Genomic DNA, 57671 nt, shown 5'->3' on the forward strand with positions numbered 1-57671 from the left:
ACGCTTCTGCCGCCGCGACGAGCAGGGCAGCGTCGAGGCCGCCTTCGGTTTCGACCTGGCGCCGCTCGCGCTGCTGGCCGGCGATATCTATGAGAAGGCCGAGCAGGCTCGCGCCCGCACCAAGGCGGTCCAGGCGCTGCGCATGGAAATCACCCTGCATCTGCGCGACATCGCCAAGATCGTCGACGCCGCCCTGGCGGAAGAGCGGGGAGGGGACTGGATCGGCCTCTCGGCGCAACTCGCCGCGCTTTCGGGCCGGATTTCCCGCGCCGCTGATGTCGAATCGCTCTGCCGACGCCGTGACGGGCTCGCAGCCCTACGTGCGGAGGTGGAGAGGACATACCTGAAAAGTCTCTCTGTACAGGAAATGAGCGCCAATGACGCTGAATTTGAGCGGCATATATCAAATTCAAATACAGATTCCCATATTGATAATTACGGCAGTGATCCAGAAAAGCAGCAGCCGCGCCGCGCCTCCTCTCCCCGCATCCGGGCGGATCTGGATGTCAAAATCCCGTTGGAGCGCCTGCTTGCCCTCTGCCCCGACCTTTCCGCCTATGCCCTTGCGCCGCTGCGCTCCTGGCAAGACGCGAAAAAGACGGCGGAATTGGTACGGTCCATCCTCGGCGTCTCGCCGGATGCCTGGCGAAAGGCGGTGGCCGCGATGGGTGACACCGGCGCTTCGATCGTCGTTGCGGCGATCCTGCAGCGCGGCGAAGAGATCCGCTCGCCGGGCGGCTATCTGCGTGAATTGACGGCCAAGGCGGAAAAAGGACGCTTCTCGATTCAGCCCTTGTTGAAAGCATTGGAGGGATAGCCGGGCGTCAAGGAATTTTGCAGTAATTCTGCAAGAAATTTTCTGGGAAACGGCGTCCGGGCGTTGCCAAGCTTCGGGATTGGGTTCATACCTCAACCCCGGAAATGCTTGGATGCCGTCCATTCGCGGAGGCTCCGGAGGACAACCGAGGGTAACGAGATGAAGAACGCTGATATTTCTGTTCGCAAGAACGAGGCCATTTCGCGCGGCGTTGGCATGACCACGCAGGTCTATGCCGAACGCGCCGAGAATTCGGAAATCTGGGATGTCGAGGGACGTCGTTATATCGACTTCGCCGCCGGCATCGCCGTTGTCAACACCGGCCACCGCCACCCGAAGGTGATCGAGGCCGTCAAGAACCAGATCGACCGCTTCACCCATACCTGCCATCAGGTCGTGCCTTATGAGAACTATGTTGCCCTCGCCGAGCGCCTGAACAAGATCGTTCCCGGCAATTTCGACAAGAAGACGATCTTTGCGACCACCGGCGCCGAAGCCGTTGAAAACGCCATCAAGATCGCCCGCGCCGCCACCGGCCGCTCGGCCGTCGTCGCCTTCACCGGCGCCTTCCACGGCCGTACCTTCATGGGCATGACGCTGACCGGTAAGGTCGTTCCCTACAAGGTCGGCTTCGGCGCGATGATGAACGACGTCTTCCACGTTCCTTTCCCGGTCGACGTTCACGGCATCACCGTCGAGATGACGCTCGACGTTCTCGACAAGCTGTTCAAGGCCGATGTCGATCCCAAGCGCGTCGCCGCGATCATCATCGAACCGGTCCAGGGCGAAGGCGGCTTCTATGAAGTGCCGCGCGCGCTGATGAAGGCGTTGCGCCAGATCTGCGATACGCATGGCATCATGCTGATCGCCGACGAAGTGCAGACCGGCTTTGCCCGTACCGGCAAGCTGTTCGCCATGGAGCATCACGATGTCGTCGCCGACCTGACGACCATGGCCAAGGGCCTTGCCGGCGGCTTCCCGCTTTCGGCCGTCACCGGCCGCGCCGAAATCATGGATGCGCCCGGCCCCGGCGGCCTCGGCGGCACCTATGCCGGTAGCCCGATCGGCGTTGCCGCGGCCCATGCGGTTCTCGACGTCATCGAGGAAGAGCAGCTTTGCGACCGCGCCAGCCAACTCGGCGGCCGCCTGAAGCAGCGTTTGGAATCGTTGCGCGAAGCCGTCCCGCAGATCGCCGATATTCGCGGCCCCGGCTTCATGATCGCCGTCGAGTTCAACGTTCCGGGCACCGACAAGCCCAACGCCGATTTCGCCAACGCTGTGCGTCTTAAGGCCTTGGAAAAGGGTCTCATCTTGCTAACCTGCGGCGTCTACGCCAACGTCATTCGTTTCCTTGCACCGATCACCGTCCAGGACGAAGTCTTCCAGGAAGGCCTTGAGATCATGGAAGCGGCAATGCGCGAATGCGCGGCGGAGGCAAAGTAACGATGAGCATTTCCGAAACTCTCTCCTCGAAGCTGAAGGATCCGTCGCTGGCCGTCGACAAGGCGCTGCTGGCCGGTGAATGGCTGTCAGCCTCGGCCAGCGGCAAGACCTTCAACGTCACCAATCCTGCAAACGGCGATGTCATCGCCGTCTTGCCCAATCTCGGCCAGGCCGAGCTGAAGAAGGCGATCGACGCCGCCCATACCGCGCAGAAGGCCTGGGCGAAGAAGACCGCCAAGGAACGCGCCGTCATCCTGCGCAAGCTCTATGACCTCATGGTCGCCAATGCCGACGATCTCGCGACGATCCTGACCGTCGAAATGGGCAAGCCCTGGGCTGAAGCCCGCGGCGAGATCCTCTATGGCGCGTCCTATGTCGAGTGGTTCGGCGAGGAAGCCAAGCGCGTCTATGGCGATACCATCCCCGGCCACCAGGCGGACAAGCGCATTCTCGTCATCCGCCAGCCGGTGGGTGTCGTCGGCGCGATCACGCCGTGGAACTTCCCGAACGCCATGTTGGCCCGCAAGATGGCTCCGGCGCTTGCAGCCGGCTGCACCATGGTCTCCAAGCCCGCAGCCCAGACGCCGCTCTCGGCGCTGGCGCTGGCGCTTCTGGCCGAACGCGCCGGCGTTCCCGCAGGCGTCTTCTCCGTCTTCACCTCGACGGAATCGGCGATGGTCGGCCAGGAAATGTGCACCAACGACAAGATCCGCAAGCTGACCTTCACCGGCTCCACCAATGTCGGCAAGATCCTGATGCGCCAGGGCGCGGAACAGATCCTGAAGCTCGGCCTCGAACTCGGCGGCAATGCGCCCTTCATCGTCTTCGACGATGCCGATCTCGATGCGGCGGTCGAAGGCGCGATGGTGTCGAAGTATCGCAACAATGGCCAGACCTGCGTCTGCGCCAACCGCATCTATGTTCAGGCCGGCGTCTATGACGCGTTTGCCGAAAAGCTCGCGGCCCGCGTCGGCAAGATGAAGGTCGGCGACGGCATGGGCGAGGGCGTTACCGCCGGTCCGCTGATCGACGAAAACGCCCTGAAGAAGGTCGAGGAACACGTTGCCGACGCGCAGTCCAAGGGCGCCAAGGTGGCGGCCGGCGGCAAGCGCCATCAGCTTGGCGGCCTGTTCTACGAGCCGACGATTTTGACGGGCGTCACCTCCGATATGATGGTCGCCCGCGAGGAAACGTTTGGCCCCGTCGCCCCCCTCTTCCGTTTCGAAACCGAAGAGCAGGTCGTGGAAATGGCCAACGACACGGAATTCGGTCTCGCCTCCTATTTCTATTCGAAGGACGTGGCCAAGATCTTCCGAGTTGCCGAACAGCTCGAATACGGCATGGTCGGCATCAATACCGGCCTGATCTCCACCGAAGTCGCCCCCTTCGGCGGCATCAAGCAATCCGGCCAGGGCCGCGAAGGCTCGAAATATGGTCTGGAAGATTACACCGAGCTGAAATATCTCTGCCTCGGCGGCATCGAGTAATCGACTGCCAAGTATCGATGAAAAACCCGCGGCGGAAACGTCGCGGGTTTTTTGTTGCCTGATCTGCAAAAATAAAAATGCCTGCGACGCGTAACCTCGCAGGCATTTGAAGGTCGGGTCGAAGGAAGGATCAATCCTTGGCGCGTTCGACGTAGGAATTGTCCTCGGTCATGATGACGACGCGGGTGCCGGCGCTGACATGCGGCGGAACCGCGGTGCGCACGCCGTTGGAGAGGATGGCCGGCTTGTAGGAAGACGAGGCGGTCTGGCCCTTGACGACCGGTTCGGTCTCGGCGATCTCGAGGATCACATGGCGCGGCAGCTCGATGGCGAGCGCGACGCCTTCATGGATCGACAGCGTGACAGTCATGCCTTCCTGCAGGTAGGGCTTGGCATCGCCGACCGTGTCGGCATCGACGGCGACCTGATCGTAGTTTTCCGGGTTCATGAAGTGGAAGCCTTCGCCGTCCTCATAGAGGAACTGGTAGGGGCGGTCTTCCACGAAGGCGCGCTCCACCTGTTCCGTCGTCCGCCAGCGCTCGGAAACCTTCACGCCGTCGACGATGCGGCGCATGTCGACCTGGGTGACCGGCGTGCCCTTGCCCGGATGGAAGTTCTGGGCGGTGAGAACGACGTAAAGCTTGCCGTCGACGTCGAGGACATTGCCCTTGCGGACGGAAGAGGCGATGATTTTGACCATAAGACTTCCTTGTATCTGTGCTCCGGGCGTCGTACAGGACTGGCAAAACCGTGCCGCGGGACGCCGCTTTTGGAATTCTGCCGCGCAACTACCGCAAATTGGCGGAAATAGCCAGCCTTTCCGTCTGTTGGGCCAGAAGAAACCTTTGATATGACAGCCTCGACCCCGAAGCCTTCGCCTTGGTGGACACCCGAAGTCCACAGGGACAGACGCGGCTTTCTGCTCGGCCGCAACCGCATCCGTGCCGCTTTCGGCGCCCATTTCGCGGCGCGCGATTTCGTCGAAGTGGATACGCCGGCGCTGCAGGTCTCGCCCGGCAACGAGGCGCATCTCCATGCCTTCGCCACCAGCGGCATCGCCACGGATGGCAGCGCGACGCCGCTCTACCTGCATACCTCGCCGGAATTCGCCTGCAAGAAACTGCTGGCCGCCGGCGAAGAACGCATCGCCTGCTTCTCCCATGTCTATCGTAACCGCGAGCGCGGCCCGCTGCACCATCCCGAATTCACCATGCTGGAATGGTATCGGGTGGGCGAGGGGTACGAGACGCTGATGCGCGACTGTGCCGGGCTGGTGGCGCTGGCGGCGGAAACGGCCGGCGCGAAAAAATTCGCCTTTCGCGGCCAGACGATGGATCCGTTCGCCGAGCCCTGGCGGCTCGGCGTCGCCGAGGCGTTCGAACGCTTCGCCGGCATCGATCTGCTGAGAACCGTCACGGCGGATGGCGAGAGCGACCGGGACGGTTTGGCGGCGGGCTTGAAACAGGCGGGCATGCGGGTCGCAGAAGACGATGGCTGGGCCGACCTGTTCTCGCGCGTCATCGTCGAGAAGGTCGAGCCGCATCTGGGCATCGAACGACTGACGATCCTCGACGAATATCCCGTCAGCGAAGCGGCGCTGGCGCGGCCTTCGGCGCACGACGGCCGCGTGGCGGAGCGTTTCGAGGCCTATGCGTGCGGCGTCGAACTCGCCAATGCCTTCGGCGAACTCACCAATCCCGTCGAACAGCGCCGCCGTTTCGAGATCGAGATGGCGGAGAAGGCGCGCATCTACGGTGAAACCTATCCGCTGGACGAGGAATTGCTGGCCGCGCTGGCGATCATGCCGGAGGCGAGCGGCGCAGCCCTCGGCTTCGACCGACTGGTCATGCTGGCGGTGGGGGCGGCGCGTATCGACCAGGTGCTATGGGCGCCCGTCGCGGACTACGGCGCATGACGGCGGTACGCGCGATCACAACGGCGGCCGAATTGACCGAATACGGTCTTGTCGCGCCGGAGAATGCCGATGGCATAGAGGCGGTGACGGCGCGGTATGCCATGGCGATCACCCCGCCGATGCTGACGCTGATGGAGGGCGGAGCGGACGATCCGATTGCCCGGCAGTTCATTCCCGATCCCGCCGAATTGCGCACCAGCCCGGAAGAACTGGCCGACCCGATCGGCGATCATGCGCATAGTCCGGTCGAGGGCATCGTGCATCGTTATCCGGATCGGGTGCTATTGAAGGCGGTGCATGTCTGTCCGGTCTATTGCCGTTTCTGCTTCCGCCGCGAAATGGTCGGGCCGAACGGCGAGGGTACGCTTTCGGCCGAAAAGCTGGAGGTGGCGCTGGCCTATATCGCCGCAAACCCGCAGATCTGGGAGGTGATCCTCACCGGCGGCGATCCGCTGATCCTGTCTCCGCGCCGGCTGGCGGCGATCATGCGCGGACTGGCGGCAATCCCGCATGTGAAGATCGTCCGTTTCCATACGCGCGTGCCGGTGGTGCAGCCTGACAGGATCGACGCCGATCTCATCGCCGCCATCCGCGAAAGCGGCAAGGTGACCTATGTGGCGCTGCATGCCAACCATCCGCGCGAGATGACCGAGGACGCGCGTGCCGCCTGCGCCCGGCTGGTCGATACCGGCATCGCCATGGTCAGCCAGACGGTTCTGCTGAAGGGTGTCAACGACGATCCCGCAGTGCTTGGGCAACTGATGCGCGCCTTCGTCGAGACACGGGTCAAGCCCTATTATCTGCATCACCCGGATCTTGCGCCCGGGACCGGGCATTTCCGCCTGTCGATCGAAGAGGGTCAGGCGATCGTTGCCAGCCTGCGCGGCACGATTTCCGGCCTCTGCCAGCCGACCTATATTCTCGATATTCCCGGCGGCCACGGGAAGGCGCCGCTCAATCTCTCTTCGGCGCAACAGACCGAGGGCGGCTGTTATGCCGTTTCCGACTATCGTGGCGGCAAACACGTCTATCCGCCTGCGGCGGACTGACGCTGCAAGTCAATTTGGTACAATCCCAATCATCCGATTTGGAGCAGGAAACGCGGGCCGGCCACATTCCGGCGCATGTTTAATGCCTGAAAAATCTCTTTATTTCAAATGGCTGTGCAGTTTTTTTCATGCAAAACCAAGCCTTCCGGTCGCGGCAGACAACCGCCGCTAGAATTTTAGGCATTTTCCAAATCGTTGCTTAACTACGCTCCTTAGACGAATCTTACGCTTTTTCCTCTAAATCCGTTCCCATCATCAACTACACGGTGCGAAGGGCCGCACCCCGGACGGGTTTAGGAGGATATGTCGAGATGAACGAGACGATTCGCGGTTTGCTGGTGAAGTTCGGTAACCTGCCGGTATCCGTCGACCAGTTGCAGGACGATTCCGATCTGTATACGGCGGGACTTTCCTCCTTCGCATCGGTTCAGGTCATGCTGGGCATCGAAGAGGCCTTCGATGTCGAGTTCCCCGATACCATGCTCAATCGCCGCTCCTTCGCCAGTATCGCGGCGATCGAGGGCTGTGTCCGGCTGTTGACAGACCGCGAGGCTGCGTGATGAACGTCGCCGTAGTCATCCCCGACACAAGTCTGGAGACCCGCGCCAGGCGGGTCGCGGCCGTCGCCGCCAGACAGGCCGACGCGGTCGATGCGAAGGCCTGCTTCCCGCGCGAAGCGGTGGACGCCATGATCGCCGAGCGCCTGCTCGGCATCCAGATCCCCGTTTCTCTCGGGGGCGAAGGGGCGGGTTTTGCAGAGATCGCCGAAGTCTGCTCGATCCTCGGCCAGGCCTGCGCCGCCAGCGCCATGGTTTTCGCCATGCACCATATCAAGCTGTCGAGCCTGGTGGAACATGGGTTGGAGAGCCCCTGGCACACGCAATTCATGCGCCGTATCGCCGCCGAACAGCTTCTGCTCGGGTCCGCGACCACCGAAGGCGGTATTGGTGGAAACCTGCGAAACTCCATCTGCGCCGTCGAGGTGGCCGATGGCATTTGCCGGCTGGAAAAGGATGCGACCGTCATTTCCTATGGCGATCATGCCGATGCCATCCTGATCACCTCGCGCGCCCATGCGGATGCGGTCTCGACCGACCAGGTAATGACCGTTTTCCTCAAGGACCAGTATACGCTCGAAAAAACCCATGTCTGGGATACGCTCGGCATGCGCGGCACCTGCTCGGACGGTTTCCTGTTTCGCGGCGTAGCGCCGGCGGAGCAGATTTTCCCGAAACCGTTCGCGGAAATTGCGGCCCAATCGATGCTCGCCGCCTCGCATCTTCTGTGGAGCGGCGTCTGGTACGGTATCGCGGCGGATGCCGTGGCGCGGGCGCAAGCCTTTGTCCGCGCGGCGGCTCGCAAGACGCCCGGTACGACACCGCCGGGAGCGCTGAGGCTGGCGGAGGTATCGACCATGCTGCAGACCGTGCGCTCCAATATCGTCGCCGGCCTGAAGGCCTATGAGGAGGCGAAGGCCGATCCCGAGCGCCTGTCGTCGATGGGCTTCTCGGTGGTGATGAACAACGTCAAGCTCTGCTCGTCGGAGACCATTCTTGCCATCGTCAACCATGCCATGCTGATCTGCGGCATCATGGGCTACAAGAACGGCACGCCCTTCAGCCTCGGCCGGCACCTGCGTGACGTCCATTCGGCGCAGCTGATGATTTCCAACGACCGTATCCTGAGCAACGTCGCCTCGATGCTGCTCGTCCATAAACTCGACAACAGTCTCCTGGGGTGAACATCATGGATATGCAGGTATCGCTTCTCGACCGGCTTTTCGATGCCGGTCTGCTCATCGAAACCGGCGTTGACGGCCTCTACGGTCGCAGCGGGCAGTTCGAGGATGTCATCGCCGGCTTCGAGCGGCTGATCGACCGCTTCGGCGGCGCGGACGGCGCGGAGGCGATCCGCTTTCCGCCCGGCATGAACCGCGCCTTCTTCGAGAAGAGCGGCTACATGAAGAGTTTCCCGCAACTGGCCGGTACTGTTCATTCTTTCTGCGGCTGCGAGCTGGATCACATCAGCCTGCTGAAATGCATGGACGAGGACGGCGACTGGACTGAGGGGCAGAAGGCGACCGATATCGTGCTGACGCCGGCGGCCTGCTATCCGCTCTATCCGACGATTGCCCGGCGCGGCAAGGTGGCGCAAACCGGCGCGCTTTACGACCTGCAATCCTATTGCTTCCGCCATGAACCCTCCAAGGATCCGGCCCGCCAGCAACTGTTCCGCATGCGCGAATATGTCTGCGTCGGCACGCAGGAGCATGTCACCGACTTCCGTCAGAGCTGGATGGATCGCGGCCTGAAGATGATGGAACTCGTCGGGCTCGATGTCGAGATCGATGTCGCCAACGACCCGTTCTTCGGGCGCGCCGGCCGGATGCTCGCCAACAACCAGCGTGACCAGAACCTGAAGTTCGAGCTGCTCATCCCGGTGACCTCCTCGGCCAAACCGACCGCCTGCATGAGCTTCAACTACCATCAGGACGCTTTTGGCGCGAAATGGGAACTGGCGCTGGAAGACGGCTCCGTCGCCCACACCGCCTGCGTCGGCTTCGGGCTGGAACGCATCGCGCTGGCGCTGTTTGCCCATCACGGCCTCGACGTCAAGCAGTGGCCTGAGCATGTCCGCACGGCATTGTGGGGCTGATGCCGGCCATGCCTGACGCGATCTTTCCAGGGCTCGACCCGCAGGCCTATACGCCGCATGCGCTGCATGCGGCGGAGCGGATGTGGCCGGAGACGAATTGTTACGTCGATCTGTGGATCGAGGTGCTCTCCGCTTTCGGCGCGGCACCCGAGGCGATGCTGGGCTTTACCCTGACCCAGGATTTCGAGGGCGACCAGTTCACTTTCTTCAAGGTGCCGCTGGAGGATCTCGAACGTCTCTACGGCATTCGCGTCACCGAGCTGGCGATCTTCGACGATGTGCGCGGCCATGTCGCCGAGCAGATCGGGCGCGGCCGGTTATGCCTCCTGGAGATGGACAGCTTCTTCATGCCGGATACGCGCGGCGTCGCCTATGGCCAGGAGCATGGCAAGACGACGGTGGCGATCAACCGCCTGGACAGCGCTGCTGGCCGCCTCGATTATTTTCACAATGGCGGTTTCTTCCGGCTGGAGGGCGCGGATTTCGACGGGTTGTTCCAGGTGGATGCGCCTCAAGGTGCGCCGCCCTTCCTGCCTTATACCGAATTCGCCAAATTCCCGGCCTCTCCACCGGAAGAAGCCCATCAGCGCAAGGTCGCGGGAGAATTACTGGCCTTCCACTACGGCCGCCGGCCGGAGGATAATCCGCTGCGTGCCTTTGCCGCTGTCTTCCCGGCGCAGGTGGCGATGGTGGCCGAGCGTCCTTTCGGCTTCTTTCACAAATATGCCTTCAACACGCTGCGCCAGTTCGGCGCCAATTTCGAACTGCTCGGCAGCCATCTCGACTGGATGGACGGCGGTTTTGCCGATGAGGCGGAAGCAGCGCGAAAAATTTCCGAGGTCGCCAAGTCGGTGCAGTTCCAGCTTGCCCGCGCCGTGACGCGCCGCAAGTTCGATACGCTGGCCGCCGCACTCGACCCGGCCATCGAAGCCTGGGACCGGCTGCTGGATGGGCTCGGCCGTAAGATCGGCTGACATCCTTGCACTGATCCTGCCCGTCACATTAAAACCGGAGTGACGAATCCGGGGGCGACGATGACGGCACAGGACAATGACAGGCTTGACGATGGCTGGCGGATGGTCCTCACACCGGCCGGCCAATGCGCGACCCCCGCAGACGCCGCCCGTCTGGACGGCTTTCTGCCCGCCACTGTCCCCGGCACGGTCGCCGGCGCGCTGGAAACCGCCGGTCGTTTCGACCGCGCAGCGCCAATCCCGTTGCAGGATCGCGACGCCTGGTATTTTCTGGATTTTCCCGTGACCGAACAGGGCGCTTTTACCCTGCGTTTCGAGGGGTTGGCGACGGTTGCCGATGTCTATCTTGATGACGCCGCGATCCTGTCCTGCGAAAGCATGTTCGAGGCCCATGATGTCGAGGTGCAACTCTTCGGCGGCGAGCGATTGGCGATTCATTTCCGGGCCTTGACGCCGTTTCTTGAAGCAGCCGGCCCGAGGGCGCGCTGGCGTCCGCAGATGATGGATATGCAAGGTCTCCGCCTGCAACGTACCACGCTGCTCGGCCATATGCCCGGCTGGTGTCCTTCCGTGCAGGCTGTCGGCCCATGGCGGCCGATCCGGCTGCTTCCGAAGGTCGAGGGGCGGATCGACGACCTGCAGATCCGCTCGACTCTGTCGCAGGATGGCGTCGGATTTCTCTCCGTTTCCCTGCGCATCGACGGCGAGCCGGCGGCTCCTATGCTCGGATGCGCCGGGCAACACGCCGCCATGCAGCGCGACGGGGAAGGGCGCTGGCATGCGCAGCTCGATCTTCCCGGCATCGCCCCGTGGTGGCCGCACAGCCATGGCGCGCCGATTCTGCACGATATTTCGCTCACCGTTGATGGCGTTGCGAAAACGCTCGGGCGCACCGGTTTCCGTCGCATCGCCATCGATCATGGTGCGGATGGCAGCGATTTTTCGCTGTCGGTGAACGGCGTTCCCGTGTTCTGCCGTGGAGCGGTGTGGACCAGCGCCGATGTTGTTCGCCTTTCCGGCGAGCGGGAAAGCTATCGGCCTTTGCTGGCACTGGCCGTGGAGGCGGGCATGAACATGATCCGCATCGGCGGCACAATGGTCTATGAGACGCGCGCCTTTTTCGATCTCTGCGACGAAATGGGCCTGCTGGTCTGGCAGGATTTCATGTTCGCCAATTTCGATTATCCGGTGAAGGATGCGGCGTTCCGTGCCCATGTGGAGACGGAGGCGTCGCAATTGCTGGGCCGGTTGCAGGGCGCACCATCGCTGGCCGTGCTGTGTGGCGGCAGCGAAATCCACCAGCAGGCGGCGATGATGGGTTTGCCCGAACGTTTCTGGACCGGGCCGCTGACCGACGAGATCCTGCCCGGCATTGCCGCCGCTCTTCGGCCCGATGTGCCATATGTCGCCAATTCGCCCGATGGCGGCGCCCTGCCGTTTCAGCCGAACGCCGGCATCGCCCATTATTACGGCGTCGGTGCCTATTGCCGCTCATTGGAGGACGCCCGCCGCGCCGATATCCGCTTCGCCGCCGAATGCCTCGCTTTCGCCAACGTGCCGCGACAGGAAGCGCTCGACCGCCATCTCCCCGTGCCGCCGGTGCATCATCCGCTGTGGAAGGCGCGGGTGCCGCGCGACAATGCCGCGTCCTGGGATTTCGAGGATATCCGCGAGCATTACCTGCATCTGCTCTATGGCGTCGACCCAGTGCGGCTGCGCCGTGAAGACCCCGCCCGCTATCTCGATTTTTCCCGCGCCGTCACCGGTGAGGTGATGGAGGCGACCTTCGCCGAATGGAGACGGACGGGTTCCTCCTGCCATGGGGCGCTGGTCTGGACATTGCAGGATCTGCTGCCCGGCCCCGGCTGGGGCGTGATCGACGCCACCGGCGCGCCCAAGCCCGCATGGTTTGCGCTGAAGCGCGCCTTCCGCCCGTTGCAATTGCTGCTGACCGACGAAGGCACGAACGGCCTCGATATCCATCTCGTCAACGAACGGGCCGACCAGGTGGAGCTCCGCCTCGACATCGCCTGCCTGCGCAGCGGCACGCAGCCGGTGGTGCGCGGAAGTAGAGATCTGCGGCTGGAGGGGCGCAGCGCCCAGAAGATCGCGGCGACGGATCTGTTCGGCGCTTTCTTCGACACGACCTATGCCTATCGTTTCGGCCCGCCCGCGCATGACGTCACCGTCGCCAGCCTGACGGATGCGCAAGGGGTGCTTATCGCCGAGGCATTTCACTTCCCGCAGGGACGAATGGCAGCCCTGCACGATGCAACAATCGAGGCTTCGCTGACCCGAGACGAGGCCGGCTGGCGGCTCGATCTGTCTGCCGACCGCTTTGCCCAGTCGGTGCATGTCGCCATCGACGGCTATCTGCCCGGTGACGACTGGTTCCATTTGGCGCCCGGGCGCGTCCGCTCGCTCCGGCTGATGCCGCTTGGCGATACCGATCCGGCAGCACTCCCCTCCGGCGAGATCGGCCAGCTCGGCGGCAAAAGGATCGTCCGGCTGTAAGCGCTATTTATGTTCCAGCGCCATGGCGGTGATTTCGCGCAGGAAAAGATCGCGGGCGGCGTCCGTCGACAGGTTGTGGTCGGCGCCGGCAACGATCTGATGGCGGACATTGGCGTAGCGTTTCAGCTTCTCGCCGTTCGGGCCGAAATGCAGCTTGAAATAATCCAGCCCGATATCGCCCTCGCTGTAGATCAGCGAGAAGGGCACGCCGCGCTCCTCCAGCGCCCGGAAGGCGCCATGCACCGCGCGATGTTCGCGCGCCAGGGCAGGGATCGCCTTCAGGATCGGGGCTGCGGCGGCGAGCATGCGGCGCTGGATCGCTCGGGAAATGTTGATGACGGCATATTTGACATTGATCTCGCCGTTGAGGATGCGTTTCCAGGTGCCGAAGCGGAACGCCTTGACGCCGTATTGGCTGAGTTGCTGCGGCATGAAATGCATCAGCTCTTCCAGCGACTGGCTGCCGTCCCAATAGAAGACGTAGGGGTTCGTGGCGAGGATGGCGCGGATGCGCTTGTCGCGCGCCGCTGTATGGAAGGCGAGGTAACCTCCGCTGCAGCGACCGGCAATCACGATCGGCCCCGGCCGCCTCCGGGCCAGGAAATTGATGGCCGCTTCCGCATCCTGGCCTTGCGCTTCGGAATAGACGATCTGCTCCGGCGCGCCGGGCAGGGGTGGGCTGTCGCCGGCACTGGCGGCATCGAAGCGGAAGGAAGGAATGCCGGCCGACGCGAGATCGCGGGCGGTGCTGGTGGCGATGCGGCCCCAGCCGGACAGGCGCTCATAGGCGGTCGTCGGCATCAGCACCATCGCGCCCTTGACGTCGCTGTCGGCCGGTTCGCAGAGGATACCATAGAGCCGGTCATTGTCGCCGAAACGCAGCGGCGTCTCGATGAAGCCGGGTCCGGCCAGCGGTGTCGCCGCCGCGGGCGGGGAAACCGGAAACGGTTGCAGATGCGGCCGGCCGGCCTCGATCCCTTTCACCCAGGTGACGATGGTTTCGATCAGCGTCAGCGGCGGCCTGGAAAAGATGAGGTTGCCGACGAGCCGGTCGTATCCCTCGTAGGTGACGGTCACGACGTCACCGCCAAGTTCGGTCAGCCGGTTTGCCAGATCGGCATCGCCGGGACGATCGGCGCGGGCGGCGACGAGGCAGTCGCGCGCCGGCAGCGCCATCGTCCTGGATAGGTTGATGGCACGGATATCCTCCGACAGGCTCCTGGCCAACATCGAGCCGCCGGAGACGGGATCGCCGCCCGGTTCGAGATCGGTGCGATCCTCTGTCATTTTCGACCACAGGGCGAGCTCGCGCAGATGCGCCCGGCCGGACACGACCGGCGCCAGCGCCGCATAGCCGCATACCCCGTCGATATGGCCGGCGACTTCAGCGGCGAGCGCTGCGCCAAGGCCCTGCCCGATGAGGATGACGCCATCGGCGCCGGAAAGCCGCTTCAGCTCGGCGGCGGCGTCGATCATGGTGTCGCGCCATAGCGCCAGCGTCGGCGTCTCATGATCGAGGGCGTCGCCGGTATTGGCATGGTCGAAACGCAGGCTGGCGATGCCGGCGTCGGAAAGCTTTTCGGCGAGGATGCGCCAGGTCTTGCGCAGGCACAGCTCCTCGAAACCCCAGGGGCTGACGAACAACGCGGCCAGCCGTGTGGCGGCGAGCGCAGGGTGGGCCGGCATGAACAGTCCCACGGTTCCCGAGAAGGTTACAGGCTGTGCCGCCGCGCGCGGCCGTTCCGTCTCTTCGTCTTTCGGCAGGTGTCGGGGAAACTGGGCCATGATCGTCATCGTGTCTCTATCCGTCGTTCGGTCGTCGCGCACCCGTGGGCCAAGGTTGTAAATCGAAACCGCGCATCCGCAGATCGCGGCCACGGTTCCAGAAAACCGCCCAGCCCTTAAGATGGCGTGTATTGCGCGCGCGGAAGCTATCCCCAAGTTGCGGTGTGGTTACCGAACGACAAATGGAAGATCGCGAATCGTGCGGGCGCGGCGCAGGGTCATGCTTGTCGCGCGACCATCCAGGGCATAAGGCTTGCGTAGAATCGCTTAGCGGAGGACGCAACCGGAACAGCTTTCGCGACAGTCTTGATTATTCTTGGCGGAAGTCGGTGGCGGGCGCCCCGTTGCGAAGGGTGGATCGAATGACGACGAGGAGAGATCGCAAGGGGCCGGATGCCAAGGGCCAGCGCAATTCCAGCGACGACACGAAGCGGCTTCGCGTGGACCCGAAAGGTTCGGGCAGGACGACCTCTTCGAAAACTGCAACTGGACAGCCGGAGCGAGAGGCTGTCGCGAAAGGACGAATGATGACCAATTACGTATTGACCGTCTCCTGCAAATCGACACGCGGCATCGTCGCGGCGATCACCGGCTACCTGGCCGAGCAGGGCTGCTATATCTCCGACTCGTCGCAGTTCGACGATCTGGAAACCGGCCTGTTCTTCATGCGCCTGACTTTCGAAAGCCAGGAAGGCGTGTCGCTGGCGGCGCTGAAGGATGGCTTCGAAGCGGTGAAGAAACGCTTCGACATGAATGCCGAGATCCATGACGGCGCCCATCGCATGAAGGTGCTGCTGATGGTGTCGCGCTTCGGCCATTGCCTCAACGACCTGCTCTACCGCTGGAAGATCGGGGCGCTGCCGATCGACATCGTCGGCGTCGTCTCCAACCATTTCGATTACCAGAAGGTGATCGTCAACCACGACATCCCCTTCCACCACATCAAGGTGACCAAGGAAAACAAGCCGCAGGCCGAGGCGCGGCTGATGGAAGTGGTCGAGCAATCGGGCGCCGAACTCATCGTGCTCGCCCGCTACATGCAGGTGCTGTCGGATGCCGTCTGCCAGAAGATGTCGGGCCGGGTCATCAACATCCATCACTCCTTCCTGCCGAGCTTCAAGGGCGCCAATCCCTACAAGCAGGCCTTCGAGCGTGGTGTAAAACTGATCGGCGCGACGGCGCATTACGTCACCGCCGATCTCGACGAAGGCCCGATCATCGAGCAGGATGTGGCGCGCATCACCCATGCGCAATCGCCGGAGGATTACGTGTCGATTGGCCGCGATGTCGAAAGCCAGGTTCTGGCGCGCGCCGTGCATGCGCATATCCACTACCGCACCTTCATCAATGGCAACCGCACCGTCGTCTTCCCGGCCAGCCCCGGCTCCTATGCCTCGGAGCGCATGGGCTGACATCGTCGAGCCGAAATTTTTGCCATCCGGACAAATTTTTCGGAACCATTGCGACGGGCAGACGTTCTATGGCGTCACGCTCCGACATCCAATGGATCGGAGAGGTTTGATACGATGCGTGAAGTTTCGGAGCGGACTACCCGTTCGCCGTCGCTTCGAGCGTTCAGCGGGCGGGCAGGAAACTGCCGGCGGACCTCGCCCGGCTGAGCTTTCAGGAGCCTTGCGGCTACGTGTCATTTCGGTCCGCGCCGGCAAACAAGCCGGCGCGGACCTTTCATTTTCAGGGGTTCTTGGCAGAGGGCTTGTCTTTGCTGGCGGTTGCGATCTGCATGCGGGCGAGCAGAAGCAATACGATCAGGCAGGCGAAGGTGGCAAACAGGGCAATGAACCAGTGGCCGAAACCGAGTGCCAGGCCGATGCCGCCAGCCATCCACATGCCGGCGCCGGTCGTCAACCCGTTGACCCGCCCGCGGGAATGGATGATCGTGCCCGCTGCCAGGAAGGCGACGCCGGCGGTGACCGCCTCGATGACCCGCAGGGGGTCGATGCGGACCTGCGGATCGGAAAAACCGGCCATATGCACGCTTTCGATGGAGATGATCGCAAACAGCGTCGCCGCCATGCAGACGAGGATATGGGTGCGCAGGCCCGCTGGCCGGTCATGCACCTCGCGTTCCCAGCCGATCAGCCCGCCGAGCAGGATGGCGGCCGAAAGCCGGGCGAAGATGACGGGGTAGGGGGTCTGGGTCTCGTGGTAGAGGTCAGCGATGATCTGGTCCATGGTCGCGGCGTTCTCCCTGCGTGGCGGCGAGGCCGGGCCTTGCCTTTCCGCGGAAAACGCCGAAGTGGGCCATTCGGTTCAGCGCGCCAGCAGGCGCGAGGGCGGAACCTGCCGCCAGCCGGCGGCGATACCCTGGAGGACGACGGCGATCTGGCGGCGCAGCACCTCGGTCTCGACCCGCCCCAGCCGGTCCTCGATGCTGACCGAGACGATACCGTGGACGGCCGAATAGAGCGTGCGGGCGAGCTGGCCGGCCTGTTCTTCGGTGAGTTCGGGATCAAATTCAAGCAGCGGAGCCTCGATATAGGCAAACAGCCGCAGGTGATCCCGCCGATGCCAGTCGGGCAGGGTATCGCCATCGGCAAGCCGGTGCTCGAACAGCGCGCTCCAGCTATTGCGTTCGCTCAGCGCAAAATCCAGATAAGCGAAGGCCATGGCAATCAGGCGGTCCTCGATGGAAAGATTGCCCGCCTCCGCCGCCAGCCTATCCAGCACCGCGCCGAAACGCGCGAGCGCCCGCGAATTGACCGCCAGCACCAGATCGTCAAAATCGGAAAAGCGCGTATAGATCGAGCCGCCGGAGCACCCGGCCTCGCGGGCGATCGAGCGCGTCGAAACCGCCGCCAGCCCGTTTTCGGCGATCTGCCGCTCGGTGACTTCGAGGATCCGTTGCGTCAGCTCCTCTTTCTGTTCGGGGGAAATAGGCATTCATGCTCCGAAAATTTAATTTTGAGCAGTGCTCAAAAAAGAGATTGAACAGTGATCAAAATTACTCTAGCTTAAACTGAACAGCGTTCAAGCTCATTTTTGAGCCGCCGGCGGGGAACGCGCTGCCGGAGGAGGAAACCATGGCCGATACTTTCGCGGAAAAGCCGCTCATGCTGTGCCGGCGCTTCGCGCCGCTGTTCTGGACGCAATTCTTCGCCGCTTTCAACGATAATTTCCTGAAGAACACGCTTGTCTTTCTTATCCTCGCCAAGCTGAGCGCGGACGAGGCGGCGTCGCTGGTAACGCTGGCCGGCGCTATTTTCATGGCGCCCTTCCTTCTGCTCTCCGCGCTTGGCGGCGAGCTTGCCGACCGTTTCGACAAGGCCGTCGTCGCCCGCTGGCTGAAGCTCGGTGAGATCGCCGCGGCCATGCTGGCGGTCGCCGCCATCGCCTTCCATTCCATCGAGGGCATGATGGCGGCGCTGTTCCTCTTCGGCGTCGGCTCGGCGCTCTTCGGGCCGATCAAATATGCCATCCTGCCGGAACAGCTTTCCAGCGCCGAACTTCCGGCCGCCAATGCCTGGATCGAGGGTGCGACCTTCATCGCCATCCTCACCGGCACGATCTTCGCCGGCATTTCCTTTGCCGGCGGCGGCGATCACCCGGCTGTCTTCGGCCCGCTGGTCGTCGGCTTTGCCGCCATCGCCTGGGGTGCGAGCTGCCTCATTCCGCGCACCGGGCCGGCCGCACCGGGTCTGACCATCGACGCCAATATCCTGCGCTCCACCATGCGCCTGACCCGCGAGATCTGCGGCGAGCGGCGGATGCTGGTGACATCGCTGATGGTTTCCTGGTTCTGGCTGATGGGCGCGATCATGCTGTCGATCCTGCCGCCGCTGGTCAAGAGCCTCGGTGGAGGCGAGATCATCATCACCGCCTATCTGACCGTGTTCGCGATCGCGATCGCCCTCGGTTCCTCGATCGCCGCCTGGTTGTCGGCCGGCCGTATCGTGCTGCTGCATGCCGTGGTCGGCACCGTTCTCGCGGGCCTTGTCGCCATCGATCTCGGCCTGCTGATTGCCCGCACCCCGGTCGCCACCGTCGAGGTTGACGGCCTGCGCGCCTTTTTCGCCCAGCCGGGCGCCATCCATGTCGCCGTCGACCTGGCGCTCGCCGCCATCAGCGCCGCCTTCCTGATCGTGCCGAGCTTCGCCGCCCTGCAGGCCTGGGCGCAGCCGGAAAAGCGTGCCCGCGCGGTTGCCGCCAACAATGTGCTGAACGCCGTGTTCATGACCGTCGGCGGCCTGGCCGTCGCGCTGTTGCAGGCGGCCGGCGCTTCGCTCGCCGTCATCGCCATCGGCCTCGGCGTCGCCTCGATCCTGGCCGCCATTATGATGTTCAGGGTGTTGCCGACAAGCCCCTTGCGCGATTTCATCTCGATCCTGATGCGCGCCTTCTTCCGCCTCGAAGTGCATGGCATGGAAAACCTTGCCAAGGCGGGTGCCACGCCGATCCTGGCGCTGAATCACGTCTCCTTCCTCGATGCGCCGCTCGCCATGGCGCTGACCGACAGCCGCGGCATGCGCCAGCCGGTCTTCGCCATCAACACCGATATCGCGCGGCGCTGGTGGGTGAAGCCCCTCCTCAAGATTGTCAACGCCTTCCCGCTCGATCCCACCAAGCCGATGGCGACGCGCTCGCTGATCCGCTGCGTCGAGGGCGGCGAACCGCTGGTCATCTTCCCCGAGGGACGCCTGACGGTCACCGGCAGCCTGATGAAGGTCTATGACGGCGCCGCCATGGTCGCCGACCGCACCGGCTCGATGGTCGTGCCCATCAAGATCGATGGTCTCGAACGCTCGATCATGTCGCGCCTGTCCTCGTCGCAGATCCGCAAGCAGCTTTTCCCCAAGGTGGTGGTCACCATCGCCGAGCCGGTACGCCTGTCTGTCGATCAAGAACTGAAGGGCCGCAAGCGGCGGCAGGCCGCCGCAGCCGGGCTCTATCGCATCATGTCCGATCTCGTCTTCAAGACCAGCGGCCGCACCGGTACGGTTCTGCAGGAAATCGTCGCCACCGCCCGCGATATCGGCATGGGCCGCGCGGCAATCGAGGATCCGTTGAGCGGAGGGCTCAGCTATGGCCGCATGCTGACCGGCGCGCGCGTGCTGGCCGGCAAGTTCAAGGCGATGTTCCCGGCAGAGGATGCGCTCGGCTTGCTGCTGCCGAACGCCAATGGCACGGTCGTCTCCCTGCTCGGCCTCATGTCGGCCGGCAAGGTGCCGGCGATGATGAACTTTACCGCCGGTCTTTCCAACCTCAAGGCCGCCTGCGCCGCGGCGCAGGTGCGCACCATCCTGACCTCGCGCGCCTTCATCACGCAAGCCCGCCTTGAACCGGTCGTCGACGGTCTGGCGGCCTCTGGCTTGCGCATTGTCTATCTCGACGACCTGCGCGAAACCGTCTCCGCCTGGAACAAGATCGCCGGTCTCCTCCTGCGCAGGCGCCCGCTGGTCGCCCGCAAGGCCGGCGACCGGGCGGTGATCCTGTTCACCTCCGGCTCGGAAGGCACGCCGAAAGGCGTGGTGCTGACCCATGCCAACATCCTCGCCAATGTCTCGCAGGCGGAGGCGCGCGTCGATTTCCACAGTGGCGACAAGCTGTTCAACGTACTGCCGCTGTTCCATTCCTTCGGCCTGACGGCCGGCACCATCCTGCCTCTGGCAAGCGGCGTGCCGGTCTATCTCTATCCGTCGCCATTGCATTATCGTCTCATTCCGGAGGCGATCTATTCCAGCAATGCGACGATCATCTTCGGCACCGATACGTTCCTCGCAGGCTATGCGCGCGTCGCGCATCCTTACGACTTCCGCTCGATCCGTTATTGCTTCGCCGGTGCGGAGCCCGTGAAGCGCTCGACCCGCGAAACCTACATGGAAAAATTCGGCATCCGCATCCTCGAAGGCTATGGCGTCACCGAGGCGGCCCCGGTCATCGCGCTGAATACGCCGATGTACAACCGGCCCGGCACGGTCGGCAAGATGATGCCCGGCATGGAAGCGCGGCTGGAGCCGGTGCCCGGCGTCGAGGAGGGTGGTCGCCTGTTCATTCGCGGGCCGAATGTGATGGCCGGTTACCTGCTGGCGGAAAATCCGGGCGTGCTGGTCGTTCCTGCCGATGGCTGGCACGACACCGGCGACATCGTCACCATCGATGCGGACGGCTTCATCGCCATTCGCGGCCGCGCCAAGCGCTTCGCCAAGATCGGCGGCGAAATGGTGTCGCTGGCTGCCGTCGAGGCCATGGCGGCCGAGTTGTGGCCGGGCAGCGCCGTCGGTGTCGTCGCCGTCAGCGATCCGCGCAAGGGCGAACGCCTGGTGCTGGTCACAGACAATGACGGGGCGAACCGCAGCGAACTGCTGGCCCATGCGCGCAGCAAGGGCATTCCGGAACTTGCCGTGCCCTCCGAGATCCTGCACGGCAAGGTGCCGGTGCTGGGGTCCGGCAAGACGGATTTCGCCGGCCTGAAAACCTATGTGACGGACCGGCTTGCCGAAAAGGCGGCGTGACCGCCGGGAAAGGCTGGCCCGTCGAACTCGCGACCTTGCCGGCGCGTCGTCAGGACGCGCCGGAGGCCAATGCCGTTGCGGAGCGGTTGCGCCTCGGTCGGCATTGGGCATGTCGAGGAAATGCTCAAATCGGAACATTTGCGGCCATCGACCGTTGGTCCATCGAGGCTGCCGCCGGCAGCACGATGGAAAAGCCATCAGGAGGTGACGCCATGGCCCAATATGTCGATGAACGCGGCGACGTCGTTTCAACCGCCCGCAAGGAAACCACCGAGCCGCTGACGCCGCGCGAAGCCCGTCAGGGACGGCTCGGGCGCCCGGTGCTCTATGTGCTCATCTGCGGCATCCTGCTCGCCTTCCTGGCCTGGGGCGGCGCGGAAATCTGGGGCGAAGGCGCCAAACGCGATGCTCCAGACGCTGCTCAGACCACGACGACCACCGGCACCGCGCCGGCAACGAACACGGTGCCGAACCAGCCGACCGGCAACGGCACCTTCGACGACAACGTTCCCGCCGGCACGCAGCAGACCGCCCCGGTCGACCGCGACCCTACGCCGGAATCCGGCACGGGCGGACCGACGCAGCGGGTCACGCCGGACGGAACGGCGCAGTAAATGTAACGCAACAGGCTTGAACAGAGAAGGCGCTCAGTCGAAATCGACGAGCGCCTTGCCGCGTGAAATATCCGTGACCAGGGTTTCGAGCGCGCCGACCGTCTGCGCCGGCACACGCACGGTCAGCCGCGCTCCCGTATCGAAGAAATCCTCGGCGACGATATCCGTGCCCGGCAGCGCTGCGAGCCGCGCCTTCATCAGCGCCAGATCGGAAAAAGCGCAGGTGACCGTTCCGGTCGCCAAGGCGATGACCTCGACCCTTTCGCCCTCGCGCAGGCAGGCGGCCGCCGTGCCGCCATAGGCGCGCATCAGCCCGCCACTGCCGAGCAGGATGCCGCCGAACCAGCGGGTAACGACGACGGCGACGTTATCCAGCCCCTGTCCATCGATAGCCTGCAGCATCGGCTTGCCGGCCGTGCCCTTCGGCTCGCCGTCATCGCTGAAGCGATAGGCCTGCCCGATGCGCCAGGCCCAGCAATTGTGATTGGCGGCGAGATCGGAATGGCCGGCCAGGAAGGCGCGCGCCTCCTCTTCTGAGGCGACGGGGGCGGCATGGCCGAGAAACTTGCTCTTCTTGATCTCCTGCGAGACGGAAACCGGGGCGCGAAGCGTGAACATGGGGATGAGAGGTGCCGCGTCTTGGCGGCGGATGCAAGTTGCGTCGGCGATAAATGACAAGGGCCGCTCCTCGGCGGCCCTTGAAACATCACGGAATGGCGAGATGGCTCAGAAGAAGGCCTGCAGGCCAGTCTGGGCGCGGCCGAGGATCAGCGCATGGACGTCATGCGTGCCTTCATAGGTGTTGACCGTTTCCAGGTTCTGCGAATGGCGCATGACATGGTATTCGATCTGGATGCCGTTGCCGCCATGCATGTCGCGGGCCTGGCGGGCGATATCCAGCGCCTTGCCGCAATTGTTGCGCTTGACGATCGAGATCATTTCCGGGGCGAACTTGTGCTCGTCCATCAGGCGGCCGACGCGCAAGGATGCCTGAAGACCGAGCGCGATTTCCGTCTGCATGTCGGCAAGCTTCTTCTGGTAGAGTTGCATGCCGGCCAGCGGCTTGCCGAACTGCTTGCGGTCGAGGCCATACTGGCGGGCGCGGTGCCAGCAATCCTCGGCCGCCCCCATGACGCCCCAGGAAATGCCGAAACGGGCGCGGTTGAGGCAGCCGAACGGACCCTTGAGGCCGGAGACGTTGGGCAGCAGCGCATCCTCACCGACTTCGACGCCATCCATGACGATTTCACCGGTGATCGAGGCGCGCAGCGACAGCTTGCCGCCGATCTTCGGAGCAGAGAGGCCCTTCATGCCCTTTTCGAGGATGAAGCCGCGGATCTGGTTGTCATGGGCGGCCGATTTCGCCCAGACGACGAAGACGTCGGCGATCGGCGCGTTGGAAATCCACATCTTCGAGCCGCGCAGGCGATAGCCGCCCTCGATCTTTTCGGCGCGGGTGTTCATGCCGCCCGGATCGGAGCCGGCATCCGGCTCGGTCAGGCCGAAACAGCCGATCAGCTCGCCGGAGATCAGGCCCGGCAGGTATTTCTGGCGCTGCTCTTCCGAGCCATAGGCCTGGATCGGATAGATGACCAGCGACGACTGCACGCTCATCATCGAGCGATAGCCGGAATCGACGCGCTCGACTTCGCGGGCGACGAGGCCGTAGGACACGTAGCCGGCGCCGGCGGCGCCGTATTCGGCCGGGGCGGTGATGCCGAGCAGGCCGGTCTGGCCCATTAGGCGGAAGAGGCCGGCATCGGTCTTTTCATCGAGATAGGCGGCTTCGACGCGCGGCGCCAGTTCTTCCTTGGCGAAGGCCGCCGCGCTATCACGGATCATCCGTTCTTCGTCGGTGAGCTGGTCCTCCAGCAGAAAGGGATCGCTCCAGGAAAATTGTGCCGCCATTGTCGCCTCCTATGACTTTTCATCGTGGATAACGGTTTCGCCCGGGCGCGGCAACCTCTGTTTACTCATGCCGCTATTCCATTTAGGAATAGGGGCCATGGTCTTGCAACGCCGTTTCCTGCCCTCCACCAGCGCACTCGCCGCCTTCGAAAGCGTGGCGCGGCTTGGCAGCTTTTCCGCCGCCGCCAGTGAGCTTTCCTTGACCCAGAGCGCCGTCAGCCGCCAGGTGGCGCAGCTCGAGGACCAGCTCGGCGTGCGCCTGTTCGAGCGTAACGGCCGCGGCGTCTTTCTGACGCCGGAGGGACGCAGCTATTCCGAAACCGTCGGCACGGCGCTGAAGATGCTGCGCATGGCTTCCCTGAATATCATGACACGCCGGCACGGCAACAGCCTCAACCTCGCCATCCTGCCGACCTTCGGCACCCGCTGGCTGATGCCGCGCATTCCCGGTTTCGTCGCCCGTCACCCGGAAATCATCCTCAATTTCGCCACTCGCATCGGCCGGTTCGATTTCGGCAAGGAAGGCATCGACGCCGCCATCCATATTGGCCAGGCGGACTGGCCGGATGCGATCTCGACCTTCCTGATGGCCGAGACGGTGGTGCCGGTCTGCGCGGCGGCCTTCAAGCAGGCGCATGCGCTGGAAAGCCCGCGCGATCTCGCCAGCCTGCCGCTCTTCCACATGAGCTCGCGCCCCGGCGCCTGGGAACACTGGTTCGCCAGCGCCGGCGAGGCGCCGCCCCCGGCGCAGGGCATGTGGTTCGAGCAGTTCTCGACGGTGACGCAGGCCTGCATCGCCGGCCTCGGCGTGGCGCTGATGCCGGAATTCCTGATCCGCACCGAGCTGGAAACCGGCCAGCTCGTCGTTGCCGTGCCACATCGGGTGAAAAGCCAGAGTTCCTATTATGTCGTGACGCCGGCGGCGCGGGCGAGGGATCCTTCCGTCGCGGCCTTCGTGGACTGGATCGTCGGCGAGGCGCACGCCTATGCCGAACAGGCCTGACGAATACGGGCCGGGCGCTTGCGCGGCCACGGCCCGACACGGCATGAAATAAATGGCTTGAAATAACTCAGTATGCGCATTCCCTGAGGATGCGATCGGGACCATGCCATGGCCCGTCGGGGCCGGACAATGGCCAGATCCCGCACTCCGGCGCCGAACAGGCGCAAGACGCGCCCGGTTTACCGTAACAAGCCCTGTCCGCCATCCACCCAGACGGGGCTGCCGGTGATATGTCGCGCGCCATCCGAGACCAGGAAGCGGATGACATCGGCGACATCGGCCGCATGCCCGGCCTGGCCGTGAGTCAGCGGAATGTCGCCCTTCGGCCAGACGACCGGAACTTCCGTCTCCGCCTCGCGACGCAAGGTGGTGCTGTCGTCGATCTCGGTCTCGATCTCGCCGGGGCAGACGGCATTGATGCGGACATTGTGGCGGCCGAGCTCGAGCGACAATTGCTGCACCATGGCAAGCTGTGCGGCCTTGGTGGCGGAATAGGCAGTGGCGCCGGGCGTGGTGAAGGTGCGGGTGCCGTTGATCGAGGAGACGACGACGATGGCGCCGCCCCGTCGCTTCAGCAAGGGCACGGCGAGATGCAGGGTGAGATAGGTTCCGCGCAGGTTGACCGCCATGGTCCGGTCCCACTCCTGCGGCTTGAGATCGTCGATCGGCGCCCAGACACCGTTGATGCCGGCATTGGCAACGACGATGTCGAGTCGGCCAAAGCGTTTTTGCAGGGTATCGAAGGCGCCGCGCATGGCGGCCTCGTCGGAAATATCGGCGCTCAAGGGGAGTGCGGGGGCGCCGAGCTTTTCCACCTCCGCCGCCGTGCGCTCGATCTCGTCCGGCGTGCGGCTGAGGACGGCGATGCCGGCGCCGGCCCTCGCCAATGCCAGGGCGGCTGCCTTGCCGATGCCGGAGCCGCCGCCGGTGACCAATGCGATTTTTCCGGAAAGTTCCATGCCGGGCGCTTGCCTCCTGCTGTCGTTGCCGCAGCATTCAACAGGCGCGCCGGCGGAAAAGTTCCCGTCAGGTGGACTGGATGGCAGAGAGCAGCCAGTCGGTTCCGGGCCGGCGGGTGAAGGTCCAGACCTCCACCGTTTCGGTCGGATGCGTCAGGTCGCCGGAAACGACACGGCCGCTCGTGCGCTCGACCATGGCGTCGATGCCGGAATAACGCATCGCGACAGTGGCGTATTCCTGCGTGCCCTCGCGCCAGGCCTCGGCGATGTCGCCCTGCACCAGCCGGACGTCGGAAACGACGTTGCGAAGGCCGTTGGTAGCGTTGTCGCTGAGTTCCTCGGCCAGATAGGACATGGCTTCCGGTGTCGTCAGGCGGCGCAACTGGGCGTAGTCCTCGTTGGCATAGGCGGTCTGCACCTCGCGCAGCATCACCTCGAAACGGTCGAGATCGGTCTGGCCAACCTCGATATCGCTCACCGGCGGCGCTGCGGACGCTGCCGCCGGCTGGCGGGCGCTACCCGAGCCCATGGCCGGGATATCGAAGGCCGGCGGACGGCCGGAGCCGGCAGCACTCTGACGCGCGGACATGCCGGCCGGCATCGGCGAGCGTCGATTGGCGAGGAAACGCATGAGAAGCATGATGCCGCCGGCGATCAGCGCCACCTGCAGCAACAGGCCGAGGAAGCCCGCCATGCCGCCAAAGCCCTGGCCGAGCAGCATGCCGAACAGGCCGCCGAGCAGCAGGCCGCCCATCAGCGAGCGGCCGAAACCGTTGAAGAAGCCGGGGCGCTGGGCCTGCGGTGCGGCCGGACGCTGCGCCTGCGGCGTCGCCGAGGGGCTGGCCGGCTGCTGCGGCGTCATCGTCCGGTTGATCGGCGCAGCGTCTGTGGGCGCGGTGCGGGTGGCCGGCGGCGCCTGGAAGGTGCGCGTTCCCCGGCTGCCGAAGCCGCCGCCGCCACGGCGCGCTTCCGCAACATCGGCGACGACGAGCGAAGCGGCAAGGCCGATGGCAAGGACTGCAATCACATGGGTATATCGCGACAGGCGCTTGAACATCCATTTCTCCCGAAACGGCCACATGGCCGCGTCCCTGATATAGTGTGCCTTCGCCGCGATTGAAGGGATTTACGGTATTGGTGCGTGGGGCGAGGGGTGGCGCTTCCGTTCTGGCGGCTGTTGCGCCGTGATCTCTGGCTTCGCGCCGGCAATTGCGTGTAAGAGCATGGTGCTAGCCTTTGCGATTCGCAAAGGCTCGACAACGGAGCGGGACATGAAGGCGGGTGCGCGTATTCTGATCGTCGAGGACGAGGCCTTGATCGCGATGCTGCTTGAGGAAATGCTGACCGATCTCGGTTATGAACTGGCCGGAACCGCCGCCACCCTGGCGCAGGCGCTGGAACTGGCCGCGGCGACCGAACTCGACGGGGCGATCCTCGACCTTTCGCTGGGCGGCGAAAAATCGCTGCCGGTGGCCGATGCGCTGGCCGCGCGCGGCATTCCCTACATGTTTGCGTCCGGCTATGGTCGCTCCGGGCTGGAGGAACCCTATGCCGGCCGCGCGCTACTGCGCAAGCCCTTCGATTTCGACGAGCTGGAAGCCGCGCTGAAGGCGCTCTGATTCAAGCTTGATCCCCGGCCTGCTTCACCGGGTAGAGCCCGCCGAGCTGCTGGAGCAGGCTGTCCGTTTCGGTGCGCGCATGGGCGCGGGCATTACGCCAGTGCCGGTCGAGATTGGCAGCGATCCGGGTGGCGGCGTCGCCCGCGAGATCGAAGACCGCATCGGCGAGCATTGCCGCCGTCGACGCCGCTTCGAGGCGGGTCGCCATCGCCGAGAGCACCGCTGCACGGATCGAGTCCTCGTCGGCATTGACCTGCGCCATGTCGAGCTGGCGCGCCGCCCGTTCCAGAAGCGCGCTCGCCACCTCCAGCCGCACCGCAAGCCGGCCGCGCCGGATCATCGCAGCCGTTTCCTGTCCCCCTGGCGCGGGCCGGGCGGCGTCGGAAAAAGCGGCGCGAGCAATGCCGACATCGACGGCCGCGTGCATGAGATCGGAAAAAGCGGTGATCGAAGTTGCCCGCTGGCGCTTGCGTGCGCCGATCAAGGCGTCGTTGCCAAGCACTAGGTTCTGCAGCACCACCGTGCCGCCGCCCGCCGTGCGCTGGCCAAAGCTGTCCCAATCATCGATGACCGTCAGCCCGTCCGCCTGGCGGGGGATGAGGACGATCTCGTCGCGCCCGCCGGCGTCGCGGGCGGCCACCGCGATCCAGTCGGCGAAGAGCACGCCGGCGTGAGCCGTCTGCCGGCCCTCGACCCGGAAGATCGAGCCGTTCTGGGTCAGCGTCACGGTTTCTTCCTGGCTTTGCGCGCAGGCGGAAAACAACTCGCCCTGCAGGGCGCGTTCGAAGTACGCCTTCTGCTGCTCGTCGCTGCCTTCCCAGCGCAGGATTTCGAGAACCCGGAGATGGCTGCAATAGAGATCGGCGACGGACGGATCGGACTCGGCCAGCATTGCCACGATTTCCGCCAGTATGCCGTTGGAGATATCGATGCCATCGACCTCGGCCGGGGCGCTGATGCCGAGCAGGCCGGAGGAACACAGCGCCTCCAGTTCCTCCAGCGCATGCTGGCGTTCGATATCGCGCAGGCTCGCCTTCGGTTGCAGGCGGGCGGCAAGCGCGCGGGCGACGGCGACGGCATCTTCTTCCTTGCCGATCCGCATCGCCGGCGGCCGGTTGCGATCGCGAAGCTGTGATACCGTGCCCATGCAATGCCTCCTGAACCATCGTCGCCATGCTGCCCTCATTCGGCAAGGCAATGCAAGAGGCCGGACAGGCCCGTCGGGCGGTATCATAAAGGCAGAAATAAGCCAGTTATATGAATGACATGCGTGTTTCCCGCCAACAAGCCAGTTGAAAGACGGCGACAATCGGGCATTAATATTTTGGAAAGTAGCGAGGGTGACCCCTAGGATCAGGCATCGTCGACCAGGGCTTTTTCGAACGTTTCAGGGTCTGGAATCGTTTCTGGCGGATGGCGATTGAACCCAAGTTTCGGCGTTGTTCTTTCAGTGTACCGGCTTCCGTTGGCAAGGCACGAAAGGAGATGGCATGACGATCCATGGCAGCTTCCTCCCTCTCGCCCGGTTCGGCAGCGATGGTGTGTCCGTTCCACGGATCGCGATCGTCGGGCGCGGCTTCTCGGGGTTGATGACGGCGATCGCGTTGTTGCGGCGGGTGCGCACGCCGTTCGAACTGCAATTGTTCGATCCGCATCCGGATATCAGCGGCGGCCAGGCCTTGGCCGGTGCGCAACTGGGCGAAATCCTCAACAGCCGGGTGCGTGACCTCTCGGTTGCCGATGATGATGTCGACGATTTCGACACCTGGCTGCGCGGCAATGCCAGCTTCCGCAATGCCGTGTCCGCCGCCATTCCCGGCTTCCGGCAGATTTTCGTGCCGAAGGGCATGTTTTCCGATTATGCCTATCAGCGCTTTTCCGATGCGCTGGCGCTGCGCCACGATGTCAGCATCCGGGTGCGCAGCGAACTGGTTCTGAGCATCGCGAGGCGCGGTGACGGCCGATTTGCCGTGGCGACCGGCGAAGGCCCGGCGCAGACGTGCGACATCGTGGTTCTCGCCACCGGCTATGGCACGGTGCGGGCCGGTAGCTCCCCGCAGCCGGAGATGTCCGGTGCGCGCCCGGTGCGCGCCCGGCGGCTGGCGCCCTGTCCGCATATCGTGCTGCTCGGAACCGGCGTGCGGGTTGTCGACCGGCTGTTCCAGCTTCGCGATGGCGGTTATGCCGGGCGCATCACGCTGCTTTCGGCGCATGGTTTTCTGCCGCGAAGCCATACGCGGTTTGCCGCCGATCCGATGGAGCTGGAGGGCAAGATTCCGCATCGCCTGCCGGAGATCGTCCGCTTCTTGCGACAGGCCTGCCGCACCGCCGAGGAGAACGGCCAGAACTGGCAATCGGTGATGAATGCCTTCCGCAAGCAGGCGCGCTCGCTGTGGCGCGACCTGCCGGCGGCGGAAAAACGCCGTTTCAACCGCCATCTGCGCGCCATCTACGACAGCCACCGCAACCGTCTGCCGGAGCCGCATTACCTGCGGCTGATGCGCGAATTGTCGACCGGCGGCACAGTGCTGCGCAAGGGCTGGGCAGGAAGCTTTTCCGACGACGGCGTGACGGTGCGCTGGCCGGGCGAGGCGCGCGAGGACTTTATCGCCGCAAGCACCGTCATCGATTGCCGCTGCGCCGCGCCCGATCTTACCGCCCCGCCGCTTTCGGCGCTGCTGCAGGACGGGCTGGCGATGCCGGACGAACTCGGTCTCGGCCTGCTGGTCAACGCCCATGGCGAGGTGCTGGTCGGAGACCAGGCGACCGCCAATCTCTATGCCGTCGGCCCGCTCGGCCTCGGCAGCCTGCCGGATATCGATCTGGTGCCGGAAATCGTCAGCCAGGCCTATGCCGCCGCCGGTCTGGTCGCGCGAACCTGTACGGCGCTTGCTTCAACCGGCTAGACAACGCGCACTTTCCAAGCGGCCGCGAAGCGGATAGACGAAAGGCGACAGTCCGGCGCTAGCCGGCTCCCGCTTCCGGAAGGACATTTTCCGTGCCCCATTCGCACCGCCCGCTGTTTTCGCGCCCGCATCAGGCCTTCCTGTTCGACATGGATGGGACGCTGCTGAATTCGATCGCCGTGGTCGAGCGCATCTGGGCCGACTGGGCGGTCGCTCACGGGCTCGAACCCGAGGTTTTCCTGAAAACCGTCCACGGCATCCGCGCCGCAGACGTCATCGCCGACCTCGCGCTGCCGGGCGTCGATCCGCAGAAGGAAGCGGCCGAGCTGCTGCGGCTGGAAATGGAGGATGTGACCGGCATCGTCGCCGTTCCCGGCGCCGTCGAATTTCTTCACCGCCTGCCGGCGGAACGCTGGGCGATCGTCACCTCGGCCCCGCGCGCGCTTGCGCATCGGCGCATGAAGGCGGCGGGCATTCCCTTCCCGGACATCATGGTGACCGGCGAGGAGGTGGCGAACGGCAAGCCGAGCCCGGAAGGCTACCTGCTCGGCGCCAAGCGTCTCGGCGTCGATCCGCGCCAATGCGTGGTGTTCGAGGATGCGGTGGCCGGCATTCTGGCCGGCGAGGGCGCCGGCGCCGAAGTCTGCGTCATCACCGCCACTCATTCCAGCGTCTACGATACACCGCATTTCTCGCTGGCGGGCTATGACACGTTGGCCGCCTCCGTCGATGGCGACGGATTGCTGCGGCTGTCGCATCGGTAGTTTCGTCATTCGATGAAAACGCGGACGCTGGCGGCGCGGCCGGCGGCGTCGATGACTGTCAGGGTCGAATAACCCTGTCCGTCCGGCATCCATTGCGTCGTGCGCCGGCGCGAAGCTTCGCTGAGCGGCTGGCCGTTGGCGAGCCAGCGGAAGGGTGCGCGGCCGCCCTGCAGTTTCAGGGAAAGCGGCATTGTCTCCGTTCCCTGCTTCAGGCCGAGATCCACGCGTGCGCCTTCCGGCGGATAGATGATGCGCGGCGCGGCTTCGCGGGAGGAGGCCGAGAGCAACCCCTCCGACGTCGTCGCGAAACGGCGCTGGCTCGCCGGCAATTGCGTCTGCGGCAGACGGATGGCGCCGGCCGGCGCACGCGGCAGGGCGGCGATGGCAAGGCCGGATTTGGCGAAGGCTTCGAACAGGATGGGGGCGGCCGAGGCATAGCCGGTCAGCCCCGGCACCGCGCCGTTGTCGGCGCGGCCGACCCAGACGCCGATGACGTGATCGCCATCGAAGCCGACAGACCAGGCGTCGCGATAGCCGTAGCTAGTGCCGGTCTTGTAGGCGATGCCGCGCTGGGAGACGCCGAGCGGCGGCGACACGCCGGCAAGGCTGTCGGCGACATTCCATGCGGCGACGACATCCATGATCGGCGCGCCGTCGAGAACGGCAGGCTGCTCGCGCAGCCCATCGCCGAGCCGCACCGGCCTGCCGCGATTGGCGAGCGCCGCATAGAGCTGCACCAGATCCTTAAGCGTAATCCCGACGCCGCCGAGGCCAATGGCGAGCCCCGGCGTCTCGTTGGTCGGCAGTACCGGGCGCACCTCGGCGCGGCGGAAACGCACCATCAGCCGCGTCGGCCCGACCGCGTCGAGCAGCCGCACCGCCGGCACGTTCAGCGACATCTGCAACGCCGTGCGCACGCTGACATCGCCTTGATAGGTCATGTCGAAATTGCGTGGCCGATAACCGGCGAAATCGGCCGGCCGGTCCTCGATGATGGTTTCCTGCGCCACCAGCCCTTCCTCGAAGGCGAGGCCGTAGATGAAGGGTTTCAGCGTCGAGCCGGGCGAGCGGTTGACGCGGGTCATGTCGATCCAGCCGGAGCGGCTGGGATCGAAATAATCGGCCGAGCCGACCTCGCCGAGAATTGCGCCGCTATGGACGTCGGCCATGACGATGGCGACGGACAGGCGTGGCCCCAGTCGCGTCGCCGCCTCCTGCGCCAGGGATTCGAGCGCGGCCTGCGTGCTGCGGCGCAGAGTGGTCTGGTAGCGCGCTATGCCCGGCTGCTTGCGAATGGCGGTTTCTGCAAGATGGGCGGCGAAAGCCGGCAGTTGCAGGCGGCGGTTCGGCACAGGGATGAGGGCGGCGCGGGCGCTTTCGCCGTCGCCGACGACATCGGCCACCGCCATGCGGTCCAGCACGCGCTGGCGCGCCTCGGTGGCGGTCTTCAGATGCCGGTCGGGGCGGCGCAATTCCGGCAATTGCGGTAGTGCGACGAGCAGGGCGGCTTCGGCGACGCTCAGCCGTTTCGGCTCCTTGCCGAAATAAGCAAGGCTTGCGGCGCGCACGCCTTCGAGATTGCCGCCATAGGGGGCGCGGGTGAGATAGAGGTCGAGGATCTCGGCCTTGCTCAGCCGTCGCTCGATCTGCAGCGCCCGCACCACCTGCTTGAGCTTGGCGGGAATGGAGCGGCTGTCGCGCGGCTCGATCAGCCGGGCAAGCTGCATGGAAAGCGTCGAGGCGCCGGAAACGATGCGGCCATGGGTGAGGAACTGCCAGCTGGCGCGACCGATGGCGACGGGATCGACGCCGCGATGCTCCCAGAAGCGTTGATCCTCATAGGCGACCAGCATGTGCAGAAATTGCGGATCGACATCGGCGGCCGTGGTCTTCAGCCGCCAGCGCCCCTTCGGCGTCGCGAAGGCGCGCAGCAATTGCCCGTCCGCATCCACCACCTCGGCCGAGACGAGGCCGGCCTTTTCCAGCGGCGGCGGAAAGGCGCGGTCGGCTGCATCGAGCCCGAGCACAGCAACGAACCCCGTAAGGAGGGTCGCGACGATGCCAAGCCCGAATTTATGCCGCCGGCGCATCTCTGCTTACTCGGCCTTCAGCACTTCCATGCGGCCCGTTGCCGTGCGCGCCGAAAATTGCGGGCGATACATGTCTTCGACGCTGGCCGCCGGATGGTCGTAGGTGCCGGGGGTGACGGCGCGCACGACATAGGCCAGCGTCAACTCGCCCTTGTCGCCATCCGCCCGGTCATAGGCGGCGACGAAACGGTCGCTTCGGAACTCGGTATGCGCCGCCGTCTGCTCGCCGATCCACTCGAAATTGGCAAGCTGGGCGCTGTCGACCAGGCTCGGATTGTCGATCTCGAAACCGGCGGGCAGCAGGTCGGTGATCAGGATGCGCGAAGCCCAGGAATTCTGCTCCGTCACCTTCAGCACCACCACGTAGCGCTCGTTCTGGCGGGCCTCGCTGACATTCGCGGCCTCGCCATCCAGCGTGTAATAGCTGCGCTCGATGGCAAAGCCGTCTCCGCCGGCAGGCAGCGGCTGGGCAGGTGCTGCGACCGTGGTGACCACGGCGCTGACCGGATTGCCGCTGCGATTGGCGATCGCCAGCGGGTTTTCCATCAGCGCATCGCCGCTCACCTGCCGGCGATAACCGCCGTTGACGCTTTCGCCGTTGACCGACAGTTTTATGCTCTTGTCGCTATCCTGCGCGGCCCGCGCCGCCAGCAGCATCCAGGTCTGTTCCTGGGTGCTGGTATAGCGCTTCTGGTCCCATTCCTTGGCGACGACGCGCGACATCTCGGGAATGATTTCCGGGACCGGCCGGGTTTCGGCGGCCAGCGCCAACACGGCGGCGTCATCACGCAGGGCCGAGCCGTAATCGGAGCGCGACAGGCTGACATTGGTGATCTCGGTCGACATGTTCGCCGCCTTGGCGAAGATGGTGCGTGAGCGCGGCACGTCGCCGTAAAGCGCGAGGGCTGCGGCGATATGCGCCTTGGCGAGCGGCGTCGGGAATTGATCGATGGCCGTATCGCCGTAATAGCGCAGGTCGCTGATTGCCGCCTTGCGGTTGCGGGCCAGCACATAGACGGCATAGGCCATCTCGTTGCCGCGCTCGGAAATGTTCATGTCATAGCCGAGCGCATTCTGGAGGTTTTCCAGCGCCGCGACGAGCGCGGTTTCCGGTACGTCGTATTTCTGCTCGCGGGCGCGGGTCAGGAAGTCGGTGACATAGGCATCCAGCCACAGATCGCCGGAGCCCGGCGCCCAGAGGCCGAAGCTGCCGGTCGACGACTGGTAGGAGAGCACGCGCTGGATGGCGTCCTGGACGCGTTTATGGATCTGGTCGTCATCGGCAAGGCCGGTCTGCTTCGCCAACTCGCTGAAATAAAGCAGCGGCAGGGCGCGGCTGGTGGTCTGCTCGGCGCAGCCATAGGGGTAGCGATCGAGGCTCATCAGCAGCGCCGGAATGTCGAAGGCGGTGGAGCGGGTGACGTTGACGCTGACCGAAGCGCCCTGGAGGATGCTGTCGGCCAGCAACTCGCCGTTGACCGTCAGGCTGCTGTTGGCGGCAATGTTGACGATCCTCCGGGTGGTGACCGGCAGGGTCGCCGGGCGAACCGGAATGGAAAGCGCCTGTTCGAAGCCGGCGCCATCGGCCCCAGTGAGACGAATGGTGATCTGCCCGTCGCCGGGATAACCGCCCATCAGCGGCAGGGTGACGTTCGCCTTGCCACCGGCTTCCAGGCGCAGGGTCTGCTGCGCGGCGGAGGGATCGACGGTCACGACCGGAGAACTGATGACCTGCAACTGGTAGTCGCCGGCCGGCGCGTCTGTATTGGCGATATCGATGCGCAGGTCGGAGAGATCGCCCGGTGCCAGGAATTTCGGCATGCTGGCGCTCACGACGACGGGATCGCGCACGATCACGTCCTGCGTGCCATGGCCGACACCGTGCTTCGACCAGGCGACGGCCATCAGCCGCACCGTGCCGTTGAATTGCGGAATGTCGAAATTGACGTTCGCCTTGCCCTCGGCATCGAGCTTCACCGGCCCGCTGAAGAAGGCGACGAGCTTTTCGGTGGGCGGATTGCCGTTCAGCGGCCCTTGTCCGCCGTCGCCGCCTGTGCGCAACCGTCCCATGGCGCCAAGCGAACCGTCGATCAGGCGGCCGTAGATATCGCGGATTTCAAGCCCGAGCATGCGCTGGCCGAAATACCAGCTGTCCGGATCCGGCGGCTGGTAGCGGGTGAGATTGAGGATGCCGACATCGACGGCGGCGACCGTGACATAGGTTTCCTCCGACGCCGAGGCGCCGGTGACCTGCACCGGAACGGTGAGTTCGCCGCGCGGCAGAATCTTTTCCGGCGCGCCGAGCGAGATGGCGAGCTTGCGGTCGCCGGGATCGACGGTCAGCCATTTGAGGCCGATGGCGCGCATCGGCATGCGGCTTTCCTGTGCCGCACCCGGACGATAGAGCGTCGCGGTGACATAGGCACCCGCACCCCAGTCGGCGCTGACCGGCAGGTCGACTTCGCCGCCTTCGGCCGGAATGCTGGCGAGCTTGGTGGCGACAAGGTTTTCCGCGCCGATGGTGACCAGCAATTCGCCGGCAAAGCGCGGGCTGACCTTGAGCTTGGCGGTTTCGCCGGGCTTGTAAGCCTCCTTGTCGAGGGCGATTTCCAGCCCATCTGGCGTTTCGGTTGATTTCGCCTCGACATACCAGCCGGCGTCGAATTCGACGCTGGATTGCGGGCCGTCAGGCGAGGCGGTCTCGACTTCGAGGCGATAACGGCCCCAGCCGACCGGGGCGGAGATTTCCGCGCCATCGGTGGTGGCGTCGACGCGCCCGCCGGCGACCTTGCTGGTGGTGGTCACCGGTTCGTAGCGCCAGCTATTGCCGTCGCGATACCATTGGTAATTGCGCTGGATCGACAGGAGCGTCCATTGCAGGCCGCTTGCCGACTGCTTGTTGCCGGCGGTATCGACCGAAATCACATGAAAGCGGGCGATTGAATTCTCGCCGAGTTCGCCGTCGAATTCCGGCTTGATGCCGATGGCGGGCTCCTGCGACTGCACCGGCAGCGACAGCTTGCGCTCGACGGCGCGGCCGCCCGGCTCGCGCATGCGCACGGTGACGTCGGCGGTCAGGAGCTGGGTGGTCGAGGGCACGTCGGTGACGTCGACGGTGATGGCCGCCTTGCCGGCCTCGTCGACATCGGGCAGACCTTCCAGCGGAATGCGGGTCTCGTCCTCGGCTTCCTCATCAGCGAGGCCGAACTGGTAGCCCTTGAATTTATCGTCGGTGCGGGTGCGTTTCAGCGCCACGTCGCCTTCGAGCTGCAATCCGGCTGCAGGCGCGCCGTAGAGATAGCGGCCGTCGAGCTCGACTTCGGCCGGTGTTCCGACCGTGATCGATTTTGCCTCGCTCTTGAGATCGAATTCGATGCGGTCGGGAATGAAATCCTCGACGAGGAATTGCTTTTCGGCAATCGCCTGCGCCTTGGGGTCGGTGTAGGCCCGCATCGTCCAGGTGCCGCGCATGGCGTTCGGCAGCATGGCGACGTCGAAGGCATAGCCGCCGAGCGTGCCGGTATTTTCGACGATGCGGCGATCCTCGACGCCATCGGGGCGGCTGACGATGAAGGTCAGCGGCAGGTTCTCGATGGCCGCGCCGGTATTGTCGCGGGCGAGCGCCGAGGCATGGACGGTCTCCCCGGCGCGATAGATGCCGCGCTCGGTCCAGGTCAGCAGATCGATGGCGCCGGGCGTGGCGCGGCCGGTCACGCCACGGTCGGAAAGATCGAAGCCGGCGCGGGTCATGTCGAGGAAGACGAAATCCTGGCCTTGCCCTTGCGCGGTCAGCACGGCCGGCGCCATGGCGGCATTGCCGCGGATCAGGCCGGCGGTGAAGACGGCGCGGCCGTCCGCGTCTGTGGTGGCGTCACCCAAGACCTCGTTGTTTTTGGCCAGCAATTGCAGCTTGACGCCGGCAATCGGCCTGGCGCTATCCAACGAGCGGGCGAAGACGTTGAGGCCATCGGTGCCGGCATAGGTGGTCAGCCCGATATCGGAGACCACGAACCACTGCGTCGCCTTGGCGTCCCAATACTCGGACTTGTCGCCAATGGCGGCGGCGGTCAGCACATAGACGCCGGGCTTGCGCTCGGGCAGGGCTTCGTCGACCGGGAAGCTGGTGATGACATCCTTGTTGAGATCGGTCTGGAAGTCGATGGAACCCTGCCAGACCATTTCGCCGAGTTCGTCCTCGATACGCTGGGCGTTGTAGCCGTCCATCTGGGTGAGGAACTGCGAATTGGTCAGCACCGAGGCGATGTTGCGGTCGCCGATGCGATAGAGCTTCAGGTTGGCGCCGGTCGTGTTGACCGAGACGATCGGGATTCCGCGCCGGGCGGTGCCGGGCAGCACGAAATTCTCGCCGGTGAAGCGGACGCTGGCCGAGCGGTCGCGGACATAGATGTCGAGATCGACGGCATTTTCAAGGTTCTCATCGACGGAGGAGGGCAGGCCGGGGCGCAGTGCGATCTTGTAGCGCTCGCCATGCACGAGTCCTTCGATGCAGATCTGGCTGCCCTTGGCCTCGAGGCCTTGCGGGGCGGCGCCGTTCAGGGTGACGAAGCTGGAATAATCGACATCGGCCTTGACCAGCGGCTCGGAGAATTCGACACAGGCGCGCGGCGTGGCGCTGTCGGTATCGATGGTGTGGTTGACGACGCGAAAGCCTTGGCGGGCGCGCAGGTCGACATAGGCCGCACGCACGCCGGCATCTTCCTTGACGGCGAGGCTGGCCTTGTAGGCGTTGAGCGCGCTGCGCCATGTCTGGTTGGCGGCGAAGGCCTGGGCGAGCGCCGTAAAGGCGGCTGCGCGCGCGGTCGTCGTGCGGCTGAGACTGTAGGCCATGGCGCCCCAGATGGGGGCCTGGCGGGCAATTTCGGTGTCGCTGGCGCCAAGTGCGCCCGTGCGGGTCAGTTCGATCCAGAGATCGGCATTGTCCTTGTCGATGGCGATCGCCGATTTGAAGGCGGTAACGGCCCGGTCGAGATTGCCGGCGCTGCGCTCGGCCATGCCGACGGCGGCAAGCGAGGAGGCGCCCTGGCCGATCTGGTCGTCGGCGACCACCATGGCGTCGCGCGCATCGCGCGCCTGCTGTTGCAAATCCTTGGAAATGAAGGCCTGTGCCGGTGCCGGTCCGATATCGCGCTCGGCATCCGGCTCGACGATCTTGCCGGCGACGGCGCCGGGAAAACTGTTCATTGGCCCGAAATCGGACTTGAGGAAGCACCACTTGACCTTGGGATTATAGGTGAAGGCCTTGCAAGCCTTGTCGTTCACGCAGATCGACTGGCAATCCTTGAGAGAGACATTTGTCTCCGTGCGCAGGTCGAAACCGAAGAAATCGGCATCCTTGACGATTGTCACCTGCCGTTCGGCGGCCTCGGCGCCGGCCGGTAGAGCAGCCATCACCAGTCCAAGCAAAGCCGAGAGCCTGAAAAACCCTCTGCCTTGCCGTCTTGTAGCAATTCCGGACGCCGAATCGTCTCGCGCGTTTGCTGGCATTGCTCTCAACATGGATCTCTCTCCCGCAGCACGCGCCGTTGCCCTGGTGTTTGCGGCGCAGTCTTCAAGCTTCCCCCGTCATTGTCAATCGCATCGCCACCGCTTGGCGCAATGTGACCAAAATTGAACATGAGGGTTCATGCAGGAGAGAAAGGGCAAGCGGCGATTTTCTGGCTTGCCCTTAAAAAATCAGGGGAATCGGTATCAGCGCATGAAAAGAGACAAGCCGCTCAGGCGGCGAAGATCCGCATCATCGCCGGCGGTACGACGCGTTCCCGGCGACGGCGGGCAATGGCGTAGCGCAGCGTCTGCTCGACGGTGCGCGGGCTCACTGGCTTGCTGAGCACGCCGAGCGCGCCCTTGATGCCGTTTTCGACCATTTCCGGATTGCCCGTCATGAAGATGACGGTCACCCCATAGGTTTCGGCGAGGATACGCCCGATTTCCGGGCCGCTCGCGCCATCGGCAAGATTGACATCCACCAGGGCGATATCGGCCATCGGCGCGAGATCGAGCGCGCGCTTCTTGTCACTGGCAAGCCCGATCACATCCGCATCGACCTGCGACGAGGTAACCATGTCCTCGACGTCCATGGCGATAAGCTGTTCGTCCTCGACGATCAGGACCTTGTGGGGCTGCTGTTCGATCATGCCGATTTCGGTTACTCCATCCCTCGTCATGGGGAACTCCTTGACAATCCGATACAAGGCGGCCGCCGCCGCGTTCTGCTTGCCGGAAACGTTGCTTGCGTCCGTCTTGCCTATCAAACGGCGCTGACGAAAATATGTTCCGCCCATGCGCAAAAAGCAGCAGAATGAATGCATTTTCGCAATTGTGTTAATGGAGCGTTAATATTGATTATGCCGTTCCTTGCCGTCATCATGAAAAGAAGCTTAATCGGCAGAACAAGATTATGGTTAAAGCTTTATTAATTCTGCCGGTCTGGCAGGCGCAGTCGCCAGAATTCACTACGGTACAATAAAAAGCCGCGCCCCGAGGGGCGCGGCTCAATCTTTTGGCAGACGATGGAGTTCAGAACTCCATATCGTCCATGCCGTCGTCGCCGGTATCCGCGTCCTCTTCGGCCGCTGCAGGCTCGGCGGCAGGTTGCGGGGCGGCGTTGGCTGTATCGCCGGCAAACATGCCGGCGATGGCGTTGCCGAGCAGCACTCCGCCGGCAACGCCCATGGCGGTCTGCGCCGCGCCTGCCAGGAAGCCACCGCCGGCCGGGCGTGCAGGTGGGTTGCCGAAGGCGGGCTGTTGCCCCCAGGGGCCAGCCGGAGCCGACGTCGGGGCGGGGGCGGCTACCGGGCCGCCGATGCCGGGTGGCGGCGCGGGCTGGCGCGCAGAGGCCTGCGGCGACGGTCGCGAACCGCTGCCGAACAGACTGGAGAGCAGGCCGCCGCCCGAAGCCGCCTGCTGCGGCCGGTTGGCGAGTTCGTATTCCAGTTCCTCGATGCGCCGCTGCGCCGAATCGAGGGCCTGTTCCTGCACGACGATGGTCTGGGCCATGAAATAGGGCGCCCCGGGCTGCGCGGCGATGCGCTCGCGGATGAAGCCTTCGGCTTCGCTGTCGCGCGGGCCTGCCTGCCGTTCGACCTCGGAAAGCTTGCCGAACAGGCTTTCGATGGCGTGGCGATCGTTCTGGTCCATCAATGGGTTCCTTTGACGTTGCGTTTGGGCGGAAAGTGCGCCTTACTCGCGCTCGCCGGTGAAATTCAGCAGGAGCTGGAACAGGTTGACGAAGTTCAGATAGAGCGACAGGGCGCCGAAGACGGCGAGCTTCTGCTGCGATTCCTGGTCGATGTTTTCGGCAAACTGTTCCTTGATGTTCTGGGTATCGAAGGCGGTCAGGCCGACGAAGACCACGACGCCGATCACCGAGATGGCGAACTGCAGGGCGCTGGAGCCGAGGAAGATGTTGACGACCGAGGCGATGATCACACCGAACAGGCCCATCATCAGGAACGAGCCGAATTTCGACAGGTCCCGCTTGGTCGTATAGCCGTAAAGGCTGGTGGCGCCGAACATGGTGGCGGCGATGAAGAAGGTGCGCGCAATGCTGGTGCCGGTGAACACCAGGAAGACCGAGGCCAGCGACAGGCCCATCACGGCGCAGAATGCCCAGAAGGTCATCTGTGCGGTGCGCGCCGACATCGTCTGGATGCGGAAGGAAAAGAAGAAGACGAAGGCGAGCGGCGCCAGCATCACGACCCATTTCAGCGGGGTGGAGAAGATCGGCACGTAAAGCGCCGGCGTCGAGCCGACGAAGAAGGCGACGATGCCGGTCAGCACCAGGCCGAGGCCCATGTAATTGTAGACGCGCAGCATATGCTGGCGCAGTCCCTCGTCGAACAGCGCCTGGGTCTGCGCCTGCGGTCGATAGCCGAAACGATTCTGTGTCGGGTTCATGGAAAGGCTCCTGGGGTTGGTGTCGGTTGGCCGCCGGTGCTCAATAGAGCGAGGCGGCGAGTTTTTCGGCCATGCCGTTGAGATCGCCGGCATCGCGGGAACTGGAGACGAGGGCATAGGCGACCTCGCCGATCTGCCAGTATGAGGATTGCGTCGCCCCCACGCCCATCGGCAGCGCCTTCTGCACGGCAAAGCTGCCGGGACGGACGGCGAAGAGCGACAGCACCTCGTTTGCGGCCGGCGCGACGGCCATCTCCACGCTCGGCCCGAATGTGGAGGGGAAGACCTGTACGTCGATGACCTTCCAGTCCGTGGGGATCTCGGGCATGACGATGCCGGTCGCGGCGCGGATGTCGGCGGGGTCATAGGCGGATATCTCCGCCTGCGACGGCATGGTTTCGCGAAGCACCGCCGTCTGGTGGGCGCGCACCGCCTCCTCGACGAAGGGCGGGGGCTGCACGGAGGCAATTACCTGGGTCGCGCCGAAGGGACCGAAATGGGCGTTCGCCACCCAGCCGGCGCCGACCAGAAGCACGATGGCCGCCGCCCGGCGGAACGCGGCGACGAAGCGGCCGCGCGACAGCGCCGATTCCAGCCGCCGCGCCGCGTCGCGCGTCTGCGGCCGCACCGAAGACCGCTGATCGGCCAGCGCCAGCCGCAACTCGCCCTTGAGGCTGAGATCGGCCATCACCTGCGCGGCAATCACGGGGTTTTCCGAAAGATAGGCCTCGACCTCGATGCGGCGGTTAATGTCGAGCTGGTTGTCGACATAGGCGGAAAGATCGGTGTCGAGCACGGGATCAACGGGTTTCATTGTCTTGTCCCCCAATCAGGCGGAGATGGCGGGCGGGGCCGCCCTGGTCCTCGAAATTGCGCAGACGGGCGCGGGCGCGCGAAACGCGCGACATCAGCGTGCCCACGGGAATGCCGAGCGCATCGGCGGCCTCCTGGTAGGAGAGGTCTTCGATGGCGACGAGGTGCAGCGCCTCGCGCTGCTCCTCCGGCAGGTCGAAAAAGGCTTCGCGCACCTGGCGCAGCCGCACGGCGTGGTCCTGGTCGGCGGCTTGCGCGGTTTCCGCGACCTCGGCGGCGGCTTCGGCGCGGCGCGCCTGCGAGCGGGAGCGCCGCAGCCGGTCGACATGGGTGTTGTGGACCACAGACAGCAGCCAGCCGCGAACGCTGCCGCCCCGCCGGAAGGTCTGCTCGCGCTCATAGGCGCGCACCAGCGCGTCATGGACGAGATCCTCCGCATCCTCGGGATTGCGCACCAGCGAGCGCGCATAGCGTCGCAATGTCGCAAGCTGGCCGATCACGTCGAAAGGGCGTTTTTCCTTGGTCATGACCGGTATACGCTTTCCGCCTCGCACCTATTCCATCGCTGTTTGCTTTTTTTTGCTTTGTCTGATCTAGCGACAAGGAACGGAGCGGATAAGGGCGCGGGCGACGCGGTTACGGTAGCCGGGGTTAAATAATTGGTAGCTTGCCGCGCCGTAACCTTTGTAAACTCCTGTTCCGATTTGCGCGTCGGCACCAAAGGATGAAACAGCAGTCCAGGCTCGGGTGAATGAAGTTCAAGAAATATGTTTGGCCGGTGATCGGCCTTGCCGCCGTGGCCTTTTCGATCTGGCTTCTCTACAAGGAGCTGCGTGGGGTGTCATGGAGCGACATGGCCGACAGTTTCGCGGCTATTCCGCTGCATTCATGGCTGTTGTCGGGATGCGCCACGCTGCTCGCCTATGCGGCGCTGGCCGGCTACGACCGGGTGGCGCTTTTGCATCTGCGGCGCAAGGTCTCATGGTTGTTCATCACGGCGACTTCGTTCACCACCTATGCGCTGTCGCATAATGTCGGGGCCTCGGTGCTGTCGGGGGCAGTGGTGCGCTATCGCGCCTATAGCTCGCGCGGTCTGAACGGGCAGGAAATCGGCATCCTCATCGCCTTCTGCTCCTTCACTTTCATCCTCGGCACGCTGCTGTTGATCGGCCTGGTGCTGGTCTTCGAGCCCGATATCGTCGAGCGTTTCGTCGATGTCCTGCCGCTGGATGCCTCGCGCACCACCGGCGTCGTCATCCTGGCGCTGATCGGGATCTATGTCTTTGGCAGTCTGCTCGGCTTCCGTTCGCTGAAATTCGCCCGGTTCGAACTCGCCTATCCGCGCCCCACGGTGGTGCTGCAGCAATTGTGGATCGCGCCGCTGGAACTGATCGGCGCCGCCGGCATCATCTATTTCGCGCTGCCGGAAGCGGGCAATCCCGGCTATTTCATCGTGCTCGGCATTTTCCTCGTTTCGTTTTCGGCGGCTTTGATGTCGCATGCGCCGGGCGGGCTCGGCGTTCTCGAACTGGTGTTCATCACCGGTCTGCCGGACATGAACCAGGTCGACGTACTGGCCGCCCTGATCGTCTTCCGGCTGTTCTACCTGGTGATTCCCTTCGTGATCGCGCTGGTGGTCATCCTCATCTTCGAACGCTCGCAGTTCAGCGCGCAGACCGACTAGCGCGTTTCCAGCAAAAGTGCGAAGCGGTTTCGCGTCGGGAAATGCGCAAAAACAAATAAGATAGAGCGTTTCTGCGTTTCCGTGAAACGCTGAGGCGCTCTAGCTTTTTTTCTGATCGATGAAGGTCTCGGGCGTTTCGGTGAGGCTGGAGCTGCCGGGCACTTCGGGATGGCCTTCGGAGCGGTCGCGATGCAGCGCGGCGCGGGCAAGCAGCATCAGCGTCACCGGCGTGGTCACGGTCACGAAAATGCCGACGAGGATCTCGTGGAAGACCGGCCGTTGCTGGGTCACCGTAAAATAGATCATCGAGGCCATGACGATGCCGCCCGTACCCCAGCTCGTGCCGAGCGTCGGAGCGTGCAGCCGCTCGTAGAACGTCTTGAAGCGCAGGAAGCCGATGGAGCCGGTCAGCGTCAGGCCGGCGCCGACAAGCAGGAAGAACGAGACCACCAGCGATGTCCACAGCGGCAGGTCGGGGGTAGCGTCGGTCATTCGATCACCTCTCCACGCATCAGGAATTTGGCGAGCGCCACGCTGGACACGAAGCCGAGCAGGCCGATGATCAGCGCCGCCTCGAAATAGATGGCGGTGCCGGTGCGGATGCCATGGGTCAGCAGCAGCAGCATGGAGTTGATATAGAGTGTGTCCAGCCCCATGACGCGATCCTGCGCGCGCGGCCCCCGGAACATTCTGACACAGGCGCATGCCATGGCGAGCGCCAGCATGATCTGGGCGATGGTGACCGACCAGGAGAGGATGACAAGGCTCATTCGAAGACCTCCATCAGGGTGCGCTCGTAGCGGTTCTTGATGAGATCGCGCAGCGCCTCCTCGTCGTCGAGATCGAGGACATGGATCAGCAGCGTTCCCTCGTTGGAATTGTATTCGAGCCAGGAGGTGCCCGGCGTGCCGGTCAGCAGCACGGCGAGCAGGGCGAGGCCGTTCTGGCTGGTCATTTCCAGCGGAATGGTCATGAAGCCGGGGCGGCGCGCATGGCGCGGCACGCCCAGGATGATGCGCGCGACGGCGATATTGGACAGCACGATATCGCGAAAGATAACCGAAGCCAGCAGCCGGATCAGCGCCAGCGGCCGGCGAATGCGCGGCTTTTCCGGGCGCAGCGCCGCCATGGCGGCCGAGGCAACCCAGGCGATCGTCAGGCCGAGGACGAGATGGCCGAACGAAAAGCTGTTCAGCGACATCCACATCACGGTCAGCGCGACGGTCAGCAGCGGATAGGGGAGAACGATGCTCATGGCTTGAGAGCCTCCCGGCGTTCGACGCGCTGCAGCCCCAGCACGCTTTCGATATAGGCGGTCGGCGCGTGCAAGCCGCGCGCCGTCGCCTCCATATAGGCCATGACCGGCCCGGCCCGGACGGTAAGCGCCACCGTCAAGGCCAGCAGGCAGAGCACCGGCGCCACCTCGATGACCAGCACGCGTGGCACCGTATGCTCGATCGAGGCCCAGAAGGTGCGGATGCCGGCGCGGCTCATGGCGATCAGCGCCGCAAATCCGGAAAAGATCAACAGCCCCGTCAGCCACCAGACAGAGGCATCGATGGTCGTCGCCATGCCGAGCCCGCCCGGATTGAACATCGAAGACAGCATGGCGAACTTCGCCAGGAATCCCGGCAAAGGCGGCAGGCCGGCGAGCAGGATGCCGCACAGCGCAAAACAGATGCCGAGAACGGCGAGCGTGCCGGGCATCAGAACGCCGACCTCGTCCTCGACATCCTCCTCGTCGGCATCGCCATAGGCTTCCATGGTGACGGCAAGAACGTTGGCGCCGGCATCCTGGCCACGCTCCACCAGCTCGATCAGCATGAAGAAGGCGCTGATCGTCAAGGTCGAACTGACCAGATAGAACAGCGCGCCCGCCGTGACCCCCTGGCCGCTGACGCCGATGGCGGCCAGCAGCGTGCCGGAGGACACCAGCACCGAATAGCCGGCGACGCGCCCCAGCGCCTGCGAGGCGAGTACGCCCACCGCACCGAAGGCGATCGTCGCCATGCCGCCATAGAGCAGCACGTAATGCCCGAAGCCTGCCGATTCGCCGGCATCCGCGCCGAACACCAGTAAATAGAGGCGCAGGATGATATAGATGCCGAGCTTACTCATCATCGCGAAGACAGCCGAAACCGGCGCGGCGGCGGCGGTATAGGCCGGCGGCAGCCAGAAATTCAGCGGCCACATGCCGGCCTTGATCAGGAAGGCGATACCGAGCACGGCCGCACCCGCTTCCAGCATGATGCGGTATTCATGGCGCAATTCCGGAATGCGGGCGGCGAGATCGGCCATGTTGAGCGTGCCGGTGATGCCGTAGATCAGGCTGACGCCGATCAGGAACAGCAGGGCGGCGCCGAGGTTGACGGCGATGTAATGCAGCCCGGCCTTGACGCGGACCGGACCGGAGCCGTGCAGCAGCAGACCATAGGAGGCGGCGAGCATCACCTCGAAGAAGACGAAGAGGTTGAACAGGTCGCCGGTCAGGAACGCGCCGTTCAGGCCCATCAGCAGGAACTGGAACAGCGTATGGAAATGCGGTCCCGCCTTGTACCAGCGCGCCAGCGAGAAGACGAGCGAGGCAAGGCCCAGGATCGACGTCAGCACCACCATCATCGCCGACAGCCGGTCTGCGACCAGCACGATGCCGAACGGCGCCGGCCAGTTGCCGAGCGCATAGACGGCGGTGATCGCCTTGCCGGCTTCATCCTCGGCGCCGACACGGGCCAGCAGTTGCAGCGACAGCATCAGCAGCAGCACGCAGGCCCCGAGGCTGATCATCGACTTGGCGACGCGGCGGCGTTCGTCGAGCGTCACCAGAAGCGCGCCGGCCAGAAGCGGCAGGAGAATGGGGGCGATGGGAAGATGGGCGGACCACGGCATCATCATCGCGATTTCTCCCGCCCGTCGACATGGTCGGTGCCGGTCAACCCGCGCGAGGCGAGCATGACGACCAGAAACAGCGCCGTGGTGGCGAAGCCGATGACGATGGCGGTCAGCACCAGCGCCTGCGGCACCGGGTCGGTCATCGTCGCCGGGTTGGCGACGCCACTGTAGGGCAGGATCGGCGGCGCGTTCTTCTTCAGCCCGCCGACGCCGAAGATGAACAGATTGACGGCATAGGAGAGCAGCGACAGGCCGACGATCACCTGATAGGTGCGCGGACGCAGGAGCAGCCAGACGCCGGAGCCGGTCATGATGCCGATGCCGATGGCGAGAACGAGTTCCATCAGATCTTCTCCTCGGCGAGCGTTTGCGGGGCCGGCATGTCGGGCGTTTTGACCCGGTAGACGCGAATGGACTGGTGGGCGAGCGCGATCAGGATCAGCACCGTTGCGCCGACGACGAGGGCGAAGACGCCCAGATCGAACAGCATGGCGCTGGCTGCCGGTATCTTGCCGATCAGGGGCACTTCGAGATAGCGCGAATGGGTCGTCAGGAACGGGTAGCCGAGAATCCAGGCGCCCATGCCGGTGGCGGTGGCGATCAACAGGCCGAGGCCGATCCAGCGGAGCGGCAGGATGCGAAGCCTGTCTTCCGCCCAGCGCGTGCCGCCGGCCAGATATTGCAGCAGGAAGGCGATGGCCATGGCGATGCCGGCGGCAAAGCCGCCGCCCGGCAGGTCGTGGCCGCGAATGAACAGGAATGCGGCAAAGGTGATGATGACCGGGAACAGCCATTGCATGATCACCGAGGGAACCAGCAGGTAATCGCGCACCGTATCGCCCTCGGAGCGTTCGGGGCGGGCATCGTCATAGGCGTTCTGGATGCGCTGCTGCTCCGGGGCTCCGAGACTGTCGGCGGCGGGGCGGAAGCGGCGCAGCAGGGCAAACACCGTCAGCGCCACGATGGCGAGCACGGTGATTTCGCCGAGCGTATCGAAGCCGCGGAAATCGACGAGGATGACGTTGACGACATTGCGCCCGCCGCCTTCGCTATAGGCGCGTTCAAGGAAATAATTGGCGATGGCGTCCGGCACCGGCAGGGTCATCACCGCATAGGCGAGCACCGACATGCCGACGCCGCAGGCGACCGCGATGCCGAGGTCGCGCAGGCGCCGCAAGCGGGCCGTGAAAGTGACGCTCTCGTCGATGCGCTCCTCGCGCTTCGGCAGCCAGCGCAGGCCGAGCAGGATCAGCACGGTCGTCACCACCTCCACGAGAAGCTGGGTCAGCGCCAGGTCGGGCGCGGAGAGCCAGACGAAGGTGAGGCAGGTCATCAGCCCCGCACCGCCGAGCATCATCAGGGCCGCGAGGCGATGATATTTCGCCTGAAAGGCAGCCCCCAGCGCCGCGAAGCTGCCTATCGCCCAGATCATGGTGAAGATCATGTCCGGCCCGGTAAACGAAAGTTGCCTTGCGTGGAAGCCGCCCATGTAGAGCGGCAGGAAGGCGGCGACGAAGCCCAGCCCCGCCAGCCAGCGTAGCTGTGGCTGCAGACGGCGCGTGCCGGCGGTGGCTTCCAGCCAGCGCGCCCATTTCCACGAGACGGTGACGAGAATGCGCTCGAAGATGCGCTGCCCCTGCAGGTGGCGGAAGATCGGCGGCCCGTCTTCGCAGGTGGCGAGATAGGATTTGAGCATGATATAGAGAATCGTGCCGCCGATCAGCGCGACGATGCTCATCAAAAGCGGGGTGGTGAAGCCATGCCACAGCGCCAGGCTGTATTCCGGCGGCTCCGTGCCGAGCACGGCGATGACGGCGGTATCGAGGAACGGCCCGATCGACAGGCCCGGCACGATGCCGACGATCATGCAGACCATGACCAGCAGCTCGATCGGCAGGCGCATCCAGTGCGGCGGCTCATGCGGATGGGGATTGGGCAGATCCCGCGGCGGCGGGCCGAAGAACACGGTATGGATGAAGCGTAGCGAATAGGCGACTGCAAAGGCGCCTGACAGGGTCGCGATATAGGGGAGCGCCCGGTCGAGGATCGAATCCGCATGGGTCTCCACCGCCTCGGCGAAGAACATTTCCTTGGAAAGAAAACCGTTGAGCAGCGGCACGCCGGCCATGGCGGCGCTCGCCACCATGGCCAGCGTCGCGGTGATCGGCAGGAAGCGGAACAACCCGCCGAGTTTCCGCATGTCGCGGGTGCCGGTCTCGTGATCGATGATGCCGGCCGCCATGAACAGCGAGGCCTTGAAGGTAGCATGGTTGACCATGTGGAAGATCGCCGCCACCGCTGCGATCGGGCTGCCGAGGCTGAGCAGGGTGGTGATCAGCCCGAGATGGCTGATGGTGGAATAGGCGAGCAGCCCTTTCAGATCCTGCTGGAAAATGGCGAAATAGGCGCCGAGCATCAGCGTCGCCACGCCGGCGAAGCCGACCAGCCAGAACCATTCATAGGTGCCCGACAGCGCCGGCCAGAGGCGCGCCAGCAGGAAGACGCCCGCCTTCACCATGGTCGCCGAATGCAGGTAGGCCGAAACCGGCGTCGGCGCCGCCATGGCGTTGGGCAGCCAGAAATGGAACGGAAACTGGGCGCTCTTGGTCAGCGCGCCCATGAGAATGAGGATCAGCGCCGGAAGATAGAGCGCATGGCCCTTGATCTGGTCGCCGGCCGCCAGCACCCGGTCGAGATCGTAGCTGCCGACGATATGGCCGACGATCAGCAGCCCGACCAGCAGGCAGAGGCCGCCGATGCCGGTGACCGTCAGCGCCATGCGGGCGCCGTCGCGGGCGGCGGCGTTCTGGTGCCAGTAACCGATCAGCAGGAAGGAGACGATGCTGGTCAGCTCCCAGAAGATCGCCAGCAGGATGAGATTGCCCGACAGCACGATGCCGAGCATCGCTCCCATGAAGGACAGCAGATACGCGAAGAATCGCGGCATCGGATCGTCCTTGGAGATGTAATAACGGGCATAGAGCACGACGAGAAAACCGATGGCGGTGATCAGGATTGCGAAGATCCAGGCGAAGCCGTCGAGCCGCAGGTCGAAATCGAGCCCGAGGCTCGGCAGCCATTCGATCTTGTTGCGCACCACGTTGCCGCCACGCACCGAGCCGTAAAGCACCGCGGTGATCCCCAGCGCCGCGAGCGCGCTGAGGCCCGAGAGCCAGGCCGCCAGGTTTCGGGCATGCACCGGCACGAACGCCAGGACGGCGCTGGCGACAAAGGGTATCGTCAAGAGAATCGGCAGAAGGTCGTTATCGCTCATCGTGCATCCGGCGCGCTGTCTTGGCCTGCGGCATGGTCCGTCCCATCGCGAAGGCGACGGAAACATCTCGTTCGGGCGGCGGGCAGGCGGCGAAGCGGTATCTTCGGCCGGATCAGGCCCGCGACAAATCTCCGCCGGGCGGCGCGCGTGGCGGCGGCAGCACGATGGCGCCGGCGATATCGGCCGCTTCGGCGCCGCGCGGACGAGCAAGGGTTTGCTGCGCGGCGGCGGCGAGCAGCCGCGGCGGCGGTGCGGCGATCGGCAGGCAGGCGAGCGGCCAGACGGTCTGCGGCTGCAGCGCGTCGCGGTCCTGCGACAACGCCGCGACATCCGAAACCATATCGTCCTGGCGGGCGGTGCGTTCATGCAGGCGAGTGCCCAGGCCGGCGCCGCCGTTCAGCACTGCAAAGAAGGTCGTGGCGCTGAGGAACAGGGCAAACAGCAACGAAGCAGGGGAGGACAGGCAATGCCTGAAGACGCGATATGTCGTCGTCCCGATCAAACACGATCCTCCAATGGTTACAATGCTTCGTGGGGTGCCCTTGCGATGCCGTGGCGTCGGACGCGACTGTAAGACAGGCAAGGCACCGATGTCCACAGAAACGGTCCTGTTTCTGGATATTTTTTCCCAAACCGGCGAAAATATGACTTGGTGCTGAAAAAATGGATCGATTTCCAGCAGATTGCGCGGTCAATTTTCTATTCCCGACCAATTCGCGGGCTTATTGTCCGGTCTCCCATGCGAATCACAGCGAACGGTTGCGTCGCGTCTTCCGGTTCGGCGAAAGGTTGCTTGCGCCGCCGCCAGTCGAATCGGTTGAAATTTGCCGGATGGCGGGAACCAATGCCGCGGTTGCGCCTTTTACAGCGCGACACAACGCGGGGCAGATTTCATGGTATCGACGAATGGCAATTTTTCCATCCTTCCCGGAGACTGGACGATGCGGGGCGCGACATGGACGGGGGAGGGCGTCAATTTCGCGCTGTTCAGCGCCCATGCCGAGCGCGTCGAGCTGTGCCTGTTCGACGACAGCGGCGAAAACGAGATCGCCCGGCTGACCCTGCCGGAATTCACCAACGAGATCTGGCATGGTTTCGTGCCCGGCCTGAAGCCCGGCGCGCTCTATGGTTATCGCGTCCATGGCCCCTACGATCCCGGCAACGGCCACCGCTTCAACCCGAACAAGCTGCTGATCGATCCTTACGCGCGGGAACTCGCCGGCGAGATCAAGTGGTCGGAGGCGCTGTTCGGCTACGACCTCCTGCATGAGGACAAGGATCTGACCTTCGACGAGCGCGACAGCGCCGCCGGCATGCCGAAGTGCCGGGTGGTGGATCCGAATGCCTATGACTGGAGCGGCGACACGCGCCCCGATATCCCCTGGCCACGCACGCTCATCTACGAGACCCATGTGAAGGGCTTCACCCAGCTCAATCCGGCGATCCCGCAGGAGCTGCGCGGCACATATGAGGGGCTCGGCCACAGGGCTGCGGTCGATTACATCAAGAGCCTCGGCATTACTTCGGTCGAATTGCTGCCGGTGCATGAATTTCCCGACGATTCGCATCTGCTCGAACGCGGCCTGAAGAATTACTGGGGTTACAACACGCTCGGCTTCTTCGCGCCCGCCTCGCGTTATTACGGGCCGCGCGGCATGAACGGGTTTCGCGACATGGTGCGCGCCTTCCACGATGCCGGCATCGAGGTCATCCTCGACGTGGTCTACAACCACACGGCCGAGGGCAACGAACTTGGGCCGACGCTGTCGTTCAAGGGCATCGACAATTTCTCCTATTACCGGACGATGCCGGACGATCATCGTTACTACATCAACGACACCGGCACCGGGAACACGGTCAACACCTCGCATCCGCGCGTGCTGCAGCTGATCACCGATTCGCTGCGCTACTGGGTCGAGCATATGCATGTCGACGGTTTCCGCTTCGATCTCGGCACCATCCTCGGGCGCGAGCCGGATGGCTTCGACCAGCGCGGCGGCTTCTTCGACGTCATGACCCAGGATCCGGTCCTGTCAAGGGTGAAGCTGATCGGCGAGCCCTGGGATGTCGGGCCGGGCGGTTATCAGCTCGGCGGCTTCCCGCCTGGTTGGGCCGAATGGAACGACCGCTATCGCGACACCGTGCGCGAATACTGGCTGGATACCGACGGCACGGCGCCTGATTTTTCCGCACGCCTTCTCGGGTCAGGCGACATCTACGACCTGCGCGGCCGCCGCCCCTGGTCCACCATCAATTTCATCGCCGCCCATGACGGCTTCACCGTCAACGACCTCGTTTCCTACAACGAGAAACACAACGAGGCGAATGGCGAGGACAACAATGACGGCCACGACCATAACCGCAGTTTCAATTACGGCGCCGAGGGGCCGACCGATGACGACGGCATCAATGCGGTGCGCGAGCGGCAGAAACGCAATTTTCTTGCCACGCTGCTGCTGTCGCACGGCACGCCGATGCTGCTTGCCGGCGACGAGTTCGGCCGCAGCCAGCTCGGCAACAACAACGGCTATTGCCAGGACAGCGAGATCAGCTGGCTGCATTGGGAAAACCTGCCGCCCTCGGCGGACGCCTTGCGCGACTTCACCCGCCGCCTGACGGCGATCCGCGCCGAACAGCCGCTGTTCCGCCGCGAAAGCTGGCGCAACACCATGTCGATCACCTGGCTGAACTGCAACGGCGGCGAGCAGACGCAGGAACATTGGAACGATCCCGGCGGCACCACCATCGGCGTCCAATTCCATCTGCATGATGAGGTTGAAGGCGAGGGCATATGGCGCGAGGCCATGCTGCTGTTCAATCCGCATGACGGGATGGTGCCTTTCACGCTGCCGTCGCCTCAGGAGGGCGAATGGCAACTGGAACTGACCACCGCAGATCCGGATCGTTCCGGCGACCGGTTTACCGGCGGTGCCGCTTTCGAACTGGAAAACCGCAGCCTCGCGCTGTTCCGCAAAGCGTAAATCATTTCGTCACAGGACATGCAAAAGCCCGGACCCACGGTCCGGGCTTTTGCATGAGAGAAGGAAATCAGCCGAGGGCGCGGGAGGCGGGTGTGTGTGAGCCGTCACGCGCCACGAGCAGGGCGGCATAGAGGTCGGCATAACGCTCGGCGCTGCGCTCCCAGGAGAAACGCGCGCGCATCCCCTGATGCTGGAGCCTTGTCCACAGGCGCGGATCGCGGAATGCGGCGATGGCGCGGTGCAGCGCCAGCTTCAGCCCGTCCTCGTTGACCGGATGGAACTGGAAGCCGGTGGCGACGCGGGCCGACATGGCGGCGTCATTGGCGTCGATGATGGTTTCCGACAGGCCGCCGGTGCGGGAGACGACCGGCACGCTGCCATAACGCAGCGCATAGAGCTGCGTCAGGCCGCAGGGCTCGAAGCGCGAGGGCTGGACGATAGCGTCCGATCCGCCATGGATGAGATGGGCCGTGTGCTCGTCGTAACCGAGGCGTACGGCGACGCGGCCGGGATGGCGCAGCGCCACGCCCGCCAGTCGATCCTCGATATCGTGGTCTCCGCGCCCGAAAACGATCAGCTTGCCGCCACGATGGACGAGATCGTCGGCGACGGTGGCGAGCATGTCCATGCCCTTCTGCCAGGTCAGGCGGCTGACGACCGCAAAGATCGGGCAATCGTCGGAATCGAGCCCGAATTCCGTCTGCAGGCGCGCGCGGTTGGCAAGGCGCGGGGTGATGTCGAGGTAATCGTAGCGTTCGACCAGCGCCGCATCGCTGGCCGGATCCCAGATCGAGGTGTCGATGCCGTTGACGATGCCGACGAGATCGCGGACGCGGGCATTGAGCACACCCTCCAGCCCCATGCCGAATTCGGCCGTCAGGATCTCGCGGGCGTAGGTGGGACTGACGGTGGTGATGGCGTTCGCCGTCTGCAGCCCGCCCTTGAGGAAGCTGATATCGCCGTGATATTCCAGGCAATCGATGCCATGGCTTTCCGGGGGCAGGCCGAGCGCCGGCAGGATGCCGGCCGAAAACTGGCCTTGGAAAGCGAGATTGTGCACGGTGAGCACGCTCGGCACATGTCTTGCCCGGCTGTAGCGCATGTAGACGCTGGCCAGCGCCGATTGCCAGTCATGAGTGTGGACGATATCCGGGCACCATTGCGGCATCAGCCCGCCGGCGATTTCGGCGGCGACGGCGGAAAGGGCGGCGAAGCGTTTCCAGTTGTCGGGATGATCATTGCCCTGATCATCGATATAGGGGCCGCCGCCGCGCTCGTAGAGCGCAGGCGCATGCAGGATCAGCAGGTCGAGATCGGCGGCGCGCGCCTGCAAAAGCGTCGCTGGCCCGCCGAACAGCTCGTCGAACTGCACCACCGGTTCCATAGCCTTGACGGCGCGCAAAAGCGCGGGATAGCCGGGCACCAGGGTTTTCATCTGGATGCCGAAACGGCGAAGATATTTGGGCAAGGCCCCCGTGACATCGCCGAGACCTCCGGTCTTCACCAGAGGAAAGACTTCCGATGCCACGGACAAGATCTGCATGAACAATCCCCTTGTATAACGATAGACCAGTCATCGGGACAGCAGGGAACGGGCGAAGACGCATCAGCGCTTCGCCATCGGTGTTCATCGCTGGAACGGGTACGGCAATGGTTCAACGCCCGTTCCGTATGCGTGTTCCGCCGTCTGGAAATTTTCCCGAGGGCTTTGGCTTCACCGATGCGGAACGGCGTCGACGCTCAGCCCGCCTTTCGCGATGCACGCTTGGCCGGTCCCTTGGCCGTCGCGACCGCCTCGCTTGCGACGATGTCCGCCGTCTCGACGGAGGCGACGCGGATAGGGGGCGCCGCTTCGTTGCCGGCAGCTATTTCCTGGTGGGCGCGTTCCCAATGGATCATGTCCCTGCCCCAGGGCCGGCCTTCTTCTTCCCAAAGTTCGTAGGCACGTTTTTTTACGCGTTCATAGACGGATTCCGTCATGGATCGATCTCCCCGTGTCATGACGCATCTTAACGACGACGCATGACGATAGTTCCATAGAGCGCGGCGGTTGGAAAGATTCCGCGGTGCGACAAAAACGGCCTGCATGAAAAATCTTACCCCATACGGGGAACAACTTCACGGCTCCTTCGTTGGAAGCGGCGGAAGGAGACCCCCATGACTCATGTCTATTGCGATATCCTGCCGGCGGACAACGGTTGGGTATTCGTTGCCGATGGCTACCATTCCGCGTCTTATCCCTGCTACGATCTGGCATTGCAGGCAGCCAGCGCCTACTGCGAGCAGCGCGAAAGCGACGGCGCCCGTATTGTCTTGCGTTCGCAGACGCTGAGAGGCGCGATGTCCGCCGTTGCGTCGCCACGGCGCGGGCGGGCGATGGCTCAGGCCGGTTCCAACGCCATCTCGCACTGATCGGCACGCTCAGGGCTTGAAACGCCTGCTGACGAAGGACGAACCGGCAATGCCGAAGCGCCAGGGTGCTTCGGCATTTTTCGTGATCCCAATGCGTTTGGAAACCGCGACCTCACAGGGCTCGCCGGGGCGCAGAAAGAAGGGAGCCTTGTCCAGCGGCAGGCCGTCGTGACGCTTGTCGACCGCCAGCGCCGCGCATAATTTGCCCGGGCCGCTGCACAGCGCCGCCAGGCGGTCGGTCGCGCGCCGCTCGATCATGCGCTCCAGCCCGGCATCCGGCACCAGCGCGCGAACCAGCACGGCGCCTGCTTCGGCACAGACAAAGTTCAAACACCAGTGAATGCCGTAGGACCGATAGACATAGGCATGTCCCGGCGGCCCGAACATGGCGGCGTTGCGCGGCGTCGGGCCGGAAAAGCTGTGCGAGGCCGGATCGTCACGCCGATAGGCCTCCGTCTCGGCGATCACTCCGCCGATTCCATCGACGGTCAGGAACCAGCCGACAAGGTCGTGCGCGACATCGACAGCATCGCGATCGAAAAAAGACTGCAGGGAAAGTGAGGTCATCGCGGGCTCAGGCGCCCTGGTCGGCATTTTCGACGCGGGCGTGACGGTCGTGAAGGGCTTGTTGAAGCTTCATCGCCAGATCCAGCAGGCGGGCCGGCACGGCTTCCTTTTCGATCTGGTCGAGCAGCAGGGCCACATGGGCTTCCGCTCGTTCGGCCGTTTCCTTCTGCAAATCCGTCATCGCTATCCTTGCTCCATTCCCTCCGATCCCGACTATGACGACAAGGCGAAGGGTGGGCAAGGCGGATACGCGAAGGCGCAAAAAGCATTTGACTGGCGTTGCACGGATGCAATGCCTGGATGTTTCAACGGGATGGCCGGTCAGATCAATGCGGGTCGCGCGGCGGCGGCGGTGTGCCGCGCGGGATCGCCGTCGTGGTTATCGACACGGGATCGCTGGCCGGAAACGTCTCTTCCAAACCCTCGTCGAGTTGTTCCTCGATTTCAGCCTCGTCACGACTCCGCCTTGCGGTCACGCGAACCGATAAATCGGGGCCTTTCCCCGCATTGGCCTGGTCCTCGGCCTCGGGTAGGTCGTCGTTTTCGATGATCTGCTTCAGGAAAGCCTTGGCCTTCGCCAGTGCATTGGCGCGGCTGACGTCGCTGTCGCTGCGCAGCGAAACGGAGACGACATCACCGTGCTCGCCGACGAATTCGACGGTATACCCCTTCTTGCCACCCGCTTCCGGTAGGACCTGCGTTCCGACGATCTGCACTGGATGCCCTCCTTGACCCGCATGGCATGTGGTCCCCATCGGAACCGTTCGCAAGGCAAACGCGGAAACGCTATTGTTGGTTCCCGTTCGGCCCGGAACCAATTTCGCGAAGCCACGTTGAGGTTCGTCACCTCCCCGCACGCTGAAAGGTCATAAACGGTGTCAGAACTACAGCCGAGCGTTGAACTCGCACGGGATGATATCGTCAAGCTCATTCCGGCCTTGCGCGCCTTCGCGCGGACGTTCTGCCGTGATCCGGTCGACGCCGACGATCTCGTGCAGGAAACGCTGGTCAAGGCGCTCGCCAATCTCGACAAGTTCGAGCCGGGAACACGCCTGAAATCCTGGCTGTTCACCATCATGCGCAACACTTTCTATACGCGTGTGAAGATCAGCAGCCGCGAGGTGCCTGGCCTCGAGAACTGCGCCAGCGACAGCTTGCGCCTCGACGCGACCCAGGAATGGAGCGCCCGGGCCCGCGAGGTCGAGGTCGCCTTCAGCAAGCTCGGCGACCAGTATCGCGAGATCCTCACCCTCGTCGTCGTTCTCGGCGAAAGCTACGAGACGGCGGCGGAGATCTGCGATTGCGCGATCGGCACGGTGAAAAGTCGCCTTAATCGCGCCCGCCGGCAATTGCTGCTGGAGCTCGGCGAGGAGATCTAGGGTATTTCCGGTGAGCGCGGGTTTACCGGAAATACCCTATCTTTTTTGCCGCATTGTCCGACGCCGAGGCGATTCCGCTGCCGCTGGAAATGCTTTGGCCGTCCCGGTTTTTGGATATTTTCGGGAACAAGCCATGGGCAGCGCAGTTGGGCCCTCGTTCTGATCGAAGATGACAGGGCACCAATTGAAGGAGACACGCAATGGCAAACAATCCCTATTCCTCCGGAGGATATCAGCAGGATCCCGCGCGCCACGAGCGCGATCACGATGTGCGGGAACGTGGCTCCTCTGAAGGCGGATATTACGGCCGCAGCGGCGAATATTACGACTTCGGCGAGTATGGCGACCGCGACAGGCCGTCCATGGCGCGCGGCTGGAGCCGCGACCAGGAAAACCAAGGCCTGCGCAACCAGCCGAACGCGCCGCATTACGGTCGTGGCGGCAGCTTTACCACCGATGAACGTGACTGGGATCGTGGCTACGGCGATGCCGGCTACAATGCCGGCCGCGGCACCAGTCGCGACATGCGCTCCTCCTATGCCGGCCAGCGCGACGCCCGCTACCGTGACGTCGCTGCGCGCGGCGACTATTCCCATGGCCGCGATAGCGACAATCGGGACCGAGACGCCATGGAGCGCGACCGCTATCGCGGCGAACAACGCGGTTTCCTGGATCGCGCCGGCGATGAGGTTGCTTCCTGGTTCGGCGACGAGCAGGCCGAAAGCCGCCGCCGTGCCGACCAGTTCCGGGGAAAGGGACCGCGCAACTACCAGCGCTCCGACA

50 protein-coding genes (1 of these 50 cut by a window edge) are annotated in these 57671 nt (G+C 64.3%); 22 read left to right on the forward strand and 28 right to left on the reverse strand.

Going from position 1 to position 57671, the window contains the following annotated elements:
* The 3 genes from repC to P7F60_RS22325 form a co-directional block, all read left to right on the forward strand.
* Positions 1-817 (forward strand): plasmid replication protein RepC (repC, locus tag P7F60_RS22315; protein WP_277919890.1); only part of this gene is annotated, 817 nt, incomplete at its 5' end.
* A gap of 159 nt (positions 818-976) precedes the next feature.
* Entirely contained in the window at positions 977-2260 is a 1284-nt protein-coding gene (locus P7F60_RS22320) for a 4-aminobutyrate--2-oxoglutarate transaminase (protein WP_277919891.1), read from the forward strand.
* A 2-nt stretch (positions 2261-2262) separates the two neighbouring features.
* Positions 2263-3747 carry an NAD-dependent succinate-semialdehyde dehydrogenase gene (locus tag P7F60_RS22325; RefSeq protein ID WP_277919892.1) on the forward strand — a complete coding sequence of 495 codons (1485 nt, stop codon included), beginning with the start codon at positions 2263-2265 and terminating at the stop codon, positions 3745-3747.
* A 130-nt stretch (positions 3748-3877) separates the two neighbouring features.
* Here the strand turns inward: P7F60_RS22325 and efp are convergent, their stop codons facing one another.
* Positions 3878-4447, reverse strand: coding sequence for an elongation factor P (gene efp, locus P7F60_RS22330; RefSeq protein ID WP_277919893.1), 570 nt, complete (start codon positions 4445-4447; stop codon positions 3878-3880).
* Between the two features lie 150 nt (positions 4448-4597).
* Between efp and epmA the strand changes: the two genes are divergently transcribed.
* The 7 genes from epmA to P7F60_RS22365 all read left to right on the forward strand — a co-directional run bounded on the left by epmA (position 4598) and on the right by P7F60_RS22365 (position 12854).
* Complete coding sequence (gene epmA, locus P7F60_RS22335; RefSeq protein WP_277919894.1) at positions 4598-5662, forward strand: EF-P lysine aminoacylase EpmA; 1065 nt, start codon at positions 4598-4600, stop codon at positions 5660-5662.
* Positions 5659-6711: a lysine-2,3-aminomutase-like protein gene (locus P7F60_RS22340; RefSeq protein WP_277919895.1), complete on the forward strand. Its 1053-nt coding sequence runs from the start codon at positions 5659-5661 to the stop codon at positions 6709-6711. The genes epmA and P7F60_RS22340 overlap by 4 nt, the downstream gene beginning before the upstream one ends.
* A 311-nt stretch (positions 6712-7022) precedes the next feature.
* The gene (locus P7F60_RS22345) at positions 7023-7271 is read left to right on the forward strand and encodes an acyl carrier protein (protein WP_277919896.1); all 249 of its coding nucleotides are present in this window, start codon (positions 7023-7025) and stop codon (positions 7269-7271) included.
* Entirely contained in the window at positions 7271-8452 is a 1182-nt protein-coding gene (locus tag P7F60_RS22350) for an acyl-CoA dehydrogenase family protein (protein ID WP_277919897.1), read from the forward strand. Before P7F60_RS22345 ends, P7F60_RS22350 begins: the two co-directional genes overlap by 1 nt.
* 5 nt (positions 8453-8457) lie before the next feature.
* Positions 8458-9366, forward strand: a complete 909-nt coding sequence (locus P7F60_RS22355; protein ID WP_277919898.1) for an amino acid--[acyl-carrier-protein] ligase — start codon at positions 8458-8460, stop codon at positions 9364-9366.
* 8 nt (positions 9367-9374) lie between these two features.
* Complete coding sequence (locus P7F60_RS22360) at positions 9375-10340, forward strand: DUF1839 family protein (protein WP_277919899.1); 966 nt, start codon at positions 9375-9377, stop codon at positions 10338-10340.
* A 60-nt stretch (positions 10341-10400) separates the two neighbouring features.
* Complete coding sequence (locus P7F60_RS22365) at positions 10401-12854, forward strand: glycoside hydrolase family 2 protein (RefSeq protein WP_277919900.1); 2454 nt, start codon at positions 10401-10403, stop codon at positions 12852-12854.
* Positions 12855-12857: 3 nt separating this feature from the next.
* Here P7F60_RS22365 and P7F60_RS22370 read toward each other — a convergent pair whose 3' ends face one another.
* The gene (locus tag P7F60_RS22370) at positions 12858-14648 is read right to left on the reverse strand and encodes an alpha/beta hydrolase (RefSeq protein WP_277919901.1); all 1791 of its coding nucleotides are present in this window, start codon (positions 14646-14648) and stop codon (positions 12858-12860) included.
* Positions 14649-15166: 518 nt separating this feature from the next.
* Between P7F60_RS22370 and purU the strand changes: the two genes are divergently transcribed.
* Positions 15167-16051: a formyltetrahydrofolate deformylase gene (gene purU / locus P7F60_RS22375; protein WP_277919944.1), complete on the forward strand. Its 885-nt coding sequence runs from the start codon at positions 15167-15169 to the stop codon at positions 16049-16051.
* A 280-nt stretch (positions 16052-16331) separates the two neighbouring features.
* On the opposite strand, the gene P7F60_RS22380 is transcribed toward purU, so the two are convergent.
* Together P7F60_RS22380 and P7F60_RS22385 are read right to left on the reverse strand one after the other, a co-directional pair.
* Complete coding sequence (locus tag P7F60_RS22380) at positions 16332-16832, reverse strand: MgtC/SapB family protein (protein WP_277919902.1); 501 nt, start codon at positions 16830-16832, stop codon at positions 16332-16334.
* Positions 16833-16910: 78 nt separating this feature from the next.
* Positions 16911-17540, reverse strand: a complete 630-nt coding sequence (locus P7F60_RS22385) for a TetR/AcrR family transcriptional regulator (RefSeq protein WP_277919903.1) — start codon at positions 17538-17540, stop codon at positions 16911-16913.
* Between the two features lie 140 nt (positions 17541-17680).
* On the opposite strand from P7F60_RS22385, the gene P7F60_RS22390 reads away from it, so the two are divergent.
* Positions 17681-21109, forward strand: a complete 3429-nt coding sequence (locus P7F60_RS22390) for an acyl-[ACP]--phospholipid O-acyltransferase (RefSeq protein ID WP_277919904.1) — start codon at positions 17681-17683, stop codon at positions 21107-21109.
* Positions 21110-21321: 212 nt separating this feature from the next.
* Complete coding sequence (locus P7F60_RS22395) at positions 21322-21723, forward strand: hypothetical protein (RefSeq protein ID WP_277919905.1); 402 nt, start codon at positions 21322-21324, stop codon at positions 21721-21723.
* Between the two features lie 33 nt (positions 21724-21756).
* On the opposite strand, the gene P7F60_RS22400 is transcribed toward P7F60_RS22395, so the two are convergent.
* Together P7F60_RS22400 and P7F60_RS22405 are read right to left on the reverse strand one after the other, a co-directional pair.
* Positions 21757-22341, reverse strand: a complete 585-nt coding sequence (locus tag P7F60_RS22400) for a YigZ family protein (RefSeq protein WP_277919945.1) — start codon at positions 22339-22341, stop codon at positions 21757-21759.
* A 108-nt stretch (positions 22342-22449) separates the two neighbouring features.
* Entirely contained in the window at positions 22450-23631 is a 1182-nt protein-coding gene (locus P7F60_RS22405) for an acyl-CoA dehydrogenase (RefSeq protein WP_277919906.1), read from the reverse strand.
* Between the two features lie 97 nt (positions 23632-23728).
* On the opposite strand from P7F60_RS22405, the gene P7F60_RS22410 reads away from it, so the two are divergent.
* The gene (locus P7F60_RS22410) at positions 23729-24634 is read left to right on the forward strand and encodes a LysR family transcriptional regulator (RefSeq protein ID WP_277919907.1); all 906 of its coding nucleotides are present in this window, start codon (positions 23729-23731) and stop codon (positions 24632-24634) included.
* 179 nt (positions 24635-24813) lie between these two features.
* On the opposite strand, the gene P7F60_RS22415 is transcribed toward P7F60_RS22410, so the two are convergent.
* Positions 24814-25593 (reverse strand): SDR family NAD(P)-dependent oxidoreductase, encoded by a 780-nt coding sequence (locus P7F60_RS22415; RefSeq protein WP_277919908.1) that lies wholly within the window; start codon positions 25591-25593, stop codon positions 24814-24816.
* A 67-nt stretch (positions 25594-25660) separates the two neighbouring features.
* Complete coding sequence (locus tag P7F60_RS22420; protein ID WP_277919909.1) at positions 25661-26650, reverse strand: Tim44 domain-containing protein; 990 nt, start codon at positions 26648-26650, stop codon at positions 25661-25663.
* Positions 26651-26864: 214 nt separating this feature from the next.
* Here P7F60_RS22420 and P7F60_RS22425 point away from each other — a divergent pair, with 214 nt between their 5' ends.
* A complete protein-coding gene (locus P7F60_RS22425; RefSeq protein WP_277919910.1) occupies positions 26865-27212 on the forward strand; it encodes a response regulator in 348 nt (115 codons plus the stop codon).
* A gap of 1 nt (position 27213) precedes the next feature.
* Here the strand turns inward: P7F60_RS22425 and P7F60_RS22430 are convergent, their stop codons facing one another.
* Positions 27214-28359: an acyl-CoA dehydrogenase family protein gene (locus P7F60_RS22430; protein WP_277919911.1), complete on the reverse strand. Its 1146-nt coding sequence runs from the start codon at positions 28357-28359 to the stop codon at positions 27214-27216.
* A gap of 343 nt (positions 28360-28702) precedes the next feature.
* On the opposite strand from P7F60_RS22430, the gene P7F60_RS22435 reads away from it, so the two are divergent.
* Positions 28703-30118, forward strand: a complete 1416-nt coding sequence (locus tag P7F60_RS22435; RefSeq protein WP_277919912.1) for an FAD/NAD(P)-binding protein — start codon at positions 28703-28705, stop codon at positions 30116-30118.
* A gap of 92 nt (positions 30119-30210) precedes the next feature.
* Positions 30211-30882 carry an HAD family hydrolase gene (locus P7F60_RS22440; RefSeq protein WP_277919913.1) on the forward strand — a complete coding sequence of 224 codons (672 nt, stop codon included), beginning with the start codon at positions 30211-30213 and terminating at the stop codon, positions 30880-30882.
* Positions 30883-30887: 5 nt separating this feature from the next.
* Here the strand turns inward: P7F60_RS22440 and pbpC are convergent, their stop codons facing one another.
* The 7 genes from pbpC to P7F60_RS22475 all read right to left on the reverse strand — a co-directional run bounded on the left by pbpC (position 30888) and on the right by P7F60_RS22475 (position 42229).
* Positions 30888-32972: a penicillin-binding protein 1C gene (pbpC, locus tag P7F60_RS22445; protein WP_277919914.1), complete on the reverse strand. Its 2085-nt coding sequence runs from the start codon at positions 32970-32972 to the stop codon at positions 30888-30890.
* A 6-nt stretch (positions 32973-32978) separates the two neighbouring features.
* Complete coding sequence (locus tag P7F60_RS22450; protein ID WP_277919915.1) at positions 32979-38381, reverse strand: alpha-2-macroglobulin family protein; 5403 nt, start codon at positions 38379-38381, stop codon at positions 32979-32981.
* A gap of 326 nt (positions 38382-38707) precedes the next feature.
* Complete coding sequence (locus P7F60_RS22455) at positions 38708-39157, reverse strand: response regulator (RefSeq protein ID WP_277919916.1); 450 nt, start codon at positions 39155-39157, stop codon at positions 38708-38710.
* 352 nt (positions 39158-39509) lie between these two features.
* On the reverse strand, positions 39510-40130 hold the full coding sequence (locus P7F60_RS22460; protein ID WP_277919917.1) for a DUF2076 domain-containing protein: 621 nt from the start codon (positions 40128-40130) through the stop codon (positions 39510-39512).
* A 42-nt stretch (positions 40131-40172) separates the two neighbouring features.
* On the reverse strand, positions 40173-40889 hold the full coding sequence (locus tag P7F60_RS22465; RefSeq protein ID WP_277919918.1) for a Bax inhibitor-1/YccA family protein: 717 nt from the start codon (positions 40887-40889) through the stop codon (positions 40173-40175).
* 40 nt (positions 40890-40929) lie between these two features.
* Positions 40930-41703, reverse strand: a complete 774-nt coding sequence (locus P7F60_RS22470) for an anti-sigma factor (RefSeq protein WP_277919919.1) — start codon at positions 41701-41703, stop codon at positions 40930-40932.
* Entirely contained in the window at positions 41690-42229 is a 540-nt protein-coding gene (locus P7F60_RS22475) for a sigma-70 family RNA polymerase sigma factor (protein ID WP_277919920.1), read from the reverse strand. The genes P7F60_RS22470 and P7F60_RS22475 overlap by 14 nt, the downstream gene beginning before the upstream one ends.
* A gap of 224 nt (positions 42230-42453) precedes the next feature.
* On the opposite strand from P7F60_RS22475, the gene P7F60_RS22480 reads away from it, so the two are divergent.
* Positions 42454-43386, forward strand: coding sequence for a lysylphosphatidylglycerol synthase domain-containing protein (locus P7F60_RS22480; RefSeq protein WP_277919921.1), 933 nt, complete (start codon positions 42454-42456; stop codon positions 43384-43386).
* A 99-nt stretch (positions 43387-43485) separates the two neighbouring features.
* Here the strand turns inward: P7F60_RS22480 and mnhG are convergent, their stop codons facing one another.
* The 7 genes from mnhG to P7F60_RS22515 form a co-directional block, all read right to left on the reverse strand.
* Positions 43486-43878 (reverse strand): monovalent cation/H(+) antiporter subunit G, encoded by a 393-nt coding sequence (mnhG, locus tag P7F60_RS22485; RefSeq protein ID WP_277919922.1) that lies wholly within the window; start codon positions 43876-43878, stop codon positions 43486-43488.
* On the reverse strand, positions 43875-44156 hold the full coding sequence (locus P7F60_RS22490) for a K+/H+ antiporter subunit F (protein ID WP_277919923.1): 282 nt from the start codon (positions 44154-44156) through the stop codon (positions 43875-43877). The genes mnhG and P7F60_RS22490 overlap by 4 nt, the downstream gene beginning before the upstream one ends.
* Complete coding sequence (locus P7F60_RS22495) at positions 44153-44641, reverse strand: Na+/H+ antiporter subunit E (protein ID WP_277919924.1); 489 nt, start codon at positions 44639-44641, stop codon at positions 44153-44155. Before P7F60_RS22495 ends, P7F60_RS22490 begins: the two co-directional genes overlap by 4 nt.
* Positions 44638-46275 carry a monovalent cation/H+ antiporter subunit D gene (locus P7F60_RS22500; RefSeq protein WP_277919946.1) on the reverse strand — a complete coding sequence of 546 codons (1638 nt, stop codon included), beginning with the start codon at positions 46273-46275 and terminating at the stop codon, positions 44638-44640. The genes P7F60_RS22495 and P7F60_RS22500 overlap by 4 nt, the downstream gene beginning before the upstream one ends.
* Positions 46275-46619, reverse strand: a complete 345-nt coding sequence (locus P7F60_RS22505) for a Na+/H+ antiporter subunit C (RefSeq protein WP_277919925.1) — start codon at positions 46617-46619, stop codon at positions 46275-46277. The genes P7F60_RS22500 and P7F60_RS22505 overlap by 1 nt, the downstream gene beginning before the upstream one ends.
* Positions 46619-49549, reverse strand: coding sequence for a monovalent cation/H+ antiporter subunit A (locus P7F60_RS22510; RefSeq protein ID WP_277919926.1), 2931 nt, complete (start codon positions 49547-49549; stop codon positions 46619-46621). The genes P7F60_RS22505 and P7F60_RS22510 overlap by 1 nt, the downstream gene beginning before the upstream one ends.
* 112 nt (positions 49550-49661) lie before the next feature.
* A complete protein-coding gene (locus P7F60_RS22515) occupies positions 49662-50051 on the reverse strand; it encodes a hypothetical protein (RefSeq protein WP_277919927.1) in 390 nt (129 codons plus the stop codon).
* Positions 50052-50442: 391 nt separating this feature from the next.
* On the opposite strand from P7F60_RS22515, the gene glgX reads away from it, so the two are divergent.
* Positions 50443-52530 carry a glycogen debranching protein GlgX gene (gene glgX, locus P7F60_RS22520; protein WP_277919928.1) on the forward strand — a complete coding sequence of 696 codons (2088 nt, stop codon included), beginning with the start codon at positions 50443-50445 and terminating at the stop codon, positions 52528-52530.
* 67 nt (positions 52531-52597) lie between these two features.
* On the opposite strand, the gene glgA is transcribed toward glgX, so the two are convergent.
* A complete protein-coding gene (glgA, locus tag P7F60_RS22525; RefSeq protein WP_277919929.1) occupies positions 52598-54073 on the reverse strand; it encodes a glycogen synthase GlgA in 1476 nt (491 codons plus the stop codon).
* 197 nt (positions 54074-54270) lie between these two features.
* Entirely contained in the window at positions 54271-54510 is a 240-nt protein-coding gene (locus P7F60_RS22530; RefSeq protein WP_277919930.1) for a DUF2934 domain-containing protein, read from the reverse strand.
* A 177-nt stretch (positions 54511-54687) separates the two neighbouring features.
* Between P7F60_RS22530 and P7F60_RS22535 the strand changes: the two genes are divergently transcribed.
* Complete coding sequence (locus P7F60_RS22535) at positions 54688-54942, forward strand: hypothetical protein (RefSeq protein WP_277919931.1); 255 nt, start codon at positions 54688-54690, stop codon at positions 54940-54942.
* Between the two features lie 9 nt (positions 54943-54951).
* Here the strand turns inward: P7F60_RS22535 and P7F60_RS22540 are convergent, their stop codons facing one another.
* The 3 genes from P7F60_RS22540 to P7F60_RS22550 form a co-directional block, all read right to left on the reverse strand.
* Entirely contained in the window at positions 54952-55509 is a 558-nt protein-coding gene (locus P7F60_RS22540; protein ID WP_277919932.1) for a DNA-3-methyladenine glycosylase, read from the reverse strand.
* Between the two features lie 7 nt (positions 55510-55516).
* Entirely contained in the window at positions 55517-55690 is a 174-nt protein-coding gene (locus tag P7F60_RS22545) for a hypothetical protein (RefSeq protein ID WP_277919933.1), read from the reverse strand.
* 145 nt (positions 55691-55835) lie between these two features.
* A complete protein-coding gene (locus tag P7F60_RS22550; RefSeq protein WP_277919934.1) occupies positions 55836-56225 on the reverse strand; it encodes a hypothetical protein in 390 nt (129 codons plus the stop codon).
* A 159-nt stretch (positions 56226-56384) separates the two neighbouring features.
* On the opposite strand from P7F60_RS22550, the gene P7F60_RS22555 reads away from it, so the two are divergent.
* Together P7F60_RS22555 and P7F60_RS22560 are read left to right on the forward strand one after the other, a co-directional pair.
* A complete protein-coding gene (locus P7F60_RS22555; RefSeq protein WP_277919935.1) occupies positions 56385-56888 on the forward strand; it encodes a sigma-70 family RNA polymerase sigma factor in 504 nt (167 codons plus the stop codon).
* 200 nt (positions 56889-57088) lie between these two features.
* Positions 57089-57671, forward strand: the 5' portion of a protein-coding gene (locus P7F60_RS22560) for a BON domain-containing protein (RefSeq protein ID WP_277919936.1). Its footprint extends 272 nt past the window's final position; the window shows 583 of its 855 coding nt (coding positions 1-583); the start codon lies at positions 57089-57091; its stop codon lies off the right edge, out of view.

It is taken from the genome of Rhizobium sp. YJ-22, assembly GCF_029601685.1.
In the GTDB taxonomy this organism is placed as follows: Bacteria; Pseudomonadota; Alphaproteobacteria; order Rhizobiales; family Rhizobiaceae; genus Metarhizobium.

What these genes read in the sequence shown, in the direction of transcription:
- glgX (WP_277919928.1), top strand. Translation starts at nt 50,443, where the DNA reads ATGGTATCGACGAATGGCAATTTTTCCATCCTTCCCGGAGACTGGACG.
- P7F60_RS22385 (WP_277919903.1), bottom strand. Translation starts at nt 17,540, where the DNA reads ATGCCTATTTCCCCCGAACAGAAAGAGGAGCTGACGCAACGGATCCTC.
- P7F60_RS22345 (WP_277919896.1), top strand. Translation starts at nt 7,023, where the DNA reads ATGAACGAGACGATTCGCGGTTTGCTGGTGAAGTTCGGTAACCTGCCG.
- P7F60_RS22435 (WP_277919912.1), top strand. Translation starts at nt 28,703, where the DNA reads ATGACGATCCATGGCAGCTTCCTCCCTCTCGCCCGGTTCGGCAGCGAT.
- purU (WP_277919944.1), top strand. Translation starts at nt 15,167, where the DNA reads ATGACCAATTACGTATTGACCGTCTCCTGCAAATCGACACGCGGCATC.
- P7F60_RS22410 (WP_277919907.1), top strand. Translation starts at nt 23,729, where the DNA reads ATGGTCTTGCAACGCCGTTTCCTGCCCTCCACCAGCGCACTCGCCGCC.
- P7F60_RS22535 (WP_277919931.1), top strand. Translation starts at nt 54,688, where the DNA reads ATGACTCATGTCTATTGCGATATCCTGCCGGCGGACAACGGTTGGGTA.
- P7F60_RS22365 (WP_277919900.1), top strand. Translation starts at nt 10,401, where the DNA reads ATGACGGCACAGGACAATGACAGGCTTGACGATGGCTGGCGGATGGTC.
- P7F60_RS22360 (WP_277919899.1), top strand. Translation starts at nt 9,375, where the DNA reads ATGCCTGACGCGATCTTTCCAGGGCTCGACCCGCAGGCCTATACGCCG.
- P7F60_RS22340 (WP_277919895.1), top strand. Translation starts at nt 5,659, where the DNA reads ATGACGGCGGTACGCGCGATCACAACGGCGGCCGAATTGACCGAATAC.
- P7F60_RS22420 (WP_277919909.1), bottom strand. Translation starts at nt 26,650, where the DNA reads ATGTTCAAGCGCCTGTCGCGATATACCCATGTGATTGCAGTCCTTGCC.
- P7F60_RS22415 (WP_277919908.1), bottom strand. Translation starts at nt 25,593, where the DNA reads ATGGAACTTTCCGGAAAAATCGCATTGGTCACCGGCGGCGGCTCCGGC.
- P7F60_RS22505 (WP_277919925.1), bottom strand. Translation starts at nt 46,619, where the DNA reads ATGGAACTCGTTCTCGCCATCGGCATCGGCATCATGACCGGCTCCGGC.
- P7F60_RS22320 (WP_277919891.1), top strand. Translation starts at nt 977, where the DNA reads ATGAAGAACGCTGATATTTCTGTTCGCAAGAACGAGGCCATTTCGCGC.
- efp (WP_277919893.1), bottom strand. Translation starts at nt 4,447, where the DNA reads ATGGTCAAAATCATCGCCTCTTCCGTCCGCAAGGGCAATGTCCTCGAC.
- P7F60_RS22425 (WP_277919910.1), top strand. Translation starts at nt 26,865, where the DNA reads ATGAAGGCGGGTGCGCGTATTCTGATCGTCGAGGACGAGGCCTTGATC.
- P7F60_RS22405 (WP_277919906.1), bottom strand. Translation starts at nt 23,631, where the DNA reads ATGGCGGCACAATTTTCCTGGAGCGATCCCTTTCTGCTGGAGGACCAG.
- P7F60_RS22380 (WP_277919902.1), bottom strand. Translation starts at nt 16,832, where the DNA reads ATGGACCAGATCATCGCTGACCTCTACCACGAGACCCAGACCCCCTAC.
- P7F60_RS22390 (WP_277919904.1), top strand. Translation starts at nt 17,681, where the DNA reads ATGGCCGATACTTTCGCGGAAAAGCCGCTCATGCTGTGCCGGCGCTTC.
- P7F60_RS22500 (WP_277919946.1), bottom strand. Translation starts at nt 46,275, where the DNA reads ATGATGCCGTGGTCCGCCCATCTTCCCATCGCCCCCATTCTCCTGCCG.
- P7F60_RS22325 (WP_277919892.1), top strand. Translation starts at nt 2,263, where the DNA reads ATGAGCATTTCCGAAACTCTCTCCTCGAAGCTGAAGGATCCGTCGCTG.
- P7F60_RS22490 (WP_277919923.1), bottom strand. Translation starts at nt 44,156, where the DNA reads ATGAGCCTTGTCATCCTCTCCTGGTCGGTCACCATCGCCCAGATCATG.
- P7F60_RS22400 (WP_277919945.1), bottom strand. Translation starts at nt 22,341, where the DNA reads ATGTTCACGCTTCGCGCCCCGGTTTCCGTCTCGCAGGAGATCAAGAAG.
- P7F60_RS22350 (WP_277919897.1), top strand. Translation starts at nt 7,271, where the DNA reads ATGAACGTCGCCGTAGTCATCCCCGACACAAGTCTGGAGACCCGCGCC.
- glgA (WP_277919929.1), bottom strand. Translation starts at nt 54,073, where the DNA reads ATGCAGATCTTGTCCGTGGCATCGGAAGTCTTTCCTCTGGTGAAGACC.
- P7F60_RS22455 (WP_277919916.1), bottom strand. Translation starts at nt 39,157, where the DNA reads ATGACGAGGGATGGAGTAACCGAAATCGGCATGATCGAACAGCAGCCC.
- epmA (WP_277919894.1), top strand. Translation starts at nt 4,598, where the DNA reads ATGACAGCCTCGACCCCGAAGCCTTCGCCTTGGTGGACACCCGAAGTC.
- P7F60_RS22465 (WP_277919918.1), bottom strand. Translation starts at nt 40,889, where the DNA reads ATGAACCCGACACAGAATCGTTTCGGCTATCGACCGCAGGCGCAGACC.
- P7F60_RS22495 (WP_277919924.1), bottom strand. Translation starts at nt 44,641, where the DNA reads ATGAGCATCGTTCTCCCCTATCCGCTGCTGACCGTCGCGCTGACCGTG.
- pbpC (WP_277919914.1), bottom strand. Translation starts at nt 32,972, where the DNA reads ATGCGCCGGCGGCATAAATTCGGGCTTGGCATCGTCGCGACCCTCCTT.
- P7F60_RS22545 (WP_277919933.1), bottom strand. Translation starts at nt 55,690, where the DNA reads ATGACGGATTTGCAGAAGGAAACGGCCGAACGAGCGGAAGCCCATGTG.
- P7F60_RS22540 (WP_277919932.1), bottom strand. Translation starts at nt 55,509, where the DNA reads ATGACCTCACTTTCCCTGCAGTCTTTTTTCGATCGCGATGCTGTCGAT.
- P7F60_RS22475 (WP_277919920.1), bottom strand. Translation starts at nt 42,229, where the DNA reads ATGACCAAGGAAAAACGCCCTTTCGACGTGATCGGCCAGCTTGCGACA.
- mnhG (WP_277919922.1), bottom strand. Translation starts at nt 43,878, where the DNA reads ATGACCGACGCTACCCCCGACCTGCCGCTGTGGACATCGCTGGTGGTC.
- P7F60_RS22510 (WP_277919926.1), bottom strand. Translation starts at nt 49,549, where the DNA reads ATGAGCGATAACGACCTTCTGCCGATTCTCTTGACGATACCCTTTGTC.
- P7F60_RS22355 (WP_277919898.1), top strand. Translation starts at nt 8,458, where the DNA reads ATGGATATGCAGGTATCGCTTCTCGACCGGCTTTTCGATGCCGGTCTG.
- P7F60_RS22370 (WP_277919901.1), bottom strand. Translation starts at nt 14,648, where the DNA reads ATGACGATCATGGCCCAGTTTCCCCGACACCTGCCGAAAGACGAAGAG.
- P7F60_RS22470 (WP_277919919.1), bottom strand. Translation starts at nt 41,703, where the DNA reads ATGAAACCCGTTGATCCCGTGCTCGACACCGATCTTTCCGCCTATGTC.
- P7F60_RS22530 (WP_277919930.1), bottom strand. Translation starts at nt 54,510, where the DNA reads ATGACGGAATCCGTCTATGAACGCGTAAAAAAACGTGCCTACGAACTT.
- P7F60_RS22460 (WP_277919917.1), bottom strand. Translation starts at nt 40,130, where the DNA reads ATGGACCAGAACGATCGCCACGCCATCGAAAGCCTGTTCGGCAAGCTT.
- P7F60_RS22480 (WP_277919921.1), top strand. Translation starts at nt 42,454, where the DNA reads ATGAAGTTCAAGAAATATGTTTGGCCGGTGATCGGCCTTGCCGCCGTG.
- P7F60_RS22395 (WP_277919905.1), top strand. Translation starts at nt 21,322, where the DNA reads ATGGCCCAATATGTCGATGAACGCGGCGACGTCGTTTCAACCGCCCGC.
- P7F60_RS22450 (WP_277919915.1), bottom strand. Translation starts at nt 38,381, where the DNA reads ATGGCTGCTCTACCGGCCGGCGCCGAGGCCGCCGAACGGCAGGTGACA.
- P7F60_RS22430 (WP_277919911.1), bottom strand. Translation starts at nt 28,359, where the DNA reads ATGGGCACGGTATCACAGCTTCGCGATCGCAACCGGCCGCCGGCGATG.